This is a genomic window from Candidatus Amarolinea dominans (genome assembly GCA_016719785.1).
Lineage (GTDB): Bacteria > Chloroflexota > Anaerolineae > SSC4 > Amarolineaceae > Amarolinea > Amarolinea dominans.
The window spans coordinates 57,672-115,342 of sequence record JADJYJ010000008.1 but is presented as its reverse complement, the minus strand read 5'-3'; the positions used below and the strand labels follow the sequence as shown (position 1 = coordinate 115,342).

The following is a 57,671-nucleotide window of genomic DNA, read 5'->3' as shown; positions in this document are numbered from 1 at the left end:
ACCTGACCATGCAGGTGGATGGCAAAGAGCAGTTCCGCGGCTCATTTGTCATTGGCGGGGCGGCCAGTCCATCTCCCACCGGCGCCACCACCTGGAGCGCCATTACCTTTGCCCAGGGCTTGGACAAGAGCAACAAGCCGGCGAAGCCGGGCACGCAGTTCGCCAGCGGCATCCAGGAAGCCTACGCCTTCTGGGATTTCAACGGCACACCCGATGGCGCAGAATGGACACGCGTCTGGTACCTGGATGACCAGGAAGTGCTGCGCGAATCGGACAGTTGGAGCCAGGGCGCCAAAGGCAGCACGTGGGTGAGCATCTACAGCGAGTCCGCCCTGCCCGATGGCACCTACAAACTGGAGCTCTACCTGGGCGATACCCTGCTGCAGAACGGCAGCTTCGCCGTTGGTGAGGGCAGTGTGACTGCGCCTGTGGTCACCGATGAAGGGGTGCAGATCTTCGGCATGATTGCCGACGCGGATACCGGGCGCGGGATTGCCGGCGCCATCTTCGTTGTGTTGAAACCAGGTGTCACCATTGCGGATTGGTCGAAGGACTTTGCCCAGGACAAAATCTACGCCACGGGAACGGCGGATACCAGCGGTAACTATCAACTCGACAAGCCGCTGCCGCGTGAGCAGACGTACAGCATGGCGATCCTGGCCAAGAACTATCGGCCGGTGACAGATGACGGCATCGAGGTCACTGCGGACATGGAAAGCCCGCGCGAGATCAACATTAGCCTGAGCAAGAGCTAAACAGCCGGACGCACAGCCGCAGACGGACGCGGGCGCCTGGCGCCTGTACCGATGCTGTGCAACCTCAACCCAAGTTAGCTGGCACGACCGGCCGCATCACCAGGGTGACACCGACACCTGCGGCCGGTCGTGCTTATTCTTTCATCATGAGTCGTCAACACAGAAAATCGGCAGGCACACGTGGCGCGCGCCTGCGTGCCCTGTTTTTCCTCGGCCTCAGCCTGCTCACCCTACGGGCCAGTTTTGTACGCAGCGATTGGGCGTTCGACCTGGTCGCCGACGGCATCGCCGCGCCGCACGCCTTTGCCCTGGCGCGCTGGGAAGTGGACACGCTGATGGCCAAGGTACGCGACACCGTGCGTTCGCCGCTGGCCGGCATGGACGATGCAGACCAGGCGTCGCTCGTGCGCGCCTATTTCAGCAACAACCAGCGTATCCGCGACCTGGAGCGCACGATAACGGCCGCGCTCAGCCAGAATGAACCGCCTGGCGCTGACGTGCAGGCGCTCAACGCGGAAATCGCCAGCCTGCGCCGCCAGCAGGCCTACTGGCGGCCCATCGCCGAGGCCGCGATCGAGCAGCAGGTGGCTGCCGTCTTGAGCACCGAACAGTTGCTGACCGCCGACACGCTGTGGCCGCCGGTGCGCTTCAGCTTCACTGAACCGCCGCTCTATCTGGTCGTCTCGCCGCGCAACCAGATCAGCCGCCGCTATGGCGCCTATTTGCAGCCAGACACACCGCTGACCACCTGGAGCAGTCTGGAAGATGAGGTCGAGCGCCAGGGCGAGGTGGCTGCACTGGTTGAGGGCATTGGCGGATTCTCCACCTGGCCGACGATGGTGCTCAATGATGCGCCGCTGGACTGGGTGCTCAGCACCGTAGCGCACGAGTGGATGCATACCTACCTGGTGTTCCATCCGTTGGGTTGGCATTACTTCGACAATGGCGACCTGACCACGATCAATGAAACGGTTGCCTCGATTGCGGGCGACGAAATCGGCGCGCAGGTGCTGGCGCGCTTCTATGCTGAGCCGCCGTCCGCGTCTGGCCCCTCGCCACCCGCGCCGTCCGCCACCCGCCGCGCCAACGCCCGCGCCATTCAATTTTGGGGCTGAGATGCGCAGCACGCGCCTGGCGGTAGATGCCTTGCTGGCCAGCGGACGCGTCGCCGCGGCTGAGGCCTTCATGGAGGCGCGGCGGCAACGGTTTGTGGCCGCGGGCTACAACCTGCGCAAGCTCAATCAGGCCTACTTCGCCTTCCACGGCAGCTATGCGACCGGCGTCGGCGCGGTGGACCCCATCGGGCTGCAGTTGCAGCAACTGCGCCGGCAAAGCCCCTCGTTGGCAGCCTTCGTGTGGACTGTGCAGCGGTTCGACAGCCGTGACGACCTGGAGACAACCAGTCCGGCGCCCGCGCTAAAATGACTTCTTGACAGATCGTCAACTCTGTGCGATAATGTCCGCACGCTGGCAGCCAAGCCAGTTTCAACCTTCTGCTATCCCATTCCGAGGAGGTGATGCTTCATGAGTGATCGTAGTACACGCGGCACCGTAGCATCGCCTCGGGGTAACCTGTAGACGCTACGGTGCCAAAAAGAAAGGCTCTCCTTCACCGGAGAGCCTTTCGCTTTTAGAGACACACGTCCGCCAACCCTCTGTGACTGCCGTTCAATACAAATACTTCTGCCAGGAGCTATGATGACCAGGGCTGTACTCGTTGAGCAGGGTCAGCGCAATGTAGCGTGGACGCCGGGGCACGGAGAGTAGCGCGTAGCCGGCCTCATCGGGGGTGCGATTACCCTTGCGCTGATTGCAGCCGCGGCAGGCCGCCACCACATTTTCCCAGGCCGTTGCGCCCCCGCGGCTGCGCGGCACCACGTGGTCGAGCGTCAGATCACTGCGGCCAAACTGGCAGCCACAGTATTGACAGGTGTAGTGGTCGCGGGAGATGACGGTGCGTCGCGACAGCGGCAGTGACAGATGCATGGGAATGCGCACGTAGCAGACCAGCCGAATGACCAGCGGCACCCGAAACGCCTGCTGTTCGGCGCGCAGATAGGCTTCGGCCGCCTCCACCAATTCGGCTTTTTCCTTGAGCAACAGAACAATGGCGCGTCTTACCGACACCACACTCAGTGGTTCATAGCTGGCATTAAGGACCAGAACGTTACCCATGGTCGCACCTCGCCTCGTCTCCCCTCGCATCCCCCTGTGAAACGAAAATGACTAAACAAAAAAGCCCGCGATTCGTATAACTTCACGAATCTGGGCTTTCAACCACTCAGGTGGGTGACCAGTGGGGCTTGAACCCACAGCCTCCTGGGCCACAACCAGGTGCTCCGCCAATTGAGCTATGGCCACCATGCACACGTCAAGCTTACCGTTCATCGTGACAGCCAGGACACGGGTGAGGCCAGCCATGTACCTGGCTCACCGGTTCCTGGCGCTTGCAGGTTCGGGGACGAGGACTCGAACCTCGATACAGGGATTCAAAGTCCCTTGTCCTGCCATTAGACGATCCCCGATCTCACGATGGGTAAACTGAGTGCCGAGACCCAGACTTGAACTGGGGACTCCGTCATTTTCAGTGACGTGCTCTACCAACTGAGCTACCTCGGCTGAGCGGCAAGCCCGGACGCTTGCCGATGATCGCGCAGAGCGGGCGATGGGATTCGAACCCACGACTCTCTCCTTGGCAAGGAGATGCTCTACCACTGAGCCACGCCCGCATAACATGCACGACCACAGAGCGGGCGATGGGATTCGAACCCACGACTCTCTCCTTGGCAAGGAGATGCTCTACCACTGAGCCACGCCCGCATGTTCATGTAAGAGCCTTTGGCCTGTCTGCTGCCCACAGCCGCCGGCTATTTTAAGGTGGACCCGGTCGGATTCGAACCGACGCTCCCCTCCTTGCAAAGGAGGTGCCTTCCCGCTAGGCCACGGGCCCGACTGATTTGAGACGTTGGACACGCCTTGTGCGTGCAACCATCATCAAAAACTGGCTGTGCCGACGAGAGGACTCGAACCTCCACACCCCGTAGGGCAACAGATCCTAAGTCTGTCGCGTCTGCCATTCCGCCACGTCGGCTTGGCTGACGCCCGCTTGCAGCAACGGGCGCCACAAGACCGTTGACCTGACAACGGAATCAACCGTGCCTGCACTCACAAAACAAAAGAGTGGTACATACCCCCGATTCTGTTTACCGTCATCTTTCTCACCGAGAACACCCTTATGCAGAGTGTCTCCGTGGCAGTTCCTGGCTTGCCAGGTGTTACCTGGTATCGCCGTCACCGCTGCGATGAGACCAAGCCGCCTGACGGCTGGCCTGGCCCACTCACCTTGCTCCCGGTTGCACGCTCGCCTGGCCGAGGACATTGCTGCCCTCGCCGGTAGGCTCTTACCCCACCGTTTCAGCCCTGACCCGTGCCGGCGCAAGCCAAGCACTGGCGGGAATGTTTTCTGTTGCGGTTGTAGTCACCCGGCTTGCGGCCGGGCGCCCCCACTTGCTGTTTCGTGGGGCAACCTTCTGCGGATAACCGCAGGGGGAGTCGGGAAGTTCCTCTGAGGCGCTTACGCACCCCAGCGACGGTTGACCAATCTCTTGTTTGTTAAGGCGCTTGCCGGGCCAAATTATACCATGCCCCCGAACCATCGTCAAAAAGCGAGCCGGACAGCGTCACGGGCTGGCAGCGCGGACGTCTCGCCCGCAGCGCCGCCAGCCGCCCGCGTCCCCAACATGTTGGCTCGCTGGACCGCGTAGCAGCAGGCTACTCAACCGCCCCGCGGCCCCTCCACCCAGTAGGTGCCATCAGGGCCGACTTCCTTCTTCCAGATCGGGGCAATCGTCTTGAGGCGTTCGATCGCATAGCTGCACGCCTCGAAGGCGCCCTGCCGGTGCGCAGCAGCAATTGCGATGGCAACGCTCGTCTCACCCACCTCCAGGCGCCCACAGCGGTGAACGATGACTACCCCGGTCACGGCCGGCCAGCGCGCAACCACCTCATCGGCAATCTGCTGAAAGCACGCCACGGCCATATCCGTGTAGGCCTCATACTCCAGGTAGTCTGTTTGCCCGCTGTCTGAGTCTCCGCGCACGATTCCCGCAAATAGAATAATGGCGCCATGCGTGGGCACGTTGACGCGCTGCGCCACCTCATCCAGCGAGATCGGCGCCGTGGTGATTTCGAAGCACGGCGCGGCGCTACCGCCGCTGACAGGCGGCAGCAGCGCGACCTCGTCACCATCGGCCAGCGGTGTGGCATCCGTGGCATAACGTTGATTGACAGCCAGGGCCAGATTGCTCGTCTCGCCCAACGAAGGCGCGACCGCGGCCAGCGTCGCCAGGACAGCCGCCGCGGTCGCGCCTTCGTTCAACTCCAGGGTCAGGGAGGACTGGCCAAGCCGCTCGCGCAGCGAGGCAAATAGTCTGACGCGTACATGAATCATGGATAATCTCCTCACGTCTGGTGGATGTGTACTGCAAGCGGGCACGAATTGCGCCTGTTTCCTTAGGTCTACCTCTCGTTCGTGAGTTCCAGGAGTATAGCATATTTTTCTGGCGACAACAAACCCGGTATAACACCGGTCTGGACTTTGACCTCGTTGCAGCGACTTGCAGTCGCCCGATCTGCCCCCAGACCGCCATGCACCCACGCCAAACCGATCATTTGACAGCCGGTCAGTCATGAATTAGACTAAAGAACATGAAAACTGCCTGCAACTCCAAAATGAGCAGGCAGTCTTGACAATGCCATGTCAAGCGATGAGGCGATGGGCTTAGTCGTACGAGCCCAGCGCCGAATACAGTGCTTTTGCGCTGATTCATATTCGTCCGCATCTTCTCTAACTTCATGAGATCAAGGAACACTATGTCTCAATTTGATGGCTTCAGCAAACGAACGCCCCTGATTCTCGTGTGGGCGTTGCTGCTGCTCACTGCCTGTGCCCCCAGCCCGGCGCTTTCTCCTCGCTCCTCTACGCCGGCGGCTCCCAACGTCCTGGTGGTGGAGACCTTCCTGGCCGACATCACCCGCCAGGTCGCCGGCGACCGTCTGACGGTTGACACCCTGATGCCGCTCGGCGTGGACCCGCACAGCTTCGAGCCGACGCCCGCCGACGTGGCGAAAGTCAGCGCCAGCACGGTGCTGGTCACCAACGGCGTCGGGCTGGAGGCTTTCCTGGACAAACTGCTGCAGAACGCGGATGGCAAGCGCGTGGTGATCGAAGCCGCTAACGGCCTGACCCCGCGCACGCCAACCGCAACCGAAGAAGCCCATGACAGCGCAGAGCCAGAGCATGAGGAAGGCGACCCTCATTTCTGGCTCGACCCCATCCTGGTTATGCGCTACGTCGAAAATATCCGCGATGGCCTGAGCCAGGTGGACCCGGACGGCGCCCTGCTCTATGCCGCCAACGCGGCCGCGTATGTGACCCAGTTACAGGCCCTGGACGCCTGGATCCGTGAGCAAACCAACCAGGTGCCCATCGCACAGCGGCAGTTGGTGACCAACCACGAGAGTCTGGGCTATTTTGCCGACCGCTACGGGTTTCAGATCATTGGCGCCATCGTTCCCAGTGTCAGCAGTGGGGCCTCACCTTCGGCGCAGCAACTGGCCGCGTTAGTTGACCAGATCAAGGCAACGGGCGCGCGCGCCATTTTTCTGGAAACCGGCGCCAACCCCCAACTGGCCGAACAGGTTGCGGCCGAAACCGGCGCCAGCGTCGTCACCGGCCTGCTCAGCCATTCGCTCAGCGCCCCTGGCGGAGAAGGCGCTACCTACATCGAGATGATGAAGCACAATACGCGTACCATCGTGGCAGCATTGAAATAAGACTCTCTTGATAGCCACCGATGACCGCGTTGAAAGAAGCGAGGCCCGACGTGATTGATACCCTGAGTATGCCCCCCGCACTTGAGACCGCCATACCCCGCCCTGACGCACCGGCACGCCTGGATGTAGACGGCATCACGGTCGGCTTCGACGGCCGGCCGGCCTTGCGTGACCTCTCCTTCCAGGTGCCCCACGGCGCGCAGGTGGCCGTGGTGGGGCCAAACGGGGCGGGCAAGTCAACCCTGTTCAAGGCATTGGTGGGCCTGCTGCCCCTGCGCAATGGCCGCATCTTGATCCACGGCCAGCCGCTGGGCGTGCATCAGGACTGCGTCGCCTATGTGCCGCAGCGCGAAGAGGTTGACTGGCGCTTTCCTGTCACCGTGGCCGACGTGGTGATGATGGGCCGCTATGGCCGTCAGGGCTGGCTGCGCCGCCCCAACGCCGCCGATCGCGCCGCGGTGACGCGTGCCCTGGACGCGATGGGCATTGCAGCGCTGGCCGGCCGTGCCATTGGCGAGCTTTCAGGCGGTCAACAGCAGCGTGCCTTCCTGGCACGCGCCCTGGCCCAGGAGCCGCACATCCTGCTCATGGATGAGCCGTTCACCGGCGTTGACATGGCGACGCAGGAATCTACCCTGGCTCTGCTCAATCGTCTGCGCGCCCAGCAGGTGACGGTGTTGATTTCCACGCACGACCTGGCCCTGGCCGCCAGCCGTTTCGAGATGGTGCTGCTCCTCAACCAGCGTCTAATCGCCTTTGGCCCGCCGGCGCAGGTGTTCACCACGCAGCGCCTGGCCGAAGCCTTCGGCGGCCAGGTGCTCATGTTGCCAGAGGGGGTGGCCGTGGTAGACCACTGCTGCCCGGAGGACGAAACGGTCATGGTGGCGCCCCCAAAATCCACCACGGCGCCTGCGCCACGGCAATCTGCCGGCCAGTCAGGCAACGCGGCGCCGCGCCGAAATCGAGAACTGAGATGATCGAATGGCTCTTGACGCCGCTGGCCTATGGATTCATGCAGCGGGGCTTGCTGGCTGCGGTGATGGTGGGCATCCTATGCGCGGTGATCGGCTGTTACGTGGTCTTGCGCTCCATGGCTTTCCTGGGCGATGCCATGGCGCATGCCATTCTGCCTGGCGTCGCTGTGGCGTATCTCCTCGATGGTAACTTGACCGTAGGTGCGCTGGTGGCTGCGGTGCTGGTGGCACTTGGCATCGGCGCTTTCTCGCGTCAGGGCACGATCAAGGAAGATACGGCGATCGGCATCATGTTTGCGGCCGCGCTGTCGTTGGGCGTCATGCTCATCAGTTCCATCAAGACCTACGCCGTGGATCTGACTCACATCCTGTTCGGCAATGTGCTCGGTGTCAGCCCGGCCGACCTCTGGCTGACAGCCGGCCTGACCGCACTCATCCTCGGCACGGTGGTGGTGCTCTATCGTCCCTTCCTGGTCATCTCCTTCGACCCGGTGTTGGCCGCGACGCTGCGCCTCCCCGCTGAACTCCTGCGCTATGCCATGTTGATCCTGCTGGCGCTCACGGTCGTGGTTTCGATGCAGACGGTTGGCGTGGGACTGGTAGCAGCCATGCTGGTTACGCCGGCCGCCTCGGCCTACCTGCTGACTCGGCGCCTGCGTATGATGATGATCGTCTCGGCTGTGATCGGCGCCTTCTCCAGCCTGGCCGGGCTGTATCTCAGCTACTACCTGAACGTGGCCTCCGGCGCCGCCATCATCCTGACCGCCACCATTATCTTCATCCTGATCTTCCTCTTTGCCCCACAGCGCGGCGTCGCCTGGTCATTCTGGCGACGCTCCTAATATCATCCGCCCCGTTTTCTCTGCCACGAATTTCACTAATTTGCACGAATCGAACTTCTGCTTTCGTGTCAATTCGTGTAATTCGTGGCAAAAGTCCGCCCGCCGTGTTGCCGTCCGCATCATAGGTGTAGCTGGCCAGCGCCGTGTAAGGTGATCGGGTCAGGTGATGAGCGGCTGCGCGGTGGCCGTGGCGACATTGAGTTCCCGCAGGAAGCGCTTGCGCAATTCTTCTTCCACGCGCTCCGGATCATTGCCATACGGAATGCGCCCGCCGGCCATGTGCGCGTGGCCGCCCGTGCCGCCCATCTCACCCACGACCTGGCGCACCATGCGCGCCGCATTGGCCTCCGCCAACTGGGTGCGTACCGCCATCACCACCTGGTTTTGGTAGCGCCCCCAACAAATGACCCAATCGGTGCCCTCCAGTCGGGCCAGAATGTCGGCCATCTCCGCGGCCATGTCTGGGCGCTCCATCGGCCCCAGGCTGGCCAGCGCCACGCGGTCATACAACACGGTCCGCGCCAGGGTGTCATTGAACGCCTTGAAGTAGCTGCGCGGCACGCGTGCCTGCTCGATCTTCGCCAGCAACTTGGGGTCAATCAGGGGGAGGAGCACCATGTAGGCCCAGGCGTCACAATCGCAGGCGTCGCGGGCCAGGCCACGCGTGTCGGTTTTGATGCCGTAGAAGAGCGCCGTCGCCAACTGGCTGTGGGGTCGAATCTCGGCCGCCACCAGGTACTCGGTCAGAATGGTAGAGGTGGCGCCGTAGCACGGCCGTACATCGCGGTAGCGCGCCTGGCGCTTACCCCGGCGCAAGGGGTGATGGTCGAACACGGCGACGACCGGCAAATTCGCTGGCCGTACATGATTGGAAGCGCCAACCTGGGTGTCAATCAGGGCAATGGCGTCAACATCATCCCAGTTGATCTTGTCCACCTGGGTCAGGTGCATCTCCAGGTTGGCAACCAGGGCGCGGTTTTCTGCGCGGCCGATCATGCCGCCGTAGACGATGCCAGGGGTGATGTGGAGTCGGGCGCTCAGCACGGTCTGTAAGGCCCAGGCGCTGGCCAGCGCATCGGGGTCGGGGTCGTTGTGGGTCAGGATGACGAGCCGCTGGCTATTGTCGCACGCGTCGAGCAGCCGCTGCAGGCGGCGCTGCCCGCGTGGCATGTCGAACATGGGCAGCGGCTGCCCGCTGAACGGCATGACAAAACGCGGTGCTTCCAACGTGTCCGGCAGTTCAGTCATTGCAGGACCTCGACCCACTCGGCCTCGCCGATGCCGTTGCTGTCCAGCGCCACGCGCACGGCGCCATCGGCCTGCAGCAGCGTGTAGATGAGGTTTGATTTGCCAAACACCGGCGCCGCCCAGCGCTCGTTGCCTCGCTGCTCCAGGCGTACCGGCACGTAATCCTCGCGTCCTGTCACCGAAGCGATGGGGCGGGCCAGGCGCGCCATGACGATACGCCGCGGCGGTCCTTCTTCGCCCTGCAGCAGGCGCAGGGTCGGCGCGACCACCAGGTCGAAAATCACCATCGCGCTGACCGGGTTGCCGGGCAGTCCAAAAACCGGCTTGCCGTCGCAAACTGCCAGGATGGTGGGCTTGCCAGGGCGCACGCTGAGGCCATGCACCAGGATGCCGGGCTGTCCCAGGGCTGCTATCACTTCCGCGGTCATGTCGCGCACGCTGACCGAGCTGCCAGCCGAGATAACGACCACATCGGCCAGGGCAAACGCCTGGCGGGCCAGGGCGCTCAAGGCTCCAAGTTGATCGGGCGCAATGCCCATCAGGATCGGCTCGGCGCCGGCGCGATGAGTCAGCGCGGCCAGGGTGTAGCTGTTGATGTCCCGAATCTGACCAGGTCCTGGGGTCTGCGTGGGCGGCACCACTTCATCGCCCTGCGAGAGGATGGCCACGCGCGGCGGTTGCGCCACCGTCACCTGCGTGATGCCGACCGCCAGCAGTCCGCCCAGGTCGGCCGGGCGCAGGCGCCGGCCAGCGGCCAGCACGATCTCGCCCTGGCGCACATCTTCGCCGACCTGAATGACATTTTGACCGGGCGCCAGCGGGCGCAGGACTTCGATGGTGTGCGGGAAGTGCGGTGAGTGCGGTGAGATGGAAGATGGGTTGTCGGCCGCGACGGCCAGCGCGCGTGGCGGCTGCACCCTCTCGGTATGCTCAACCATCACGACCGCGTCGGCGCCTGGCGGGATCATGCCGCCGGTGTGTACGATGGTGCAGGCGCCGGAATCAATCGCCAGGCTGGCCGCTTGCCCCATGGCGGTTTCACCGATGACGCTGAGATAGGCGGGGAGGCTGGCCGAGGCGCCAAAGGTGTCCGCGGCCAACACCGCGTAGCCGTCCACCGTGGAGCGGGCGAAACTGGGCAGATCGTGCGGCGCAATGACGGTTTCGGCCAGCACGCGATCCAACGCCGCGGCCACTTCGATGGTTGCGGTCGTGATCCGGATCGGGAGATGTCGAAGGAAAAGCCGCCAGGCAGCGGCCGGCGTCTGCACGTTGAATAGTTCAGGCATGATTTTTTCGCGCTGGGGATCCGATCAGAAACCGGGTTTCTACGAGAAACCCGGTTTCTGACAGAAGCCCGGTTTCTCGCCGGGTTTCTGATTCGCTAACGACCGCCGTTGCTGGACAAGGCGGTCAGCACGATGATGACCAGGGCCGCCAGGAAGATCAGGACGAAGAGCAAGATCGCCGGCAGGAAAACGGCGACGAGCGCGCGTCCCCACTGGGTTTCTTCGCCAATGACCAGGCCGTCGGCGCCCACGCGCTGTTGCACCCAGCCCAGGCTGACAGCCGTCGCCTTGGTGTAGATGAGCCAGCCCCAGACGGTGGCAACGATACCGAGCAGGCTGCCCAAGCAGGGTACCAGCGCCAGGATGGTGAACAACTGCGGCACGCTGTAGAGCGGCGTGGTGGCGAGAAAATCGCGCAGACTGCCTTTGGCGCCCAACAGCAGCCGCGCCAGGAGCAAAACCCAGATGCCATAGCTCAGCCAGGCGCCAAGTCGCGCAAACGGCGATGATAACCATTGGCCCAGGGCCTCCAGGAAATGACTGATCGGCTGCGGCAGTGGAGTGGGCAACCCCACGATCCCTTCGACAATGCCCATGACGCTTTCGAACTGCTCGCGCACCAGGGACAAACCCCCTGCTGGGATGCCGCCAGCGTTCTGCATCTGTGCGAGCACCTGATCGAAGGTGTCGCGCACGCTCTGCATGTCAGCCGCCGGATTGCGGACCGCTTGCCACAGAAAGCTGAGGCTGCCGGCAATCAGGCTGACGACGATGAGGAGACCAATGGCATAGCGCATGCCATCCACATGATCACGGAAGCGCACAAAGGCGTCGGTCTTGAGCGTCAGGATGTCGCCCAGCAACTTGAGCCACTTGACACGACCAAAGCCGCGGTCAACGGCGCTGTTCATATCGGTTGTCATTGTGCTATCCCTCCGGCCACGAGGCCCATAAGCAGTGTGCTGAAGATGAAGCCAAGCACGGCGATGAGAATACCGAACAGGATGCCTGGCAGAAGCGTGGCCGCGACAGCACGCGGCCAACTCAAGCCATGCACGGTTTTGAGCGCCGTGTAGCGACAGAGCATGCGCCAGGTGCCGATGACACCGCCGACCACGACGAAGGGAATCACGGTGACCAGGCTCAGGAGCTGCGGCGCTTCGGCCAACGCTGTGGCGCCCAGGGTTTGACTCAGCGTGCCCTTGCCGCCCAACAGCCGTGCCACGACATGAGCGACGACGCCCCACAGGAGCCACAGCAGAATCATGGTGACAGGCAGGAGCACGAGATTGAGCGCGGCATTGCCGATGTCGGGGTAGCCGGCCAGGCGCGGGAAAATCTGCCAGCCGAGGTCATAGAACTGGTTGAACATGTCCAGCGCCTGCTGTCCGCCAGCCTGGAGCATCTGATCGAACCACGGCATACTGCGCAAGCCGTTCAACACGGTTTGTTTCATGGCTTGCAGGTCTGGCGTGGCTGCTCTGGCCAGCGCCGTGCCGACCAGGCTGAATAATGCGATGGCGACACTGATGACAACGACAATGAACAATCCCTCGACGAACGGATTGTCGTCGTCGCGCATGTCCTCGTATACGTCCTGTTCAAGGAACAGCGCTCGCCACGCCCAATGGAACGCACGTCTAACGAATGGCATTTACATCCTCCTTGTGCAAGTTGATTCCGACTGATCGAAATGAGACACGGGTGAGGCTACAGATGATATGATACTCCTTTTCATCAAAACCGAGAAGACAGCGCACGCTCCTGCGCAGCTAAAATGCGACACTGCGCAGATCAAAGCCCGCGCGCAGGTTGCTCATGGCGCGTTCCACGCCGGCCCGCGCCAGCTCCAGCAGGAACGCGTGGGTCAAATCGGCTGGCGGTTGCAGGCTGGCGGCCAGGTGGCGTGCCAGCGCGGCCGCGGCCAGGTCACCGGCCAGGGCCAACCAGGGCACCATGCCCAGCAAGCGACGGCGGTAGACGATGAAGCTGGTCGCGCTGAATTCGCGCGTCACCAGTTCTTGCAGCAGCATGTCAACCGTGGGAAAGGCTGGGCGGCGATTATCGAGCAGGCGTTCAGCCAGGTCATAGGCGGCCTCGCTGTGCGTAAACCAGGAGCTGAAGGCCCGATGATCGAGCAGTGCCCGCGACTGCTGGCGCAAGTTGGCAATGGCGAGATCGGCGGCCAGGGGCGGCAGATCAGGCGGCGGCGACCCGGGTTCGCCAAACTGCCAGATCAGTGGGTTGAGCAGCCGAAACTCATGCGGGATCGGCGTCTGCTGTTCGTAATTGGCCTGCACAGCGGCAGCTACCAGGCTGCGGCCATAATCGAAGGGGGCTTCGAGCAGGCGCAGGGGCTGTTCACTACGCGGAATGAGTAGTTCGCAGAAGGTACCGGCCAAGTGCGGCGCGGGGATGCGCACCGCAGGCATGCTGGCGTTGGCAAAGGACAAACGCACGCCGTTGGCATCACTAAGCAGCGCGCCCAGGAAGGTCACTTCGCCAGGTTTGTACAGACTGATGACCGGCGCGGGCGCCGGCGCAACAAACCAGACGGCCCGATAGCCATCGCCGTCAATGCCGCTGACAAGCGCACGCCAGCCGCGGCCGGGGGACGGTGCAGGTTCGGCGCTGACGCCGGCCAGCGTCAGCTTGCGCAGACTGCGTTCCACCAGGGCGCGCGAGGCCACCGATACCGTGGGCAGCAGGTGGCGCAGGGTCGTGATGGCTGCCGGCCGGCGGATGCGGCTCAGGGCATGCACGGCCTGCGCCGCCACGACATCGCGACTATCTTGCGCCAGCAGGCGCAAGAGCACCAGACGCTCCTCCGGTTCCATGGCGTCAAGGCTGTTGATGAGGTCGAGCACCACCTCCAGCGGTTGGGTTTCGAGCTGCTGCACATACTCGATGTAGACATACTCCGACTGCTGCGCGGCGATCAACATTTCGCGCACGGAGCTGAGCATGATGGCCCGCGGGTCGGAGAGGGTGGCGTACAGGGTTTCGTCAGGCTTCTGCCCCAGAAAGCGTTCCAGGATGGTGATCGCGGTGATGCGCACCTGGTCAGGCTGGCGCGTATCCTGGGCCAACGCGGCCAGGGCCTCGACGACCGGCGCACCGTCAGCCTGCAGCGCGGCCGCCACCTGCCCCAGGCCGCCCCGCATCTGCGGGTCATTGGTGCCGAGCATGGTCAGCAGGGTGGGCAGCACCTGGTTGCCCTGGCGGGCGATGTGGCGGGCGCGGGTACGCAGATCCAGTTCACCGTGCGCCTGGGTGAGCAGGCGTATCTCGGCCTCGATGCTCCGGCGGTCACGCAAGGTCGTGATGATGTTGTCTTGGTTGGAGGTCATGTCCGTCTTCGCTCAGAAACCTGGAACAGGTGGCCGATCAACTATACTGCAAGCGGGCACGAATTGCGCCTGTTTCCTTCGGCAGAAAAGTGAAATCTATTCCCGCTTGCAGTATATTTTGCCATGCTGCATCAGCAATGCGCTGCACTGTGCTACATTGCTACATTGCTACATTGCTACATTGCTACATTGCAACATTGCAACATTGCAGTGCATTGCACTACATTGCATTGCATTGTACCATGTCTGTCAGGGTGAACCAAACGCGCCCACGAGGGCCAAAGGGCCGATTGGCGCAAAGTGCCCGTTCGCGGTACACTGGGCCTATTGCCACCGTACGCCAACTTCGCGACAACAGAACACCCGATTCGCAGGTCTGACGCAGCGCCACCCTGGTGCAAGCGCAGACTCACCGGCGATGATCGCCCCCCGCTGAGATTTGGCGTTCTGGCGCGTGGCATCATGACCCCAGCAAACGCGGCGCCCACGCATCCCATCATTCCTAATTCTGTTCTTGCCTGTGATTCGAGGTTGCCTATGGACATCTCACGTCGTACCTTCCTGAAGACCGGGGCGTTAGCCGTGACCGGCGCTGCCCTGGCCGAGTTATCGCCAGCCCTGGCCGATGCGCCACCCTACCCACGGGTGCGCGCGATGCACCAACATGTGGACCTGCCGCGTCGCATCGGCACCACACCCGACTTGCCGCCTCTCAATGTGATTGCTCTCAACCGCCTGATGTTCGGCCCTCACCCCACGGATTGGGCCGCGTTCGAGGCGCTGGGCAGCACACCCACCGAACGCCTGACGAATTTCGTCGCCCAACAGCTCAACCCCGGCAGCCTGGACGACAGCGCCTGCGAGGCCCGCATCGCCGCGCAGGGCTTCACCACGCTCAACAAGACGCTACAACAACTGTGGCTCGATCACCGCGTCAACGCAGCCAACTACACCGTGCGCAGCCAGCCCTTCAACGAGGGGCGTCGCGTCACCTGGCTCAAGGCCGTCTACAGCAAACGCCAGTTGTTCGAGGTGCTGACCGACTTCTGGCACAATCATTTCAACATCTACGGCTGGCACTACGATGTCCTGCCGGTCTGGATTCACTATGACCGGGATGTCATCCGCGCCAATGTGCTGGGCAATTTCCGCACCTTCCTGGAATCGGTCGCGACCAGCACGGCCATGCTCTACTACCTGGACAACGTCTACAGCAGCAACGCCGGACCGAATGAAAACTGGGCGCGCGAGCTGTTCGAGCTGCACACCCTGGGCGCGGAGAACTATCTCGGCTCCATGCAGCAGACGCAGGTGCCCGGCTACCCCAACAACCCCATCGGCTACGTGGACAACGACGTGTACGAGTCCGCGCGGGCCTTCACCGGCTGGACTGTGCGCAACAGCTCCAGTTTCGGCAACACCGGCGAGTTCTTCACCTACCAACCCTGGCACGACCGCTTCCAAAAGACTGTACTGGGCCGCCACCTGCTCAACGATCGCCCGGCGCTGGAAGATGGCCGCGCAGTGCTCGATGCCGCGGCCGCGCATCCCGGCACCGCACGCCATGTCTGCACCAAACTGTGCCGCCGCTTGATTGCCGACGACCCGCCCCAGGCGGTCATAGACGCCGCGGTGGCAACCTGGACCACCCATCAACAGGCACCCGATCAACTCAAGCGGGTGGTCGAAACCATCGTTCTCTCCCCGGAGTTTGCCGATGCCTGGGGACAGAAGGTCAAACGACCGTTCGAGCTGACCGCTTCCATGCTGCGCGCCACCGCGGCCGAGTTCGTGCCCAACGATGACTTCTTCTGGACCTACGGGCTGATGGGGCAAAAATTGTTCGAATGGACCCCGCCCAACGGCTACCCGGACGTGCATGACATCTGGACCGGCACCAACGTCATGGTCTACCGCTGGAACATCGCCTACCACCTGGTAGCCGGCAACGTGGACAGCACCACGATTGACATCTTGGGGCAGATGCCGCCCGGCACGGTTACCTCGAACGCCATCACCGACTTCTGGATTCAGCGCATCCTCGGTCGTCCGCTGGATGCCGAAGACCGTTCCCGCCTGGTGGATTTCATCAGCCAGGGGCGCAACCCCGACCTGCCCCTGTCCGCCGAAGAGATCACCGAGCGCACCCCGCGGCTCGTGGAACTCATCATGAGAACGCCTGACTTTCAATGGCGATAGGAGCAAACATGGCACTCACACGACGAAATTTCCTGGCCGGCTGCTCGGCCGCCATTGCGGCCCTGGCCGGCGGACGTTTGACCAAGATGGCGTTTGCCAACCCGTACCGCCAACTGACCGATGAGGTTCTGGTAGTCATCTTCCTGCGCGGCGGCATGGACGGGCTCAGCCTGGTGGCGCCCTACAACGACCAGAACTACAACGACCTGCGCCCCAACATCCGCCTGCCCGCGCCCGGCAGCGGCGCCAACGCGGCGCTCGACCTGGACGGACAGTTCGGCTGCCATGCCCTGGCCGCGCCGCTGCGCGATCTGTATCAGCAGCAGAAACTGGCGGTAGTTCACGCCTGTGGATTGACCAGCGACACGCGCTCGCACTTCGATGCCATGGATTACATGGAGCGCGGCACGCCCGGCTCGCGCAGCGTGGCCTCCGGCTGGTTGACCCGGCACCTGGTCTCTGGCGGCGCCAGCGGTGCGCTGCCGGCCATTGCTGCCAGCTCGTTGCTGCCCGCATCGTTCCTGAGCAGTACGCAGGCCGTCGCGATGACCGACCCTGACGATTTCGGCCTGGATGGTCACTGGCGCTGGACGGACGGCCAGCGCCTGGCCATGCGTCACCTCTACAACGGCGATTCATGGCTGCATCAGGCCGGCGAACAGGCGCTCAACGCGCTCGATATCGTCGAAGTGGCGAATCCGGGCGATTATGTGCCGGAGTTCGGCGCCGTCTATCCCACCAACAGCTTTGGCACCGCGCTGATGACGATCGCCCAGATGATCAAACTGGACGTGGGTCTCACCGTGGCCGCCGCGGACTACGGCGGCTGGGACACGCATGAGTACCAGGGCGATGCCGGCGCCGGCTACTTCGCCGGGCAGATACAGACGCTCGCCAACGGCATGGCCGCGTTGTACACCGATCTGACCAACTACACGCAGCGGGTGACCATCGCAGTGATGAGCGAATTTGGCCGGCGCCTGCGTGAAAATGGCAACCGGGGCACCGATCATGGGCATGGCAACGTCATGCTTCTGCTCGGCGGTCATGTCAACGGCGGACAGGTCTACGCCGCGCCCTGGCCCGGTCTGGATCCGGCCAACCTGGACAACGGCACCGATCTTGCCATCACCACCGATTATCGCCGCATTCTGAGCGAGATACTGGTGCGCCGCATGGGCAATCCCAACCTGGGCGAGATTTTCCCCGGCTACCTGAACTACACCCCCCTCGGTGTCGTGCAAGGCCCGGATCTGCCGATCAACTTTGGGCCAACCCACGTGGAGCAGATGCAGAACGCGGTCAACTGCTTTGCCAATGGCGATGTCAGCGGCGCCTGTGCAACCTATGACCTGAACAACGACGGCCAGATGACCGTCGCGGATCTGCAAATTATGGCTGATCGCTGGACAATGACACCGTAGGAGGAAATGCCGTGAACGTGACACGCCGCCAATTCTTGCAGGATGGTTCCCTCGTCGTCGCCGGCAGCCTGCTGGCCGGCGTAGCGCCTGCGCCCTGGGTTGGGAAGACACCTCCCTTCCCCCGCGTGCAGCGCATGGCCGAGCGCCCCGATCTGCCGCTGCGCACCGACACCGCGCCAGAGCTGGCGCCGCTCAATGTCATCGTGCTCAACCGTCTCGGCTTCGGCGCGCGGCCCCCCGACTGGGCCGCCTACAATGCACTGGGCAGCACGCCGGCCGCGCGCTTCAGCGCGTACCTGGCGCAGCAGTTGAACCCGGCCGCCATTGCCGATGGCGACTGCGACCAGCGCCTGGCTGCGCAGAACTTCGTCACCCTCGCCAAGCCGCTCACTCAACTGTGGGCCGATCACACCCTGGCCGATGACTACGACACATTCTCCCTACCGTATCGGGAGACCGTTCAGGCCACCTGGATTCGGGCGCTCTACAGCAAACGTCAGTTCTTCGAGGTCCTGGCTGACTTCTGGCACAATCACTTCAACCTGTTTGGCTGGCATGATGGCGTGGTCTCCGTTTTCGTGCATTATGATCGCGATGTGATCCGTGCCAATGCACTGGGCAACTTCCGTCAGATGCTCGAAGCCGTAGCGACCAGCCCGGCCATGCTCTACTACCTCGACAATGCGTTCAGCTCGGATGACGGCCCCAATGAAAACTGGGCGCGTGAACTGTTCGAACTGCACACCCTGGGCGCCGAGAACTACCTCGGCCCCTTGGACCAGTCCGCGGTGCCCGGTTACAGCACTGGCAATCCCACGGCCTACGTTGATAATGACGTGTACGAAGCCGCCCGCGCCTTCACCGGCTGGCGGGTGCGCGATGACGACTATGACCCCGAGGTGGGTAACACAGGCGAGTTCTTCACCTACACGCCCTGGCACGATCGTTTCCAAAAGACAGTGCTCGGTCTCCATCTACGCAACGACCGGCCCGCGCTGGAGGATGGCCGCGCCGTGCTCGACGCCGTCGCCGGCCACCCGGCCACCGCGCGTTACCTCTGCACCAAGCTCTGTCGGCGCTTCATCGCAGACAACCCGCCGCAGGCCGTAATAGATGCCGCGGTCGCCGTTTGGACCGCCAACCAGCAGGCGCCGGATCAGATCAAGCGCGTGCTGCAGACCATTCTCACTTCCAACGAATTTGCCAACACCTGGGGCGAAAAGGTCAAACGGCCCTTCGAGTTCGTCGCGTCCGCGCTGCGCGCCGTGGATGCCGAGTGGGCCTGGAGCGATGGCTTTCAATGGACCTTTGCACAACTGGGGCAAGCGCTCTTCGAGTGGCCGCCGCCCAATGGCTATCCCGACCGGCACGAAGCCTGGACCGGCACCAATGTCATGCTCGGACGCTGGACGATCCTGACCTACTGCCTGGAAGGCTGGCTCGACGACATCTCCGCCGACCTGTTGAGCCAGATGCCGGGCAACATCCGCACACCGATCGCCATCTGCGACTTTTGGATTGCACGCCTGCTGGGTCGCGCCATGGGTACTGACGACCGCCAGGAGCTGATCGAGTTCGTGGCGCAGGGTCGCAATCCCGAATACGACCTTTCGCAGGAGCTGATTGACGAACGCGTGCCGCGCCTCGTCGAGTTGATCATCATGTTCCCCGATTTCCAGTGGCGTTGAGCGTAGCGCGCCAGGACTTCGCGGCTTGAACTCCTGGCTTCTCACACAAGGAGCACATCATGGCACTTTCGCGACGACAGTTTCTCACCGGCTGCTCCGCGGCCGTGGCGTCCCTGGCAGGCGGTCGCCTGACCCAGTTGGCGTTTGCCCGGCCAGGTTCGACGTCCAGCGACGAAATTCTGGTAGCGATCTTCTTGCGCGGCGGCGTAGATGGCTTGAGCCTGGTGGCGCCTTATGGCGATGCCAACTACAACGATCTGCGACCCAACATACGCCTGGCCGCGCCCGGCAGCGGACCGAATGCCGCCCTGGACCTGGATGGGCAGTTTGGCCTGCACCCGACGGCCGCGCCGCTGGCCGAGCTCTTTCAACAGCAGCACCTGGCCGTGGTTCACGCGGCCGGGCTGACCAGCGATACCCGTTCGCACTTCGACGCGATGGACTACATGGAGCGCGGCACCCCGGGCGCCAGAAACACGAACAGCGGCTGGCTCACGCGCCACCTGCTGAGCACCAACAGCAGCGGCCCCTTGCCGGTCATTGCGGTGGCGTCGTTGATCCCAGGCTCGCTGCTCGCCAGCCCGCTGGCCGTTGCCATCCCCGATCCGCGACGCTTTGGCCTGCCCGGCCACTGGTACTACCTGGACAGTCAGCGCCGCGCGCTGCGCCACGCCTACAACGGCGACACCTGGCTGCACGAGGCCGGTATGCAAACCCTGAACGCGCTGGATGTAGTGGAATCGGCAAATCCCGGCGACTATGAACCGGAATTCGGCGCCGTCTATCCGCAGAACGACTTTGGCGATGCGCTGATGACCGTCGCCCAGATGGTCAAACTGGGCCTGGGTCTGCAGGTAGCTACGGCTGACCTGGGCGGTTGGGATACGCACGAGAGCCAGGGCGATGAGGGGCAAGGTTACTTCGCGACCATGGTAGACTCATTGGCGCGTGGGCTGTATGCGTTGTATACTGATCTCACCAATTTCACCAATCGGCTGACCGTGGTGGTCATGAGCGAATTTGGCCGCCGCCTGCGTGAAAACGCCGATCATGGCACCGATCATGGCCATGGCAACGTCATGCTGGTGTTGGGCGGACACGTCAACGGCGGCACAGTCTACGCCAACCCCTGGCCAGGCCTGGAGCCAGGCGCGCTCGACCAGGGCACCGACCTGGCGATCACGACCGATTACCGCCGGGTGTTGAGCGAAATCCTGGTGCGCCGCCTGGCCAACCCGAACCTGGGGCAGGTCTTTCCCGGCTATACCGGCTACACCCCGTTCAACATCGTGCAGGGCGCCGACCTGCCGATCAACTACGGCGGCAGTGGGCGCGTCTATCTGCCATCGGTGTCCCGCTGAAAAGAGGTCCCCACCCCGTAGGTCACGCCTCCGGCGTGACGACGTCGTCGGCAAAAAAGACACCCCCGTCATTCAACCCGTTCAGGAGGTTCTTGCATGCGTAGATTCAGCTTAATCGTCACCCTCGCCCTTGTGCTGGTGACCGCAGGCGTGCTGCCCGCGGCAGCCACGCACCCCGCCAGCGCCCTGTCCCAGCCTGACTTTGCCGATGTGCGGGTCGCCCCGACCCTGCCGCACGGCTGCCAGGAAGGCGTGCTGCCCGGCGGCGCCCTATCGTTGATCTGCGTGCCCACCACGGGCTGGAACGGCGACCTGTTGATCTGGGCGCATGGCTACGTGGCGTTCAATGAACCGCTGGCCTTCTACAATCTGTACCTGGGCGAGACTTACCTGCCCGACCTGGTGCAGAGCCTGGGTTACGCCTTTGCCACCACCAGCTATCGCACCAATGGCCTGGCCATTGTCAGCGGCGTGGATGACGTGGTCGAGCTGATTGCGGCTTTTCCGGGAGTGGCCGGCCAGGCGCCGACCCACACCTACATGAGCGGCGCCTCGGAGGGCGGCATCGTCACCGCGCTGATGGCCGAACGGCATCCTGAGCTGCTCACCGGCGCGCTGTCAGCCTGCGGCCCCATTGGCGACTTCAAGAAACAGACCGACTACCTGGGCGATTTTCGTGTCCTGTTCGACTATTTCTTTCCCGCTGTGCTGCCCCCCTCGCCTATCGCTATTCCGCCAGCCGTCATTGACAACTGGCAGACCACCTACGTGCCAGCGATTACGCAGCAGGTGCGGGCCAATCCACGCCTGGCCCTGCAATTGATGAGCACCTCGCGCGCGGCCACCCAGTTGTTCAGCATGAGTTCGATGATCTCAACCACGGTCAACGTGCTGTGGTACAACGCCTTTGCCACCAATGACGCGCGCGATAAGTTGGGCGGCAATCCGTTTGGCAACCGCACGCGCCTCTACCGCGGCTCCTTGAACGACCCACTGCTCAATCAGCGCGTGCAGCGCTTCCGCGCCGCCCCGGTTGCGTTGGCGGCGTTGAATGCGTATCAAACCACCGGTCGCTTGACAGTGCCGATGGTGACGTTGCACACCACGGGCGATGAAGTGATCCCCTTCTGGCATCAGTTCTTGTACCGCGACAAGGTACAAACCAGTGGGCGGGGACAGTTGGTGCAGATGCCCATCTTTCGCTATGGACACTGCAATTTCACGGGCGACGAAGCCCTGGCGGCCTTTGCTATCTTGATTTTCATCTCCACGGGTGAGGCAATCCCAGGTCTGCCGGAGCATTTCGACCCGGCGCAGATCGAGCGCGACTTCCAGCAGGCGGCGCGCCTGACAGATGCCGTTCATCCCCCCGATTGAACCGAGAGGGATTCATCGCCTTCGCATATCTCCTTCACAACATCTCCACATCTGCGGGTTATCATGAGACCAGATGAGACGAGAGACAGACCGGTCAGGCAGCAAGGAAATGCAGAGCATCGGACCGGCATCCAGGTCTCGGAGCATCAAGGTAGCAGACTAACACAGAAATGGAGACACGAATTACGATGAATACCAAACGACTTTTCGTCGTGGCCGCCCTGGTGGCGGTGATGGCAACCCTGGTTGTAGCCGGGGCGGCGATGGCACAAACAGTAACCCCGCCGGCGCCGGGCGCCGGCAACGGCTACGGTGTGGGCCGCATGGGCGGCATGATGGGCGGCGCGGGAATGCGCGGCGCCTGGGGCGGGCCTGACAACTCTGCCCTGGTCGTGGTGGCAGATGTCCTTGACATGGAACGCACCGATCTGATTGCTGAACTGCAAGATGGCCCCAAGAGTGTGGCGCAGGTGGCCGCAGCGCACAATGTGGCGCTCGATACGATTGTGGACGCCGTTCTGGCGCCCCGCGCCGAGCACCTGGCTGACCTGGTGACGGCAGGCACGATCACGCAGGCGCAGGCCGACCAGATGTTGGTGACGATGCGTGCCCAGGTGCAGTCCATGTTCAACCAGCCGTTCGCGCCGCGAGGCGCAGGTAATGGCGCCGGTTGGACCGATGCCGACGGCGACGGCGCGTGTGACAACCTCGACGGAACGCCGGCCGCCGGTCGCATGGGCGGACGCGCAGGAGGCCGCATGGGCCGCTGGCAGCAACGGTAAAACACTCCTCGATGACTCGATGAGATGATGAGATGATGAGATAGCACTCGAAGCGACGCACCCCCCCGGTGCGTCGCTTCTGTTTTTGTCTCATCCTGCTCATCTTGCCCACTTGCCTAAATCGGTCATGCGTGTTAGTGTTGACTGCAGCGAGGAGCTGCCAGCATGGACGCATTGACCGGCACAATCGAACGAGTCACCTACCACAATGAAGAGAACGGCTACACCGTCGCGCAGTTGGCGCCGGAGGGCAAGGACTACACCGTGCCGGTAGTGGGCAACATGCTCGGCATCAACGTGGGTGAATACGTTGAACTGCGCGGCCAGTGGACGGCGCATCCGCAGTATGGGCGCCAGTTCAAGGCCGATAGCTTCAAGCTCAAGCTGCCGGCCACGGCGGTTGGCATCGAAAAATACCTCGGTTCGGGGCTGATCAAAGGCGTGGGGCCGGTGACCGCCAAACGCATCGTGCGCCTGTTTGGTGCGCAAAGCCTGCAGGTGATTGATGAGGAGCCGCAGCGCCTGCGCACCGTTCTCGGCGTTGGCCCCAAACGTGCCAGCCTGATCCAGGATGCCTGGCGCCAACAGCGCGCCATTCGCGAGGTCATGTTCTTCTTGCAGGAGCACAGCGTCAGCACCGGCCTGGCGGTCAAGATCTACAAGCAGTACGGGGACGGTGCCGTAGGCATCGTGCGGAATGACCCCTACCGGCTGGCCCGCGACATCCACGGCATCGGCTTCATCACGGCCGACAAGATCGCGCAAGCCCTGGGGCTGGCTCTCGATGCGCCCGAACGGGTAGCGGCCGGTGTGGCCCATGTCCTGGGCGAGCAGGCTGATGATGGCCATGTCTATGTTCCCCAAACGATCCTGGTGATGCAGGCGGCCGAGATGCTGGCCGTGCCGAGCACCCTGGTGGTCAACGCGATCGAGCAGTTGCGCCAGGAGGAAGCGGTTCATGTCGAGCGCATCCTCATGGCGCCGGCCTCTGAGCGCCGCCCTCCCGCCTCGCCGGCGCTCGTGTATGAAGTGGTCACCGCCAGCGCTGACCCCGCGGCGGCCTCCGTCCCTGAGGCTGAGCTGACGGCGCCCGCCCTACTGGCCGAGGAACGCGCCGTCTACCTGGTGCCCTTCTATCGCGGTGAGATTGGCGTGGCTGGCCGTTTGCGGCGCTTGTGCGACGGGCGAAGCGACTGCCTGGCGCTCTTCCAGCGCTTCGATTGGGATGCGGCCTTTGCGGCCGTGCAGCAGGAGACCGGGTTGGCGCTGGCGCCGGCGCAGCGCGAGGCCGTGCAGGCCAGCCTGACGCAACCGTTGGTGGTACTGACCGGCGGGCCGGGCACCGGCAAGACCTTCACCGTGCAGACGATCATCCGCCTGCTGGAGGCCTCCGGCCACACCTACGCCCTGGCCTCACCCACGGGGCGCGCGGCCAAGCGGCTGAGTGAAACCACCGGCCGGCCGGCCAAGACCATCCACCGCCTGCTGGAATTCAAGCCGAGCGGGGGGGTGACGTTTCAGATCAACGAAAACAACCCGCTTGAGGTTGATATCTTGGTTGTAGATGAAGCGTCCATGCTCGACCTGCTTCTGATGAATCACCTGCTCAAGGCCGTGCCGCCGGGTGCGCATCTGCTGCTGGTGGGTGATGTGGATCAACTGCCCAGCGTCGGCGCCGGCAGTGTGCTCAAAGACATCATCGAATCGGGAACGGCGACGGTGGTGCGCCTGCAGACGATCTTCCGCCAGGCAGCCGGCAGCTTCATCGTGGAGAACGCACACCGCATCAACCGCGGACAGATGCCGGAGTGGCAGCCGGCTCAGTCGCAGGACTTTTTTCTGTTCAAGGTGGACGATGCCGAACAGGCAGCCAACCTGGTGGTGGAGATCGTGGCCGAGCGCATCCCGCGGCGTTTTGGCGTGCCAGCCGCCGATGTGCAAGTGCTCACTCCGATGCACCGCGGGGTGGCGGGGGTAGCCAACCTGAACCTGCTGTTGCAAGCACGGCTGAATCCACCAGACGCTGCCAAGCCCGAACGGCGCCTGGGCGGGCACATTTTCCGCGTCGGCGACCGGGTGATGCAGACGCGCAACAACTACAACAAGGATGTCTTCAACGGCGACCTGGGCGAGATCGTGCGCCTGGATGGGATCGAGCAGGTGCTGACGGTGCGCAGCGAGGGCCGGGAGATTGACTACAGTTTTCTGGAACTGGATGAGCTGACTCATGCCTACGCCATCAGTGTGCATAAGGCGCAGGGGTCCGAATACCCGGCGGTAGTGCTGCCCTTGCTGACGCAACACTACATGATGTTGCAGCGCAATCTGCTCTACACCGCGGTCACCCGTGCGCGACGCCTGGTGGTTTTGGTCGGCATGCCGCGGGCTATTGCCATCGCCGTCAACAACAACAAGATCGCCGAACGCTATACGGGTTTGGCGGCGCGGCTGCAGTAGTTGGAGATTGGAGATTGGAGATTGGAGATTGGAGAAAGAAGAAGCCGTGGCTTTGCAGCCACGGCTTCGTGTGGGCGATAGAGGGCTCGAACCTCCGACCTCGTCGATGTCAACGACGCGCTCTAACCAACTGAGCTAACCGCCCGTACCGGTGTAATTATAAGCAACTACACCGACTTGGCAAATTCAGGGCTGGTTTACGCGGGCACGGGAAAGCGGCAGGCGAATTCGATCACGTCCCGATGCACGCGCTCGATCACGGCCGGGTCTTCGACGTGATGGACGATTTCGCCGATCCAACGCCCAACCTGGTGCATATCATCTGGCCCAAAGCCGCGAGTGGTGGCGGCCGGTGTGCCCAGGCGGATGCCGCTGGCCGTCAGAGGCGGCTTGGGGTCGAAGGGGATCATGTTCTTGTTGGTATGAATGCCAGCCGCGTCCAGCGCCTTTTCCGCGGCCTTACCGGTAACGCCGGCCGGCGTCATGTCCACCAGCATCAGGTGATTGTCGGTGCCGCCGCTGACCAGGCGCAGGCCCTGGCGCACCAGTTCCGCGGCCAGCGCCTGCGCATTGTCCAGGGTGCGCTGCTGATAGGCCTTGAAGTCGGGCTGTGTCGCTTCGTGGAAGGCCACCGCTTTGGCCGCGATGATGTGCATCAGCGGGCCACCCTGGATGCCAGGAAAGACCGCTTTGTCAATGGCTTTGGCCCATTCTTCCCTGCACAGGATCAACCCGGCGCGTGGGCCGCGCAGGGTCTTGTGTGTGGTACTGGTGACGACATCGCAGTAAGGCACCGGATCAGGGTGCAGGTCAGCGGCAATCAGGCCGGCCACGTGCGCCATGTCCATCATCAGGCGGGCGCCCACCGCATCGGCAATGGCGCGCAGGCGGGGAAAGTCAAAATGGCGCGGATAGGCGCTGGCGCCGACAACGATCAGCTTGGGGTGATGCTCATGAGCCAGCGCTTCCAACTCGTCGTAATCAAGGCGCTCCGTTTGCTGATGCACCCCGTAATGCTTGAAGTTGTAGAGCTTGCCTGATTGATTCAGATGAAAACCGTGGGTCAGGTGCCCGCCGTGGTCAAGTTTCAGACCCAGCACCACGTCGCCCAGTTCGAGCAACGCCATGTAGGCTGCGGCATTGGCCTGTGCGCCGGAGTGAGGCTGCACATTGGCATGTTCGGCGCCAAACAGCTCTTTGGCGCGATCCATGGCGAGTTGTTCGACGACATCCACAAATTCACAGCCGCCGTAATAACGCCGGCCAGGATAGCCTTCAGCGTATTTGTTGGTCAGCACCGAACCCATGGCGGCCAGGACGGCAGGGCTGACATAGTTTTCTGAGGCAATCAGTTCGATGCCGGCCGTCTGTCGCGCGCGTTCTTTTTCAATGGCGGCATAGATGACTGGATCAGTTGCGGCCAGGGCATAGCGTGGGTCTGGAAGCTCAACCCAGGGGGTCAGGCGCTCCAGCGCGGAAAGATCAGACATACGAGGAAAACCTCCTGCAAAACGCAACATCGCGTGAAATATCGTAACCTGTAGTCAGCATACCACCGCCTAAATTTTTTGTCAAAGGCTATGCTGGGGTCACAGTAGCGTTGGTTTTACGCGGGCCGTTGCTGAGCCTGGCGGCAAAATGCTTGACATCCAGTGTTGACTGTGGTATCTTAACGTTGCAATAAAATATAAGTTACTTTGACCCATTCAGTCACTGTCCACAAACAACATCGGTGGATAACCGGGTGCTTGGATGAGTCAAACCACCAACTTATAAACGGACCGTGACCTACCATGCACAACGTGATTGGACATGACTGGGCTGTACAATGGTTGCGCGAGACGTTGGTCAACGACCAGGTGCGACATGCCTACTGTATCACCGGCCCGGCCAACGTCGGCAAGATGACGCTGGCGCTCGGGTTTGGCCGCGCCCTACTCTGCACAGCCGCGGACCCTGCGAGGCGACCGTGCGAGGCCTGTGCCGCGTGCCACAAGACGGCCGGCGGTTTTCATCCCGATCTGCGCGTGATCGCGCCCCCGGCCGATGCCAGCGCGCTCAGCGTGGAGATGATGCGCGAGAGCGTGGTGCGTGAGGCGGCCTTGTCGCCGCTCGTAGGCCAACGCAAGGTGTTCATCATCGCACAGATGCACCTGGCCACAACGGCTGCTGCCAATGCGCTGCTCAAAACGTTGGAAGAACCGCCCGCCGCGGTGGTCATCATCCTGTTGAGTGATCGGGGCGACGCGCTCCTGCCCACCCTCGTTTCGCGCTGCCAGGTGGTCAGTTTGCGACCGGCGCCCCAGGCATTGATCGAGCAGCATTTGCGCACGCACCATGATCTGACGGCCGCGGAGGCAACCCTGCTGGCACGTTTGAGCAACGGGCGCCTGGGGTATGCCAAACAGATGGCGGCTGATCGTGCGGCGTGGGAGCAGCGCCGCCAGCAGCTCGATGACCTGGCTGGCCTGTTGACGGCCAGCCGCGTGGACCGCCTGACCTACGCGGCCAACCTGGCCGGCCATGCGGACCTGGTGGCCGCGACGCTGCACACTTGGCAAAGTTGGTGGCGCGATGTGTGGCTTTGTCAGCACGGCGCCGCCGCGCATGCCATCAACGTGGATCGAACGGCGTTGTTGACCGCACAGGCGCAGCGCCTGTCGGCTGCGCAGACGCGCGCCAGCCTGCAGATGGTGCGTCGCACCGCACAATTGCTGGACAGTAATGTCAACGTGCGCCTGGCGCTTGATGTCTTGCTGCTGCGCCTGCCACGTCTGCTAATCCATTAGATGACCCGGTCGCGAGACTTGCAGGCTGGGTCAGGGTATCCATCATAGGGAGAGGTTTCTATGCCAACGATCGTTGGTGTCAGTTTTCGGCCGGTGACCAAAGTCTACTACTTCGACCCTGCGCGTTTTCTGGACTTACGGCCAGGTGAATATGTGGTGGTAGACACGGCACGGGGCCGTGAGGTTGGCTGTGTGAGCCTGCCCCCGGGTGATATGCCGGCCAGTGAGGTGAGCGGGGGCTTGAAGCAGGTGGTACGCCGGGCCACAGCCTGGGACATGGTGGAGCGAGAGCTTTACCGCCAGCGTGAGGCCGAGGCGCTGACGCGTGCGCGGCAGCAGGCCACCGAGCACCGCCTGCCGATCAAGGTGGTGCGCACCGAATATAACTTCGACGGCGGGCGCCTGGTCATCTACTTCACAGCGGACAAGCGGGTGGATTTCCGTGCCCTAGTGCGCGACCTGGCGCGTGTCTTCCGCTGTCGTATCGAGATGCGGCAGATTGGCGTGCGTGACCAGGCCAAATTCCTGGATGGTGTGGGCAAATGCGGTCGGCGCTTGTGCTGTTCATCCTGGCTGCGTGAGTTCGCGCCGGTTTCGATCAAGATGGCGAAATCGCAAAATCTGCCGTTGAACCCGACGGAGATTTCCGGCGTTTGCGGGCGCTTGCTGTGCTGCCTGTCCTATGAAAATGACCTTTATGAGGAGGCGCGGGCCGAGCTGCCCAAGGTGGGGAGCACCATCCTGAGTAAACAGGGTGTGGGCAAGGTGCGCAAACTCAACCCGTTGCAGCGCACCATGTTCGTGCAGATGGAGGACGAATCGCTGGTTGAAGTGACCGTGGATGACATTCTGGAAAATCGAGGCAAGGAACAATCACGCACCTGTGGCACCTGCGGCGGCTGCTCAGTCAAGCGTAAGGCAACTTCTGCAGGGCACGCGTCGGATGCCCTGGACGACGAAGATGTCCGCGAACTGGAGATGCTGACTTAGGAACGACGGCTTTTTGTGACTGCCAGAAAAAAAGCGGGAGAGAGGACAGTCCTCTCTCCCGCTTCCTTTGGGTTCGCAAAAATATAACTTCCCGTGTTTCTCAGCGTTTTCCCGGCAAAATACAGGAGTTAAATTCTTTTGCGAACCCCTAACATCCTCCTCTTGGCTCGACAGTGAGTCGCATGGCGGTGCGCTCCTGCCCCTGGATTTCGATTTCGGTGAACGACGGAATACAGATGATGTCAATTCCATCCTGGGCCAGGTAACCCTTGGCGATGGCAATGGCCTTGATGGCCTGATTCACGGCACTGGCGCCGACGGCTTGTACCTCGGCACGACTTGCGTCTCGAACCACGCCGGCGATTGCCCCGGCCACCGCTGGGGAGCGGGATTGCGCTGAAACTTTGATGATGTCCATGGTCGCGTTACCTCCGTGCATACTCAAACCCTTCGATGATGTATTGATGCGACATCTGGCAGGGGCAAGCATCACCACGATCAGCGAGATCGTGCATGAGAGGGCTGCGGCGCCCCGTGCCGAGATGCTTAGTTCATGACGCAGGGTGGTACGCAAGGATGCGCTTGTCGTGGCGGCAGTTTGGAGTGGGCAAAAGAAAGACTTCCGAAGTCTCGAAGACTTCGGAAGTCTGAGGTTCGATATTACTTGGCGTAGTCTATAGCACGCATCTCGCGGATGACAGTAATCTTGATCTGGCCGGGGTATTCCAGGTTGTCTTCGACCTTCTTGGCAATGTCGCGTGATAGTTTGATGGCGGCCATGTCGTCCGTCGCATCGGGGCGCACGACCACGCGAATTTCGCGACCGGCCTGGATGGCAAACGATTCGGAAACGCCGCCGAAGGAATTGGCGATATCCTCCAGGGCGGTCAGGCGTTTGACATAAGTTTCGAGAGCTTCACGGCGGGCACCGGGGCGAGCGCCGGAAATGGCGTCGGCGGTAGCCACGATGATCGTTTCCAGGTTTTCGGCATCCACCTCATGGTGGTGGGCCGCGATGCAGTTGACCGCCTTTGGCGGCACGCCGTAGCGCTTGGCAATCTCTGCGCCCACCTGCGCGTGCGGGCCTTCCACCTCGTGGCTGACCGCTTTGCCCAGGTCATGCAGCAGACCGCCCATCTTGGCGGTCTTGACATCCGCGCCCAGTTCAGTGGCAATCATACCGGCCAGGTGTGACGTTTCGATGGCATGGTAATACTGATTCTGACCGTAGCTCGTGCGGAACTTGAGGCGCCCCACCAGCTTGAGAATCTCCGGGTGCAGCCCTTGCAGCCCGGTTTCGATGGCAGCTTGATCGCCCGCTTCGCGCATGGCGCGCTCCACCTCTTCGCGTGCCTTTTCGACTTCCTTCTCGATGCGGGTGGGATGGATGCGCCCATCTTGCACCAGTTTGGTCAACGCCAGGCGGGCCACTTCACGGCGCACCGGATCGAAGCTGGAGATGATGATGGCTTCCGGCGTATCATCCACCACCAGGTCAACGCCGGTGGCGGCTTCGATGGCGCGGATATTGCGCCCCTGGCGGCCAATGATGCGTCCCTTCATCTCGTCGGTGGGCAGCGCCACGGACGACACGGTGGATTCCGAAACCTGATCTGAGGCCAGGCGCTCCATCGCCATGATGATCACACGGCGGGCGCGGCGCTCGGCCTCGTCGGTGGCTTCGGCCTCCACGGCCCGGATGACTTTCGCCATATCCTGACGCGTGTCTTCTTCGACGCTTTTGAGCAGGAGCTGCTTGGCTTCTTCCTGCGTCAGGGCGGAGATGCGTTCCAACTCGGCCACATGCTGGCCTTCCATTTTCTCCAGGTCTTTGACGCGCTTGTCAACCGTGCTCTGGCGCTGGTTCAGGCGTTTTTCACGCAGCTCAACCTGTTCGTTGCGCCGGTCCAACTGTTCTTGCCGCTTATCGACGCGTTCTTCCAGGCGCTGCAGATCGCGGCGCCGGCGCTCCAAATCCCGTTCCGTTTCCTCACGTAGCTGGATGACCTCGTCTTTCCCTTTGAGAACAAGCTCCTTGCCGTGGGCCTCTGCCTCGCTGACAATCTGGGTGGCGCGTATTTCCGCCGATTGAATGGTTGCTTCGGTCTTTTTCTTGTGCTGATCGAAGCCGACGAAATAACCAATACCGACACCCATTATCAGGAGTACGATCCCTAACAGGATGACTACTCCGGGTTCCATACAGATTTGTCCTTTCTAGCCTGTTCGATCGCCTGATAAGGGCCGATCGCACTATTCGTTTTCTTCCTCAAGTGGCTCAACGGTACCTGCGCCGTCAACCTCATGCAGCAGGCGATTAACCGTCTTCTGAATAATATCATAATCAAATCCGCGACGCGCCAGGAAGGCTTGCACCTTCTGGCGAAACGCCCTATCGTCCAATGTGCGCCAGCGCGCCGCGGGTTTGCTCACGGCAGCGTAGGCGTCCTCATCGGCGGCCAGGCCGGCGAGGGCGTCTGCAATGATCTCCGGGGACACGCCTTTGCTGCGCAGCTCATACTGGAGCGCGCGTGCGCCTTTGGGACGCAGCGTATGGCGGCTGCTAACCCAGGCACGGGCAAAGGACTCGTCGTTCAGGTAACCCAGCCGATACAAACGCTCGATCAGTTGATCGGTGGCCGTGGCGTCCAGCCCCTTGCCTGCCAGGTAGCGGCGAACCTCGGCCTCGCTGCGCGGGCGATAACTCAGGAACTTCAGGGTCAGATCCCATGCGTGTTCTTGCGCATCGGCTGCGCGCAACGCGTCAATTTCCTGCTCATGCAGGGTTTGCCCAATCTGCAACGGTGCTGCCAGGATGGCGGTCAACGCAAACGCATATGCCCCATCCAGAAAGACATTGACACGGTCATGCGCTGTTTTCTGGAACACCAGGGCCGTAATCGTCTTTGCTTTCACGGTCTTCGAACCTCTGCGCCAACAAAAATAGCTGTGGCTCATCCACAGCTATGGCTACGCCGATCGGCATCTCTCATCTTGAGGCGGATAAAAACGAAATGGCCTCTGCCGGCCATACGCGTATGGCCAACGCATCGGTACACAAGGCCGCTTGTATTTTCGAACGCACTCAAGCAACAGGGACTACTGGCTTTCCCAACAACGAACGATCATGGTGCAGACCATGGTTGCATCATGTCCTGTAGGGCGTTGATCCAAAAAGCGAAAGAAACGGGTCACAAAGTCCCTGAATACGGACGAAAGCATGCAAAATTGACGAACCAGCCAGCCCCGTTGCGACGGTCATCGGCGGCTGGCGAATAGGCTGTGGTGTCACGCGGCCAGGCAGGTTGTCCGGCAAAGACCTGCGCCTGGCGTTTTGTCAGGCTGGAGATAGCTGTGTCCAGCGCTTTGCGTCGGTTGTCGCTTGTCACAGATTGTTTAGACGTTGACAATACCAGCCAACGTTCAATCCGGACCTTATTTTACAGAAGTACCAGATGGTCAACATAGTTTACACGATACGACGCAAAAAATCAAGTTGTCTGCATATGCTAAGGTTGGACGGTCACAGATAGTCGCGCAGCTTGCGGCTGCGGCTGGGATGACGTAGCCGCCCCAGGGCTTGCGATTCAATCTGACGGACGCGTTCGCGCGTCACGCCGAACTTGCGCCCCACCTCTTCCAGGGTGTAGTTATAGCCGTCTACCAGGCCAAAGCGCAGTTGCAGGATGCGCACCTCGCGCGGCGTCAGGGTATCCAAAACCTCATTGAGAACATCACGCAGTTGTTGGCGTGAGGCTGTGAACGCGGGCGAGGCCACTTCTTCGTCTTCGATAAAATCGGTGAGCGACGCATCGTCCTCTTCGTGAATGGTCATCTCCAGGCTCAACGGGCGCTCGGCCACCTGCATCACCTGTTTCACCTTGGTGGGCGCCATGTCCAACTCGGCTCCAATCTCCTCCGGGGACGGATCATGGCCCAGTTGCTGCGTCAGATCATGAGCGGTGCGGGTGACGCGGTTGATCTGTTCATACATGTGGACAGGGACGCGGATGGTGCGCCCCTGGTCGGCAATGGCGCGAGTCACCGCCTGCCGAATCCACCAGGTGGCATAGGTAGAGAATTTGTAGCCGAGGTGGTGGTCGAACTTCTTGACGGCACGAATGAGGCCGATGTTGCCCTCTTGAATCAAGTCCAGGAACGGCACACCGCGCCCGACATATTTTTTCGCGACGCTGACGACGAGCCGCGAGTTCGCCTTGATCAGGCAATCCTGGGCTCGCACGCCGTCAAACATGAGGTGCATCAGCTCTTCACGGCGCACCGATTCACATGGGCTGATGCCATATTCGCAACGGGCCAGGTATCCTTGTTCGATGCGCTGGGCATAATCAACTTCCTCTTCGGCGGTGAGGAGTCGCACGCGCCCAATTTCCTTGAGATAGAGGCTGATGGAATCTTCGGTTTCGGAGTGTGATAGACCGGGCAGGTCGTTGTCATCCATGTCATTGTCGTCAAGCGCCTTGTGTGAGGAGGGGCGCCTGCGCATGGGTGCCAGCGATAGTTCGTACATCATCTGCTCGTCGGCGTCGAGTTCTTCTGTCTCGACGCCGGTCTCGCGTCCGGTTCTGTCCGGCGCGCGTCCGAGAGTGACAAGCGACTCGTCTCTGAGCAGACTGAGCGCGGCAAGCGGCTTGTTTGTACCAATTCTCATCTCGTTCACCGGTGCGTTCCTCCCTTGTCTCGGTGCAAAACCACAAGTGATGCGGCGACAAACCGACAACATCAAAGTTTATGACCCACAAAAACGGGAGATCGCTTTGCCAAAGTACGGCTCGCAATGACGCCCACGTAGATTATTTATGGTGAATAAACTCTATCTTACATCGTGTGCATTTATAACAGATGAGACAACCGTTGTAAATGATTTGGCGCAGGGCCAGTAGTATGATTTTCCTGAAAATTGACAAATGCCGGCAGACAGGCTCAAAAAAAGGATTTGACACACCTGCTTGATTATGCTATAGTCGCTTGGCTAAACATCGGTTCGTTCAAGAATTGAGTTACATATTTCTGAGGAGGGCGCAATTAGCAGTAAACTGCAGCTACGTGTCAACGAGATGATTCGCACCCGCGAAGTGCGGGTTGTAGATGATGAAGGTAAGCAACTGGGTGTTTTGCAGGTACGCGACGCCTTGATCCTGGCTCGGCAAAAGGGCCTGGATCTGGTGGAGGTCGCTCCTAATTCTATACCGCCGGTCTGCCGCTTGATGGATTTTGGCAAGTATCAGTACGAACGAGCCAAGAAAGAACGTGATGCCCGCAAATCCCAAAAGCAGATCGAGGTCAAAGAGCTACGCTTGCGTCCTAAGACCGGCGAACACGATGTGGCCTTCAAGATCCGTGATGCCCGCCGCTTTATCAGTGAGGGCAATAAGGTCAAGATTCGTATTCGTTTCCGTGGACGTGAGATTACTCATCCAGAAGTGGCCAGAGAAATGCTCGATCGCGTAGCGCAGGAGCTGGGCGACATTGCCGCCATTGAACAAGCACCGTCAATGGAAGGAACCAGCCTGCTGATGATTCTGATGCCCAGGGAAAGTTAAACCGCCCGGCCGGCAAAAGTGGCCGCGGATGCAACAGCCGCTGATCACAAGCAGAGCAAGACGGGTCACACAGGGCTGACCTGACACCGCTCTGCTTGTGTGTGCAAATGGGAAGATGAAACGAAGAGAGATTAAGGGAGAGTTCGTATGCCAAAGTTGAAGACGCATAAATCAACAGCCAAGCGTTTCCGTTTTTCGGGAAGCGGCAAGCTCTTGCGTCGCATTCAGGGGCAAGGGCACCTCAAGCGCAAGAAGTCGCCGAGCCTGAAGAGTGATTACGGCGACACCGTCACGGTCAAAGCGACTGCTTTCATCAAGCGGGTCAAGAAGTTGGCTCCATACCTGCAACACAAATAAGGGCTTGTCAAAAACAGATTCCCGCTTCTGTCCCGGCAGAACACGGACACAAGAATAGAAAGTTGTTTCTTGACAGGTCATAAGTAACACCTAAATCATGATATGGGGTGGCCAGTACGAAGTGCTATGTGACCCCAGGCCATAGCCGCCATCCGAGGAGAAAGTAATGTCACGAGTAAAACGAGGCGTCCCGGCCAGGCAGCGACACAAGAAGATTCTGAAGATGATGAAAGGCCAGTTTGGCACACGTCATCGCCTTTTCCGTCGCGCCAATGAGGCAATGCTCAAGTCGTTGTTCTATGCCACACGCGACCGCCGCAACCGTAAGCGTCAATTCCGCGCCTTGTGGATCACACGCATCAACGCGGCTGCCCGCCAAAACGGTTTGTCCTACAGTCGCTTTGTCTACGGTCTGCAAAAGGCCGGGGTGGACATTGACCGCAAGATGATGGCCGAGCTGGCCGTCCGCGATGCAAGCGTCTTTGCTCGCCTGGTTGATGTTGCCAAACAGTCTCTCTAACATCTGTTTCCCATCTTCAAGTCAACACCGCGCCAGTGCAATACCTGGCGCGGTGTTTTTGCAGCAGGCGCCTGCCCCCCGCGGTTCACGCCCCCGGTCGGAGGCCTGAGAAAGCTTCGTATGGTGATCACCAGTTCGAGTAATGCGCGCGTGAAGCTGATACGGGCCTTGCTGCAGGAGCGCAGGTCACGCGAGGAGGCGCAGCAGTGGTGCCTGGAAGGCGTGCGCCTGCTCGAAGAAGCCCTGGACGCCCATCTGCCCCTACAGTTTGTTCTCTACGCACCCGCCCGTCTGACCAATCCACGCGCCGCGGCGCTGCTCACACGGCTGCGTGCCCAACAGGTCGTGTGCGAAGAGACCCACACGCAGGTGCTGGATGCCATCAGCGGCACGACCACCTCGCCGGGCATCATGGCGGTGGCGTCCTGGCCGCAAGTCCGGCCATTTCCGGCCGCCGGCCTGCTGCTGGTGCTGGACGCGCTCAGTGATCCGGGTAACCTGGGCACAATCCTGCGCACGGCCCTGGCCGCGGGCTGTGCCGGCGTGCTGCTGGCGCCTGGCTCGGTGGATATCTACAACCCGAAGGTGGTGCGCGCGGCCATGGGCGCGCATCTGTACCTGCCGGTGCGCAGCGTGGAGACGTGGGCGGATATGGCCGCCGCGGTCACCGGTCGCCAGGTTTGGCTGGCGGATGCACACGGCGACACGCTGTATGATGCCGTGGATTGGCGCCTGCCCACCGCGCTGATCATTGGCAATGAAGGAGCGGGCGCCAGTGCCGACGCACGGCGCCTGGCCGTGGGTACGGTGACGATTCCGATCGCGCAAGCTGAGTCGCTAAACGCTGCCGTGGCCGCGGCCGTTTTTTGCTTCGAGTCCGCCCGCCAACGGCGACAAAGCGATCACAGGCGTCCGCCGCCAGGATGATTAGTTCCCGCCCAGCAGGTTACCCAGGTTGATGTTCGTCCCCCCGCTGCTGCCGCGACCACCCACCTGCGGCATGAACTGCGCGACCTTGCCCGCCAACTTGGACATGGGCATCGTCTGCAGCCTTGTGCGCACTTTGCTTTGCACGCGTTCATGAATACGAATGAATCTGGCGCAAGTTTCGAGGTCAGCGCGCCAGGGAATTAGCGGTTGTTTGACAGCCCATGGACAGCCTTTTCGTGCGAGATGTGGTACAATGATGCTTGTTTGCTGGCGATCTCTCCCAAATCATGTAAAAAGCGTAAGCTGCGCGGCCAAGATGAGGCATCGTTGATCTCGTCTATGGCCCGATCGAAATTCAAGGAGTCTCTATGTTAATTGCACGAGCACTAAGCATGTTTGGCTGGCTGTTGTTGTTGGCTTTCTTCGCGTATGTCATCAACGTGGTCATTGGCCGCAGCCGCGGCACGACGTCAGCCCGTCTCTCCCCGCCGTTGCTGGTCGGATGGCTGGTCATCTCCCTCATTGTGATGACCCTGGGCGCGGGCGTGGTGGTGATTGATGCCGGCGAAGTCGGTGTCGTCTTCAATGCTATCAGCGGCACCCGCAATCTGCCGCAGTATCCGGGCATCAACTTCATTGTGCCCTACGTGGAAACTGTTTATCGTTACAGCACCCTGGAACAGGTCTACACCATGACTAAGGTGGCCAATGAGGGCCAGGTGCAAGGCGACGACTCGTTGTGGTCGCCAACGTCCGAAGGCCTGCAGGTGGGTATTGACTCGTCCACGCGCTTCAAGCTCAACCCGGCGCGGGCCGCGGACATCCACAACAACCTGCGCGACTACGAAAACATCCTGGTACGCCCCACGATTCGCTCGATTGTGCGCTTGATGGTGTCGCAGAACAAGGTGACCGATGTCTACGGCACGAAACGGGCCGCGATTCAGGTTGAGATCGAGAAAATGATTCGCGAGCGCTTCGAAAAAGAGGGCTTGCTCTTGCTGGCCTTCGACATTCGTAATGTCAACTTCACCGATGACTACGCCACGTCCATCGAGCAGAAGCAGATCGCGCAGCAGCAGGCCGAGCAAATGCAGTTCACCCTGCAGCGTGAACAGCAGGAGGCTGAACGCAAACGGATCGAGGCCGAAGGCGTCAAGACATCTGCCATTTTGCGCGCACAGGGCGAAGCAGAGGCGCTGCGCCTGGTCAACGAGCAGATCGGCACGAACGACAACCTGCTGGTTTATCGCTACATCGAAAAGCTGGCGCCCAACATCACGGTGATGCTTCTGCCGTCAGGCAGCCCCTTCCTGGTCAACCTGGATCAACTGAAGGGCGGGGCGGCCAACCCTCCGCAGTAAAGCGAAAATTGGCGCCGCCGCCGGCGCGATTTCAATCGCTCCGCGACGGCACGCAGCCTGAGCAGTTACAAAGCAAGGAAGTTTCACGAAAACACAAAGCCGGGCGAATGACCCGGCTTTGTGTTTTAGCGCCCCCGGCAGGACTCGAACCTGCGACACACGGTTTAGGAAACCGACGCTCTATCCCCTGAGCTACGAGGGCAGACGATTCGTGGGGTCTCGATGACCCGCGCCCAGGCAAGTTTAGCATGAAAGCTGCTTTTGGGCAAAGCGCCTGCGCCAGGCCAGAACGAAGCAGGCCGCACCGAGCGCCATGAAAAGCAGATCGGCCGCCAACGCGGCCCGTTGACCGAACCAAAGCCAGGTTTCATCCGCGCGTAGAAGTTGTAACCCGGCGTCTGCCAGGGCGCCCAGGAACAGGACGGCGCCCGCCAGCGCGCCCGGCGCGCCCGGCGCGCCCTGTCGTTGATTAAACCACCACGCGCCCGCCAGCAACGCGAGGCTGATGATGACCCCCAGACCTTGCACCGGCACGCGGGGCAACAAGACGCCATAAATGTCAGGCCAATCGAACACGGCCAGCCCCGGCCAGCGCACAATGTCCACCGGACGCCCAAAGGCACAGCCGGCGCACCAGCAACTGAGCCAGGCGGCAGTTTGGAGCCAAAGCAGAGGAGGCGTGTAGCGATCGGCAATGGCCCATCCGCCTGGCCGGCGCTGCGCCCGCCAGGCCAGCAAGCCCAAGCCGCCGGCCAACGCGCCGTGGGCCGAGAGGCCGCCCTCCCAGGGGCGCAGGGCTTGCAGGGGATGCTCGCCGAAGTACGGCCACTGCGCCAGCACAAAAACCACCCGCCCACAGGCCAGCCCGATCAGGAACAGCGGGAGGGCATCATCCACGGCGCGACGCAGGGCTGCCGGCCAGCCAGGCGCCAGGCGCAAAAAACGGTCATGAAGGGTGCGATTGCCGGGTACGTGGTGATGATGAGAATGAGGCCGCTCAGCGGCCAGGCGCTGGCGTTCGATATCGGCCCAAGCCAGCCAGGCCAGCGCCGCGCATAAGCCGCCAGTCATCGCCAAGCTGTACCAGGCGATGTGCAAAGGCCCGATGACAAGTAAGGGCGGCAACGCCCGCTATTCCGTCAAGTCGCGCAGGCGTCGCACCTCAAGCTGAAATCTTTCCTGGAGACGCGTCAGCTTTTCTGAGGTGGTTGACTCAGCTGTGATCATGATGTGGGGATAGTCGGGGTCCGGTCGGATCAGCACCCACTCACGCTCGCCATAAGTTAGCTTGATACCTTCCTGGATCTCGCCGGTATGGTGAATCTCGGTCAGGCGGCGCATGACGCTGCCCTTGATTTCCCACGGACAGGCCACGCGGCTGCTCTCCATGTAGATTTCCGGCAGACCGTTCACCAGGTCCGACAGCGGCTCCTGCTGTGTAGCCAGGAATTCGAGCAGTTTGGCCGTGGCCATCAAGCCGTCAGTGACCGGCTGAAACTCGGGAAAGATGAAGTTGCCGGCGCCATCTGTCGCCAGGATCACGTCTGGCTCTTGCGCGGCGATCATCAGGGCATGCAGGTCAGCACGCGTGCGCACCACTTTGCCCCCGTAACGATCGGCCAGGCACTCGAAGGCGTGCGAGGCGTCAATCGGCACGACGATGGTGCCAGCGCCTTTGCTCTGCAAGGCCAGGGTTGCCATCAGCATGGCGGCCGTCGTGTCCGCCAGCATGTGGCCGTGGTTGTCAACCAGGAAGATTTTTTCGCCGGCCACATCCAACTGCAGCCCCAGGTTGGTGTTGAGCGCGCCGGCAATGATGGCAAGCTGGCGCAGGTTGGCCTCGAAGTCCTCTTGCTGCACGGCGATCTTCAGCGCATCCACACGGGCGTTGAGCGGAACCACATCCACATTGAGGTTGGCCAGCAGAGGAGGTAAGACATCGGAGTTTGGCGAATGGGCATAGTCAATCACGATCTTGAAGCGCGCACTGCGGATGGCTTCCACGTTCAGCGCCTTCATGAAGCCGGTCGCGTAGCGTTCGATGACCAGGCCAGGGTATTCGATCGTGCCAATGTCGTCCATGTACGCGCGGCGAAAGTCCTCGCGGAAGAAGGTGCGTTCGATGTTACGTTCGCGCTCTTTGCTAAGATTCAGCCCGTCGGCATCCATGAACCGAATATCCACCACGCGCTGGTCGTGTGGCGACAAGCGTACATGCACGCCGCCCAGGGCCTCGGTCACGCGGGTGAAGTAGCGCGACCGGCACCGGCACGTTGCCCAGGTCCCACACGTTGACGCCTGATGAGGGCACGCCTGAAATGATGGCGCGTTTCAACATGCGCGGGCTGCGGTGCGGGTCGCGGTTGATGGTGACGTAAGCGCCTTTGGGCAGCGTGGCGCCGAAGGCTGATCCCAGCCGGGCGCAAAAATCAGGGGTCAGGTCCACGTTGACGACACCGGTCACGCCGAAGCGACCGAAGAGCACGCGACGACCCTGGCTGCCCCAGATGATGGAGGATTTGACAGTGGCGCCTGCTTCCACCTCTTTGCTCGGCCATAGTTTCACATTGCTATGGATGACCGCGCCCTGGCCGATGACGCAACCATCGCCAATGACGCTGCCTTCGTAGAGCACGCTCTTGGCTTTCATGGTGGATTGCCGGCAGACGATGGTGCCTCGCAGCTCAGCGCCTTCGCCGATGTAGCAGTTGCGCCAGACCAGGCTGCGATCTACCTGGGCGCGGTTGTCTACGATGGTGTAATCGCGAATGAAGGTGGGGCCGTGAACGACAGCGCCGCCCTTGATCTTGACCTCATTGCCCAGGTAGATGGGGCCGATGAGTTGGGCGTCAGGGGCAATCTCAACGTTTTCTCCGGTCCACACATCGCCCCCGCGATTCTGACCCAACGGGCCAAGCCGTACGCGGCCGGAAAGGACATCGGCGGCAGCACGCCGGTATTTGGTGAGATTGCCGATATCACACCAGTAGCCTTCGGCGACATATCCGTAGAGGGGCGCACCCTTTTCGAGCAGCCGCGGGAAGATGTCTTTGCTCCAGTCCGCGTTGTGCCCTGGTTCGATCACGTCGAGGATGGCCGGATCGAAAATATAGATGCCGGTATTGACCGTGTCAGACATGACCTCGCCCCAGCTCGGTTTCTCATGCAGACGGGTGACGCGGCCTTCGTCATCGGTCACAATGACGCCATACTCCAATGGATTCGGGACACGGTAGAGCACCATCGTCGCCAACGCCTGACGCTGGCGGTGCCACTGCACGATACGTGGCAGATCGAAGTCGGTCAACGCGTCGCCGCTAATGACCAGGATGGGGTCGGTGCCATCCAAATAGGCACTGGCGTTGCGCACACTGCCGGCCGTACCGAGGGGCGCCTCTTCGATGGCATATTGAAGTTTCACGCCGTAGGTCTGACCATTGCCAAAGTAGTCTTGAATGTAGTCGGCCATGTACTGCAACGTCACCACGATGTCGGTGAAGCCGTGACGTTTGAGCAATTCCAGGATGTGTTGCATGACCGGCTTATTGACTATCGGCACCATCGGTTTTGGGCGTCCGATCGTCAAGGGCCGCAGACGGGAGCCTTCTCCTCCCGCCATGACAACGGCTTTCATAAAAGCATTACCTCCGGTTTAACCGATCTGACCAGTACATCGCTGCGCGACCGCTGAGCAAGCCGCTTACATACATCATGGCACAGAGACAGACTCGTGCGCTGGATGGCGGACGAACGCCGCTCTGTCCGTCATAAAGGACTTGGTTGACGTTGTCTAGCAGGTGGGTTACAATAGGGTTGCCATACAGCTTTTCTGCATCACTTGCCATGTCATTGACGATCACTGAGAGGATTTTTCATGCCTGAATCAGACCTGCGCCATTTCGATCTGACCACGCTGCGTCTTCTATTGCAACAGCAGCAAGAAAATCTAGCCTTCCAGGTACACACGGCTATCCTTTTTGGCGGCGAAGAGTTCGCCAGCCTTGAACTACGCAATCAGTTGCGCTCCATTCGCAGGCACATCACCGAACTGGAATCAGAGATCGCCCGGCGGGATGCAGATCCGGCGCCGTTCCCGGCGCCCGCCAGCCCAGCGCCGGCCTTGTTGAACTCGACGCAACTGCGTCGCTTGTTGGAAGGCGCCTTTACGGCAGATGAATTCGAGATTTTCTGCTACGACCATTATCGTGCGGTCTTCAGCCAGTTTGTCCCTGCCATGAGCCAGACGCAGCGTATTCAACGCCTGATCCAACACGTGGAAGGCAAGCCGGCGCTGCTGCAGGACCTTCTCGACCAGGTGCGTGACGCCAACCTGCCGGGGTTTGAGGCCATCATGGCGCCGTAGCCAACAAGCCTGCCCGCGGGGGCGACCGCAAGGGTGCGCCCCTACTCAATCTTACAGATTGAAGCGCACGTGCAAAATATCCCCATCTTTGACGATGTAATCCCGACCTTCCAGGCGGAATTTGCCCACCCGGCGCGCCTCCGGAATGGAACCGGTGGTAATCAAGTCCTGGTAGGACACCACCTCAGCCCGGATGAAACCCTTGGCCAGGTCTGAGTGAATGACCCCGGCCGCTTCGACGGCAGGCGCGCCCCGCCTGACGGTCCAGGCCCGGACTTCATCTTCGCCCACGGTGAAGAACGACTGCACGCCCAGCAGGTCGTAGCCCGCGCGGATGACACGATCCAACCCCGGCTCGCTCAGTCCGAATTCCTCCAGGAACATGGCCGCGTCCGCGGTATCCATCTGCGCCAATTCCATCTCTAACTTGCCACGCAGTTGCAGCAAGATCTCCCTGCCCAGGAGCGCGCCCAGTTGCTGCTCGGCTTCGTTGGCATCGGCATCGTCATTGACGTTGAGCACGATGACCATCGGCTTCAAGCTGAGCAGGCTGTAGCTGCGCAGCAGTCTCTCTTCCTCCGCGGTCAGATCAATACTGCGCAGCGGTTTCTGCGCTTCCAGGTGTGCGATCAGGCGCTGCATGAGCGGAAGCTCCAGGGGTTGTTCGCTGCGTGTGCGTTCTTTTTGCAGGCGCTCCAGGCGTTTCTCGATCACCGCCATGTCCGACAAAATAAGCTCGGTTTCCATCGCCTCGTAGTCACGCCGCGGGTTGACGCTGCCATTGGGGTGCGGCACCGCCAGGTTGGTGAAGGCACGCACCACGTGCAGCAGGGCGTCGTTGGCGCCCAATTCATTGAGCAGCCGACCGCCCAATGAGCTGCCCTTGCTGCTGCCGCCTTCGATGCCGGCCACATCTTTGAACTGCACCTGTGCATAGACCGTCTTGCGTGGTTTGTACATGGCGCTCAGTTTATCAACACGCAAGTCAGGGACGTTGACGGCGCCCATGTTGACACTGAAGGTGCCAGCATGGTAGGTGCCTGTTTCGGCCTGTCCATGCGTCAACGCGTTGAAAATGGTGGTCTTGCCACTACTCGGTAAACCAATGATGCCGATATTCATCGTGTAGAAATCTCGTCGTGTTCGTAGGTTGAGTGTGCGCTCGCGCACTGATTGGGTCAGAGTTTAACACAACTTGCACATTCGCCCAAAGATACAGCAACGGAGTGGGAGGGCTTTGACAGGCTCCCCGATACCAGTATACTTGGGCCATGCATAGCACTCAACACAACGGGAGCGTATCGTTTGACACTGGCGATTGAGACGCATGATCTGAGCAAACGTTATCCCCCAACCAACGGCGTGCGGCGCTGGCTGCGCCAGCACACCGATTCGACACCGGAAGCGGTGAGCCATATCACGCTGAGCGTCCAGGCGGGCGAGTTGTTTGGCCTGCTCGGCCCCAACGGCGCCGGTAAGACCACCCTGGTGAAGCTGCTCTGTACGCTGATTCTGCCCACCGCTGGCAGCGCCCGCGTGGGCGATTTCGACCTGGTGACGCAGTCTGACCACGTGCGCGACCAGATAGGCATGTCCACCGGCGATGAACGTAGCTTTTACTGGCGCCTGAGCGGCCGCCAGAATCTGGAGTTCTTTGCCGCACTGTGCAATCTGCCCAAGCAGCACATTGCGCCACGGGTCAATGAAGTGCTGAGCCAGTTGGGGCTGAGCGCGGTGGGCGATGCGGGTTTTCAGACCTATTCCAGCGGCATGCGCCAGCGCCTGAGCATTGCACGGGCGATTCTGCACCGCCCGCGTATCCTTTTCCTGGATGAACCCACCCGCAGCCTCGATCCAAACTCCACGCGCCAACTGCACAGCCTGATCCAGGATGAACTGCTGGCCCGCGAGGGCATGACCATCTTTCTCACCACACACCGCCTGGACGAAGCGGCCAAGCTGTGTGCGCGGGTGGGGATCATGCACAAGGGACGCCTGCAAGCCGTGGGCACCCTGGCCGACCTGCGCCAGGCGCTGCAAGCACGCCATCGCTATCACTTGACGGTGGAGGGCCTGACACCGGCGCAGGTAGATCGGCTTTGCCAGCAGATTCCAACGTTGCACCAGGAAGCGGCCGCCAACGGCGCCGTGCATCTCGTGCTCACCGTCGCCGACGATCATTTGCTGTCCGATGCCATCACCGGCATTGTCACCGCCAGCGGTTGTATCCAGACCGTGCGGCACGAAGAGGTCTCTCTCGAAGAGCTTTTCGTCACGCTGACACAGGAACAAAGCCATGAATAACTGGACTGTGCGTCTGCCATCCCCCCTTGTTCAGCGTTTGGGCAAAGCCGGCTGGTTCTTGCGCCGCGACTTCATCATCGAACTGAGTTACAAACTGTCATTCCTGCTGCAATTGGTCGGTATCTTTCTCAACGTCTTCATGTTTTATTTTCTGGCCCGCCTGGTGGACGGCGAACGCCAGCCCTCCCTGGACGCGTACAACGGCGATTATTTCGCCTTTGTGCTGATCGGCGTGGCGTTCAGCCTCTATTTCACGATTGCCATCTCCGGTTTCGCCAAAAATTTGCGCGATGCGCAGATCACCGGCACCCTGGAGGCGATGCTGCTCACCCCCACGGACCTGCCGACGATCATCATTTCATCTTGTTTGTGGGACTATCTCTTCACCACCTTGCGCGTGTTCATCTATCTTCTCTTGGGCACGCTCGTGTTTGGCGCCGATTTGGGCAACGCCAACTACCTGGGCGCGCTCGTGGTGCTGGTATTGACCATCGTGGCCTTCAGTGGCTTGGGTATCATGGCCGCCAGTTTCATCATGGTGACGAAGCGGGGAGACCCGGTGACAACCATTGTCGGTGGGGTGGGGCTGCTGCTGGGCGGCGTCTACTATCCGGTCGAACTGCTGCCGTCATGGCTGCAATTTTTTGCCGCGCTGATCCCGGTCACCTATGCGCTGCGCGCGATGCGCAACGCGCTGCTCACTGATGCGTCCTGGTCGGTCCTGCTGCCCGACATCGGCGCCCTGATCGTCTTCTGCCTGATCCTGGTTCCGTTCAGTCTATTCACCTTCAAACAGGCGGTGCGCTGGGCCAAGATTGACGGCAGCCTGGCGCACTATTAATCCGCAGCAGTTCCAAATGTAGCACACATTCAACCACAAAGAGCACAGAGAACACAAAGAAACGGCAGATCAGACGCAAATCGGCAACCTCTCTGCGTTCTTTGTGATCTCTGTGGTTAAAAACCAGGCTACATTTGGAACTGCTGATTAATCCGGCGACTGTAAGTCGCGGCTACGATTGCGAAGTCCACCTGCGTGGACTGGACTCCAAAATTGAAATGTCTCCGGCAGCAGGTGTCCGCTTCACGGGGACGCGGTCTCTGCGGCCGGCTTGACGAGGCGCAGGGCCGGATCTCCAAGCAGGTTGAAGGTCTCCATCACGTCGCGATAGGCCCTGCCGTTGTCCGGCATGGACTGTTTGGCCCGCATCATGGCTTCACCCACGGTGGCGCCCTCTACGGTCAGCAGCTCGCGGTAGAAGGCATCTGCCAGGGGTTCTTGCTGGGAGGTTACTGACTCGCTGGTGGGCACCAGGGCCGCGACGATGCCTTTGTCGGCCGCACGCAGCAGCACTTCGCCTAACGAGTCGGCCGTAGGATGATGGAAAAACCCGGTCAGGCAGGTCATGGTGACGAGCAGCGGCAGGCGCCCGCCGTTGCTGCTCATCTTCGCCAGGTCCGCGCTCTGCAGCGCCTTTTCCGCGCCCCACACATCCAGGCTGCCATGCCCCACGTAGTTGACCATGCTGACGCCTTCGTCGAAGGTCTTCAGTACGTCGGCGTTGGCGTTGGGCGTCTGTCCGATGTACACCTTGTCAATCGTATAGGTCTTGGACAGATAGTCGGTCGCCAGCGTGTCCGACATCTGCGTGAACGCGGCGTCATCATCGTCGGCGACCAGCATCACGCGGCGACGCCATTCACCGCTGGGCGGTGCGGTTTCGTAGGCCAGGGTCTTCTTCACCATCGCCCGCAACTGCTCCACGTTCTGCGCGGGCAAACGGCCAATCGCCATGCTGGGGCGGTAATCAGTCTCGCCCCCAAAGCTGACGAACCAGTTGTCGCTGGCGGTCTCGCCCACATAGGTGGTATCGAGCAGGAACGTGGGCAGATGGTTCTTGAACTTGCCCTTGAGCCGGTCGCGATAGTCGTAGCTGGCATCGCCCACCAGAAGGACGAAGCGCGGGGCCGGCGCCGGCCAGTTGTCGAAGGCATGACTCAGGAAATCACGGATCCCGAACGGGCTGGGCCGCCCGTTGCTGAAGCTGTCGAAGACATCGTCGCGGTTGACAACCAGCACGCGCAGGCCAGTGGCCTGCCGTTGTTCAGCCAGGGGTTGGATCGCGGCGGCAAACTCGGCCGGTGTGATGATGATGTAGTCGGCGCCGTCCGTTGCCTGGCGCAGATCGGTACCTTGCCAGGGGACGATGGCCGCGGGCGTCAGCGCCTGCGCAGGCGCCAGGGCCAGGTAGCGCCGGCCGGTCGCGTCGTCATCATGAAAGCGCAGCGCAAAACCGTCCTCATTCGGCGCGGTGGTGAACCCTGTCAGCAGCGTGGGCGTCAGCGGTTCGCTGACATCCCACAGCAGCAGGCGGTCCGTGCTGAAACCGGTCAGCTTGAAGTCTGCCTGCTCGGCCTCCGCCTGCCAGGTCACTCGATCAGCTTGCACCTTCAAGCTGCGCAGATAGCTGATTTCAACCCAGTCGAGGACAGAGCTGTCTACCACCGCGCCGGTGTCGCCCGGCACCGCGATGGTGACGGTATTGGCGCCTTCACGCAGCAGGCCGGAGGGGATGGTCGTGCTGATGACGTGGCGACCGGCGCCGTCCCAGGCCTCATCCGCGACCTGTTGCTCGTTGACGAGCAGGCGCATGTGGTGGTCGGGGTTGGTGGGTGTCTGCGTGCTGGCCCACAGCGCCACGCGCAGCGTACTGGAGATGTCAACGAGTTGGGCGAGGTTGATGGTGACGGTGGTGGTGAGCGGTGCGCGCAGTTGTTGCCACTGCCAATGCTCGCCGGCCGGCGGACCTTTGGGCACGTAAATCAAATCCTCTTCGGCGCGCACCGTGGCAATCGTCGCGGTGACGGGCGTCGCGGCCATTGCTTGCACCTCGCGTGAGGTCAGCTGCGGCCCGCTGGGCCGTTCAGACTCAGCCGGCAGCACGCGCAGCCAGTAGACCTCATAAGCCGCATAGTCATCCGCCAGCGTTTGCCCGTAGAAATAGAGCGCCTTGTCGCTCCCCTCGTCCAGCATGGTGAATGGCGCCGGCGTGCCGTTGCGGGTGAGAGACAGGCGATCGGCTGCAAACTCCTCGGTGGTCAGGCCGGGGAGTTGGGCGCGGGTCAGGCGGTAAGCGCCGTCCTGTGCAACCTGGATCTTATAGACGCCGGTGCTCACCGCTGGCGGTGACGGCTGGTTGCAGGCCGCAAGGAGAAGCGCAGCCGTCAGCGCCAGCATCAGGCTGAGCGAGTATCTTCTGAACGGTGTGTGAACTGTCATGACGATGGATCGTTCTTGCCGCCGGGCTGGCGACGCCAGAGGACAAAGCCGACGACGGCCAGAAGGCCCGCCCCCACGATGGCGCCGCCGCCCAGGCAAAGCAGCAGGCCGGTGGCGGCCGTGTTGCGCGCCACGCCCGCGGAGGCTGGCGTGACGGTCGCGTCGGGACGCACGCGGGACGGCAGGCGCGTGGCGGCGCCAACTGGCGGGGTTAGGGCTGCATCATCCGTAGGGCCTGGCGTCGGCGGTGTACTGGTCAGAGTGACCGTGGCGGAAACCGCGTCGGTGGGGCTTATGTCCAGGGTTGGCGTGGCGGTGGCGCCATCAGCCGGCAGCGGAGCCGTGGGGGTTGCGGTGCCTTGCACAGGCGGCGTCAGGGTGACGGCTGCGGTTGCTGTAGCCGGCGTCGTCGCGGTGGCATTGGCGACCGGTGTGTTGGTCGCGCCCGGCACGAGAGTCGGCGTGTTCGTAGGCGGCACGATCGGGGTGTTGGTGGGCGGGGTCGTCGGTGTATTGGTCGCCGCGGGGGACGTTGGCGTATTCGTCGCCCCGACACTGGTCGGCGTGTTGGTCACCGCCTGGGTCGGGATGGGTGTCGCGGTCACACTGGCCGTGGGTGTGGGCGTGAGCGTAAACTCCGAAGTGGGCGTCACCGTCGGCGTGGGTGTGTTCGTTGCATCCGCCGGCACGGTGGGGGTGGCCGTCGGTGTACCCTGGAAATAGGTCGGATTAGTACCGGCCGGGTAGACGGTGGGTTGGCCGTTGGCGTTGTATTCATAAAGCCAATAGTAGTACGCGTGGCCGGCTGTCAGGCCCGGCTTGTCATCGGTGCAGGTATAGGTTGCGCCGCTAATGCCGCTGCCCTGTGGGGACTGCGTGCAGACGGTGACGAACGGTTCGACGGGTTGGGGGGACGTGCCGCGGTACAGAATGAAGTTGTAGACATCGAGTTCGGTCTCTGTGACCCAACGCACGAAGATGGTGTTGCCCTGCGTTTCGGCAGTGAAGGAGGACAGGGTCACGCTGGTTGGCTCGGCTGCGGCGGCTGAGCCTGTGCCAGTGGCGATGACGACCAAGAGCAGCATGAGCAACAGCCAGAAAACCGTTGGCGTGCGTTGGTTTGTTCCGGACCAGAGAAGGCGATAATTCATAACGGTAGATTAGACCTCGACAAAGATGTTTACGACCTTCGTGCTAATAAATGCACGACAATCCGCCCTGGGGCGGCCAGGAAGCGGCGCAGCCACGCGCCAAAGGGGGTCGTGCGGGTGCCAAGCAGGCGCTGACGCAGCATTCCCGCGCGGGCAAGAAGGCCAATCTCCAGATGCGACAAATGCCCGACCATCCGATTGAACAGGGGCCAATAGCCGGTGGTCAGGCTCACCTGGTGTCCATTGGGCTTATACACCGCAATGACGCGGCCGACGAGTTGGCTGGCGTCCCACGGATGATCGCGCAGCGGTGAGCGGTCGCCCCGTGTCTGCAGTCGCCAGGTTTCCACATCTGGAGCCGGCGCGGCCAGCAGCCGGTGTGTGTAGAACTGACCGCTCTCGTCGAACAGGAGAATGTCGCCCACATGCAGGTCGGCCGGCCTGGCCGCCTGCAATTCTACCTCATCTCCGATCTCGATCAGGGGCGCCATACAGGCGCCTACCACCTCGAAGCGCAGTTGACCATCATGCGCGAGATGATCGCGCAGCAGATCGAGCGCCAGGGCACGGGTGCGTGTGGAATCTGACATCATACGTGATTCGCCGTTCGCTTTCCGGGTTACTTTCGTGCCCAGGGCAAGAAGACCCGTTTTTGCCAATCTACCGTTAAGTCGTACGCGAAGGGGCCGGGCGTGCCCTGGCTGCTCACGCGCACGTAATAGCGCCCGTCGGCCGGAGCTGTCCACTGCAGGCCGGACCACAGTACGCCGGCCGTGAAGTCATTGTTCTGCCCCAGTTGGCTGCCATTGGCCGCGAAAAGGGAGAGCACGGTGTCACCATTGCCGGTCAACGAGCCGGTGTGCAGGAAGAAGCGCTGGTTGGCCTGGGCATCGAACCAGGCCCAGTCTGCATCGGCGTTGGCGTGCAGGGTGTGACGCATGGGCAAGCCGATGCCGGGAATGGCATGGGCGGTTGCCAGCGTGTCATCGGCTTCATAGCGATCGGCCAGGAGCACATCCAGGCTGAGGCGAGCGCTGTTGTTGCTGATGTCTGGCTCGATCCAGCGATTGCGCAAGGTAGCCGTGGTGATGATGGGCGCCTGGGCAGCGGTCAGCGCCGGGTTGACCTGCGCCTGCACGGTGATGATGCCGGTCGCGCCAATCGGGATGGAAGCGATGTTCCAGGCATAGGTGGCGCCACTCAGCGGCGTGATGGTTGGCCCGCTGGAGGTGTAGCTGGCGTTCACGAGGCCGGGAGGCAGTGGGAAGTTGAGGGTGGCGTCGGCGGCGACGGCGCTGCCGTTGTTGGCATAGCGAATTCGGTAAGTGACGGTGCTGCCCAAACCAACGACACCGCCCGGCGTGCTGTTCAGGTTGACGGCCAGTTCTTGCGGCGAGGCTGGCGTGACAAAGCGCACGGCCGGGTCGCCAAACATCATGAAGGTTTGCACCAGGTCGGGGAAGGCGCCGCGGGCGGCCAGACTCAAGCGGCCGGCGGTGACGGCGCCGCCAAAGAAATCAACACCATCGCCATTGATGGCCTTGTAGAATCCTTTGTGCAGCACGTCATGGCCGGTGGCAACGCCCAGGCCGGTCGGCGCCCAATGGGCCACGGTGCCGCCGTTGGCGTATGCCAGCATGGTCTCGGCCAGGCTCGGGCGGTTGGGCCAGTCGAAGTAGCCATCCAGGCAGTCCATGGAGACGGCAATCGTGGGCCGATCGAGGTTATTGAGCAGGGGAATATCGCCGGTGGTCCAGACGTTTTCGGCCCATTTGTCAATGGTGGCATGGCCGACGTAGTTGGTGAAGAGGGCGCCGTTATTGATGGCCGCGGCCACGGCGTCGCGGGCCTGGTTGGTAGTTGGATAGCGCCAGGCGTCGGGTGGCCGGTTGGGGTTGGGGTCGTAGTAGACGCGGTCAATCGTGTACCAGTCGGGGATGGTTTCGGCGATGACGCCCTGGATGACCTCTTCGAAGTTACCGGCCGGGTCAGGCACGCCGGTGGCGCTCAAGTAGTTGTCGGCCACGAACAGCGTGTGCTGGCGCCAGTCGGCCGGCCGCGTGATGCGTTCGTATTCGATCGTCTTGTTCACCATCGCGCTGGCGGCGGCCGCTGTCTGCGCCGGCATACGTCCGATGTAGAGGTCCGGCAGGATGTCGCTGCCGCTCACCGTGGCGAATTCATTGTCAACGGCTACTTCGCCGGTGTAGGGGTCAATGACCAGGTTGAACGTAGGCAGATAGGTTGGCTCCCACGGTCCGTAGTAGGTGGGGTTGTAGCCCATGGGATTGAAGTTGGCGTCACCAACGAGAAGCACGAAGCTGGGCGCTGGCCCGGCCCACTGATGATAGGCATAGTCAATGAAATTCTTGATGGCCTGGGGGTCAAGGACGCCTGCATTGAACTGATCGTACAGCCAGGCCACGTCAATCACTTCGACGATCATGCCCTGGCCGGTGCGGAACTGCGCCAGTGGCTGCACCGCCTGCATGAAATCGGCGTGGGTGATGAGCAAGTAGTCGGCGCGCTGACTCGTGGCGTGCAGATCGAGCGCAGGGGCCGTGTAGCGCTGGATGGCAGCCGGTGTGCGCAATGCGTTGTCACCCACGGCGTACAGACGGGTGCTGGGGCCGGCGTTGTCCTGGAGGGTCAGCTGTCCGCCGTTCATCTGGCTGTTGAGCAGGCGCACCGGGCTGTTGGGATTGCTCACGTCGAAGGCGCGGGCCAGGGTCGTGAAGCCGTCCAGGCTGAAACGCCAGGTGTTGGCGGCGTCGGCGCTAAAATAGAGCTCGCCATTCTGCGCGGCATACAGGCGGTCGTAGGTAATCTCGACCCAGTCCAGGTAGTAGATGTCGTAGGCGTAGGGCGTTCCCATGTCGAAGACGGCGCGCAGCGAGAGCGTGTTGGTCCCGGCGAGCAGGCTGCCGGTGGCTGTCCCGGCCAACTCGATGGGATCGCGGCCGTTCCACTGGTGTTCATCCACCGGCGTTGAGGTGTCGTTGAAATAGGCGCGCACGTGATGATCGGGAAATTGCGGATAATCGGTATTCGACGCCATGGCCACGCGCACGCCAACCGGCTGGCTCTGCACCGCCACGCCAGGCAGGACGAGAGGCAGGGTGGCCGTCACTTGGGTGGCGTTAGGATTATCATACAGGGTGTATTTCTGCCACCACCAGGTCTTGTTGTTCTGCAGGTGCTGCGTCCAGCGCCACACCTGCTCTTCCTGGTGAGACGTGGTGCGGAAACTGGTCGGTATGGGGGCATTGCCAGGGGTGACATCGCGCGTCCCCATGCGCGGACCGGCCGGGCCATCCACATCCAGCCAATAGACATTGGTTTTGGTGTAATAGCTGTTCCAGCCCTGACCGTAGAACTCGATCGTGTCATTGGGGTCGAAACGGCCGTCCGTTTCGCCGGCCACGACAATGGCAATTGCGGCGCCTTGATTGCTCATGGCAAACTGCTGCGGGTTGACGCTGTTCGGATCGAGGCCGGCAGCCACCAGGTCGGCGTAGGTGACGCGATAGAGGCCGTCGGCGTTGACGCTCAGCCGGAATTCGCCCGTAGCCGGCGGCACGACGCCGGGGCGCGCTGCGGCCGGCGGGCGTTCGCGCCAGGCGGTTGCGCTGTCGTAGTTGAGCACGGCGCTGCGCAGCATAGATTCGACATACGGTGATTCGGCCGCGGCCGGCGCCTGGGCTGCGACCGCGCCGTCAGGATAGCTGAAATGCAGTATCACCTGTAGATGCTTGTGGTAGGTCACGGCGCCGGTGGTCAGGTTCGTCTGGAATGGATAGAGTTGCACCGGCACGACGCGCTGATCGCGCACGAAGGCGACCTCACCGACATGCACGAGCTGCGCGGGAAAGAGATCAACGCCGCTGGCTGTGGTGCGGCTGCGTTCGTAAACGGGAACAGGTTTGGAAGGCATTCCGCTGGCATCGGCTGCAGCCTGGGCAGCCGGATCCATCGTAGAAACTACCTGGCGCGGGGTTGGCAGCAGGTTGAGGCGCTGCGGCAGGAGTTGGCCGTCGCTGGAAATAACCTCTGCCGTGACCTGGGCGCCCGGTGGAATGGCAAGCAGAGCGCCCTGCATGGGAAGTTGGGGTTGACCAGGTTCCTGGCTGCTGGCATACCCGGCCACCTGGATGGCGTCGAAGGCGCCCTGCGCGGTTTCGACGCGGGTCACCTGGTAGTCCGGTGTGTCCAGGGCCAACACCAGGCCAGTATCGTCTGCGCTGAGGACGCGCACAGACGTTGGCGCATGATCGGCTGTGTCAGCGCTGCGTCGAATCGTTGCAGACAGGGCGGATGTTTGCGGGGCTGCGCTGCTGAGGGTGGGCAAGAGCAGCGAAGTGATCAGAACAACAAGCGAGAATAATTTCATGGTTGGATGCCTCCAAAGGGCAATGCTGGCGGCGTCCTCCCCAAGTCCTCCCCAGAACTTACGCCGCAACTATATCACAGTCTCAAAGGCTTGTCAATCAATTGGTACACGGATCAACACGGATAATAAAAAACGATCGGTGTGAATCGGTGTCGAGCTGTGTCCAAAGTGATGAGTACGTGGCAATACAGAGGACACAGAGTTATTTTTTCTCTGTGTCCTCTGTAGTCCGCCGGTGGTTCTCACGCCCCCGTCGCGGCGGTTACTGGCTCCAACCGTAGTCGGTGGCGGTGGCGATGATGTCGGCGATCGAGATCGAGCCGTCGTTGGTCACGTCGTAGCGACCGACGTAGCCAGTTTGGCCGCTGCTGGTGTTCCAGTGGGCAGACACCTTCTGGATATCCACGATGTTGACGCGGTTGTCGCAGTTGATGTCGGTGGTGCGGCACAGGGGCACGAGAGACATGGCCGGATCGCCAATCAAGCCGAAGGTGTAGAGCAGATCCTGGAAGTAGTTCGGGACATTAGTGTGCAAATTGATCTTGGCCGCCATGACCACCGGGCCGGTCTGAAGCACATGGTTGTTCACAATGGCGTTGTAGAAGCCGCGATGCAGATAGTCATGCCCGGTGGCGATGCCCAGGCCCGACGGTGCGAAGTGTGCAACCGTCCCACCGTTGTTGTGGGTCAGGAATTTCTCCGCCATGCTGGGACGGTTGGGATAGTCGAAGTAGCCATCCAGGCAGTCCAGCGAGATCAGGAACGGCAGCTTGGCGCCGTTATACAGGGTAGGGGTGTCGTTGTTGTGCCACTGTTGATCGGTCACTGTCGAGCCCCAGTAGTCGAGAAACGCGTGACCAACGTAATTGGCGAGCGCAACGCCCTGGCTCCATTTGGTGCGGATGGCCCCGCGCGCCAGATCCACTGTGTTGTAGTAGGGATCAGGCGGATTGACCATGCCCGGGTTGTAGTAAACCTTGCGCAAGTCCCAACCGGGCGAAGTCAGGTACGTGGCGATGATGGCTTCGCTCACCGCTTCGAAGTTGCCCGCGTCATCTGTGTTGTCGGCAACGAAGAGGATGTCATTCTGCCAGGCGCCGCGTGTGGGGTTCTGCTCGTAGGCGATAATCTTGTTGACCACGGTGGTCAAGTCGGTTGTGGACATGACCGGCAGGCGACCGAGATAGATGTCGGGCAGGGGGTCATTGCCGCTGATGGCAGCAAAGTAGGAATCGGCGGCCGATTCGCCCTGGTAGGGATCAATCATCAGGTCAATGGTGGGGACGTAAACGGGTTGCTGGGGGCCGTAGTAGGCGGTGTTGTGGCCGTGCGGGTTGAAGTTGGAGCCGCCGACGAGCAAGGCATAGGCCGGCGCCGGCGCGGCCCATGAATGGTAGGCATAATCGAAAAACGTGCGGATGGCTTCGGCGTCCACGATGCCAGCGTTGAACTGGTCGTACACGGCGTTGATGTCAGCAACAACGACGTCGTACCCCTGCGATTGGCGATGCGTGATCAACGGCTGCAGGGTACTGGCGAAATTGGGATGGGTGATGAAGATGTAGTCGGCCTGGCGCGTCGTATCGCGCAGGTTGGTTGAGTAAGCGATGTAGAGCGACATGGCCGCCGGCGTGCGCACCGCGCTGGCGCCCACGGCCAGGAAGCGCTGGTCAGGCGTGGTGGTGTCCTGAAGCGAGAAGGTGCCAGGCCCGGCCGCGCCATTGGTCATCCGCACCGGTGTTTGCGGATTGGTAATGTCGAAAACCCGGACGCCTGGGTTGGTCAAACCGGTCAGCACGAAGCGCCAGGTGCCAGGCGTTTCCTGGCTGAACTCCAACTCCTGGTTGACGGCCGCGTAGTGGCGATAGTAGGTGACATCTACCCACTTGAAGTAGGTCCAGTCAACCTGGGCGTTGGCGGGCCGTCCCACATCTGACACGATGGTTTCCAGACGCAACGTATTGTTCCCGCTGACCAGGTTCGCCTGATCCAGGTTGCCCGCCAGGTCAATCAGGGTACGGCCGTCCCAGAAGCTATTGATGACCGGCGTGACGCTGCCGTTGATGTAGACCTTGTTGTGATGGTCCGGGTTGTATTCCGGCCAGGAGTAGCGACCGCCAATGCGCACAGAAACGGTGGCGCTCAGCGGCACGGTGGCTACCTCGGGCAGATTGAAGGTGTAGTCGCGGTAGGCGCCGGGATAGCCGAGCTGGAATTGATCCCACCACCAGGCCTGCCAGGGCACCATGTGCTGTGACCAGCGCCAGTTTTCCTGTTTGGTGCGCAGGGTCGTCTTGAAGTAGGAGGGCGCCGGCGCCCCGTCGGGCGGCGCGGAACGGCTGGTCATCGCCAGGCCGGGGGCTTCATTGTTGACGCGCAGCCAGTAGATGTTGTCGAGGGTGTAGTAGGTCAGATCAGGCTCCTGCCCGTAGAAGTAGATGGCGTCGCCCGGATCGAGGCGGCCGTTGCTGTTCGAATCGGTGATGTCGCGGGCTACTTCGCCGCGCTTGTTCGAGATGGTGAAGAAGATCGTCGGCCACTGACTGATGTCATCATGGCCCAGGTTGATCAGGTCATCGTAGGTGACGCGATTGAGGCCGTTCTCGCGCACGACCATGCGCACATCGCCGGTGGCCGGTACGAAGTCAGGCAGAGTGACCGGTGCGGAGGCGGTGCGCCAGGCGCGCGCGGTATCATAATTCAAGACCGTAGCAGCCAGGGTTGACTCGAAGTAGGGGTCGGGGCGGGCTGCCGGGGCCGGTTGGCCGCCGGCAAAGTGGATGACGACATGAGCCTGGGTCAACCAGGCGATTTCGCCGCGCGCTGGGTTGTAGCGCACGGGGTAGAATTCGACCGTGAGCATGTCCTGGTCGCGCAGGCGGGCTGGTTCACCCAAACGCACGGGCGCGGCCGGCTGCCAGGCATCCTCGGCGTAAGCGACCGGGTCGCGGGCGACCAGCGGGACGACCGCCGCGCCCTCTTCCACACGGGTTTGGTCGGCAAAGTCAAAGCGTGGAGCCGGCAGCAGGGGCTGGGAGACGGACTGGGTCTGCCACACGGCAGCGCTCAGGGTGAGTGTGGCCGTGGCGCCAGGCGGCAAGGCCACCATGCGCGCGGTCAGCGGAAGTTGCGGGTACCCCGGCTGGCCGGTGGCGCCAAACTCGTCGCCCATGGAAATATCAGTGTAGGTCGTGCTGCCTTGCTGCACGATGGTCAAAATTGGCTGGTCGAAGTGAAGATCGAGCACGAGGTCGGCTTCGGTAGATTCAGTGACCGCAATGCCGGGGGCGATGGATGGCACCTGTGGTGCCGCGGGCCGGGCAGGGGCTGCCAGGCTGACCGGTGCGGCCAGTTGAAGACAGAACAAAACGAGAAAGAAACGACGCGTGAACTTCCAGGACATCGAACACCTCCGGTTTGAGGGGCCTGATTGCGCTTGTTGCAATAACATGCGCTAATCTATGCGCAAGTAGCGTTCTTGTCAAGTAGCGCCACACGCAATCAGCGATGATATTCGATTTTCGATGGCCGATCTCCGGTCTCCGGTCTCCCGTCTCCGCCCTCCGGCGCATCGAAATGCCATGCGCGGGGTTTTTGTATGTCACACAGGCTGCGTTGGCAGCCCAACGCTCAGGTTGCATGTCATGTGGAGGGTGTCGGAGATGAACTGGACAAACGTAGTGGTGGCGGTACTGGCTGGCTATTTGATCGGGGCAATTCCGATCGGATTCCTGGTGGCCAAGGCGCACGGGGTGAACATCCTGCAGCACGGCAGTGGACGCACGGGCGGCACGAATGTGCTGCGGGCGTTGGGTTTTGGCCCGGCCGCGCTGACGGTGCTGGGTGATGCGCTCAAGGCGGTGGCGGCGATTGCCCTGGCGCGCCATCTCCTGCTGACGGGTGAACTGGGCGCGGCGCTGGCCGGCGCGGCCGCCGTCATCGGCCACAATTGGTCAGTCTTTCTCAAGTTCCGCGGCGGCGCCGGCGGCATGTCTACGGCCGCCGGGCTGATCGCGCTCAACTTCTATGTGGGCATTCCGATGGCGGTCATTGCCATCATCGTCTTCTACTTCTCGCGCTACGCGTCC

General features: G+C 61.8%; 43 protein-coding genes, 9 tRNA genes and 1 pseudogene (2 of these 53 cut by a window edge). 24 read left to right on the top strand and 29 right to left on the bottom strand.

The features are described from left to right. The 3 genes in view from IPM84_11775 to IPM84_11765 are tightly spaced (at most 56 nt apart) and all read left to right on the top strand, a layout consistent with a single transcriptional unit that may run on beyond the window. Positions 1-755, top strand: the 3' end of a protein-coding gene (locus IPM84_11775) for a serine protease (protein ID MBK9093428.1). Its footprint begins 1,114 nt before the window's first position; the window shows 755 of its 1,869 coding nt (coding positions 1,115-1,869); its start codon lies off the left edge, out of view; the stop codon is at positions 753-755. 56 nt (positions 756-811) lie between these two features. Continuing rightward, positions 812-1,870: a hypothetical protein gene (locus tag IPM84_11770; protein ID MBK9093427.1), complete on the top strand. Its 1,059-nt coding sequence runs from the start codon at positions 812-814 to the stop codon at positions 1,868-1,870. 1 nt (position 1,871) lies between these two features. Then, complete coding sequence (locus IPM84_11765) at positions 1,872-2,180, top strand: hypothetical protein (protein MBK9093426.1); 309 nt, start codon at positions 1,872-1,874, stop codon at positions 2,178-2,180. A gap of 243 nt (positions 2,181-2,423) precedes the next feature. Here IPM84_11765 and IPM84_11760 read toward each other — a convergent pair whose 3' ends face one another. The 9 genes from IPM84_11760 to moaD form a co-directional block, all read right to left on the bottom strand. Continuing rightward, positions 2,424-2,930, bottom strand: a complete 507-nt coding sequence (locus tag IPM84_11760; GenBank protein MBK9093425.1) for an HNH endonuclease — start codon at positions 2,928-2,930, stop codon at positions 2,424-2,426. 113 nt (positions 2,931-3,043) lie between these two features. Beyond that, a tRNA-His gene (locus tag IPM84_11755) sits at positions 3,044-3,116 on the bottom strand. 93 nt (positions 3,117-3,209) lie between these two features. Next, a tRNA-Gln gene (locus tag IPM84_11750) sits at positions 3,210-3,280 on the bottom strand. Positions 3,281-3,301: 21 nt separating this feature from the next. Then, positions 3,302-3,374: transfer RNA gene (locus tag IPM84_11745), tRNA-Phe, on the bottom strand. A 38-nt stretch (positions 3,375-3,412) separates the two neighbouring features. After that, positions 3,413-3,484 (bottom strand) — tRNA-Gly (locus tag IPM84_11740). A 19-nt stretch (positions 3,485-3,503) separates the two neighbouring features. Continuing rightward, positions 3,504-3,575 (bottom strand) — tRNA-Gly (locus IPM84_11735). 58 nt (positions 3,576-3,633) lie between these two features. Further along, a tRNA-Ala gene (locus IPM84_11730) sits at positions 3,634-3,705 on the bottom strand. Between the two features lie 58 nt (positions 3,706-3,763). Further along, positions 3,764-3,846: transfer RNA gene (locus tag IPM84_11725), tRNA-Leu, on the bottom strand. A 684-nt stretch (positions 3,847-4,530) separates the two neighbouring features. Continuing rightward, the gene (gene moaD, locus IPM84_11720) at positions 4,531-5,205 is read right to left on the bottom strand and encodes a molybdopterin converting factor subunit 1 (protein ID MBK9093424.1); all 675 of its coding nucleotides are present in this window, start codon (positions 5,203-5,205) and stop codon (positions 4,531-4,533) included. A gap of 422 nt (positions 5,206-5,627) precedes the next feature. Here moaD and IPM84_11715 point away from each other — a divergent pair, with 422 nt between their 5' ends. The 3 genes from IPM84_11715 to IPM84_11705 all read left to right on the top strand — a co-directional run bounded on the left by IPM84_11715 (position 5,628) and on the right by IPM84_11705 (position 8,406). Next, on the top strand, positions 5,628-6,590 hold the full coding sequence (locus IPM84_11715) for a zinc ABC transporter substrate-binding protein (GenBank protein MBK9093423.1): 963 nt from the start codon (positions 5,628-5,630) through the stop codon (positions 6,588-6,590). Between the two features lie 68 nt (positions 6,591-6,658). Further along, a complete protein-coding gene (locus IPM84_11710; GenBank protein MBK9093422.1) occupies positions 6,659-7,567 on the top strand; it encodes a metal ABC transporter ATP-binding protein in 909 nt (302 codons plus the stop codon). Continuing rightward, positions 7,564-8,406 carry a metal ABC transporter permease gene (locus tag IPM84_11705; GenBank protein MBK9093421.1) on the top strand — a complete coding sequence of 281 codons (843 nt, stop codon included), beginning with the start codon at positions 7,564-7,566 and terminating at the stop codon, positions 8,404-8,406. The genes IPM84_11710 and IPM84_11705 overlap by 4 nt, the downstream gene beginning before the upstream one ends. 159 nt (positions 8,407-8,565) lie before the next feature. Here the strand turns inward: IPM84_11705 and IPM84_11700 are convergent, their stop codons facing one another. The 5 genes from IPM84_11700 to IPM84_11680 form a co-directional block, all read right to left on the bottom strand. Continuing rightward, positions 8,566-9,654 carry a DHH family phosphoesterase gene (locus tag IPM84_11700; GenBank protein ID MBK9093420.1) on the bottom strand — a complete coding sequence of 363 codons (1,089 nt, stop codon included), beginning with the start codon at positions 9,652-9,654 and terminating at the stop codon, positions 8,566-8,568. Next, a complete protein-coding gene (locus IPM84_11695; GenBank protein MBK9093419.1) occupies positions 9,651-10,943 on the bottom strand; it encodes a molybdopterin molybdotransferase MoeA in 1,293 nt (430 codons plus the stop codon). The genes IPM84_11700 and IPM84_11695 overlap by 4 nt, the downstream gene beginning before the upstream one ends. 95 nt (positions 10,944-11,038) lie before the next feature. Beyond that, positions 11,039-11,866 (bottom strand): hypothetical protein, encoded by an 828-nt coding sequence (locus tag IPM84_11690; GenBank protein MBK9093418.1) that lies wholly within the window; start codon positions 11,864-11,866, stop codon positions 11,039-11,041. After that, the gene (locus IPM84_11685) at positions 11,863-12,597 is read right to left on the bottom strand and encodes a YIP1 family protein (GenBank protein ID MBK9093417.1); all 735 of its coding nucleotides are present in this window, start codon (positions 12,595-12,597) and stop codon (positions 11,863-11,865) included. Before IPM84_11685 ends, IPM84_11690 begins: the two co-directional genes overlap by 4 nt. A gap of 118 nt (positions 12,598-12,715) precedes the next feature. Next, positions 12,716-14,293 (bottom strand): hypothetical protein, encoded by a 1,578-nt coding sequence (locus tag IPM84_11680; protein ID MBK9093416.1) that lies wholly within the window; start codon positions 14,291-14,293, stop codon positions 12,716-12,718. A 537-nt stretch (positions 14,294-14,830) separates the two neighbouring features. On the opposite strand from IPM84_11680, the gene IPM84_11675 reads away from it, so the two are divergent. From IPM84_11675 to IPM84_11645, 7 genes are all read left to right on the top strand, one after another. Continuing rightward, complete coding sequence (locus IPM84_11675) at positions 14,831-16,492, top strand: DUF1800 family protein (GenBank protein MBK9093415.1); 1,662 nt, start codon at positions 14,831-14,833, stop codon at positions 16,490-16,492. A gap of 8 nt (positions 16,493-16,500) precedes the next feature. Next, complete coding sequence (locus IPM84_11670; protein MBK9093414.1) at positions 16,501-17,916, top strand: DUF1501 domain-containing protein; 1,416 nt, start codon at positions 16,501-16,503, stop codon at positions 17,914-17,916. 11 nt (positions 17,917-17,927) lie between these two features. Further along, positions 17,928-19,604, top strand: coding sequence for a DUF1800 domain-containing protein (locus tag IPM84_11665; GenBank protein ID MBK9093413.1), 1,677 nt, complete (start codon positions 17,928-17,930; stop codon positions 19,602-19,604). A gap of 59 nt (positions 19,605-19,663) precedes the next feature. After that, positions 19,664-20,965, top strand: coding sequence for a DUF1501 domain-containing protein (locus IPM84_11660; GenBank protein ID MBK9093412.1), 1,302 nt, complete (start codon positions 19,664-19,666; stop codon positions 20,963-20,965). A gap of 96 nt (positions 20,966-21,061) precedes the next feature. Next, the gene (locus tag IPM84_11655; protein MBK9093411.1) at positions 21,062-22,342 is read left to right on the top strand and encodes a hypothetical protein; all 1,281 of its coding nucleotides are present in this window, start codon (positions 21,062-21,064) and stop codon (positions 22,340-22,342) included. 188 nt (positions 22,343-22,530) lie between these two features. After that, complete coding sequence (locus tag IPM84_11650) at positions 22,531-23,124, top strand: hypothetical protein (GenBank protein ID MBK9093410.1); 594 nt, start codon at positions 22,531-22,533, stop codon at positions 23,122-23,124. A gap of 165 nt (positions 23,125-23,289) precedes the next feature. Continuing rightward, positions 23,290-25,581 carry an ATP-dependent RecD-like DNA helicase gene (locus tag IPM84_11645; protein MBK9093409.1) on the top strand — a complete coding sequence of 764 codons (2,292 nt, stop codon included), beginning with the start codon at positions 23,290-23,292 and terminating at the stop codon, positions 25,579-25,581. A 71-nt stretch (positions 25,582-25,652) separates the two neighbouring features. Here IPM84_11645 and IPM84_11640 read toward each other — a convergent pair. Continuing rightward, positions 25,653-25,726: transfer RNA gene (locus tag IPM84_11640), tRNA-Val, on the bottom strand. 52 nt (positions 25,727-25,778) lie between these two features. Next, positions 25,779-27,071, bottom strand: a complete 1,293-nt coding sequence (locus IPM84_11635; GenBank protein ID MBK9093408.1) for a serine hydroxymethyltransferase — start codon at positions 27,069-27,071, stop codon at positions 25,779-25,781. Positions 27,072-27,374: 303 nt separating this feature from the next. On the opposite strand from IPM84_11635, the gene IPM84_11630 reads away from it, so the two are divergent. Both IPM84_11630 and IPM84_11625 read left to right on the top strand, forming a co-directional pair. After that, a complete protein-coding gene (locus IPM84_11630; protein MBK9093407.1) occupies positions 27,375-28,370 on the top strand; it encodes a hypothetical protein in 996 nt (331 codons plus the stop codon). 60 nt (positions 28,371-28,430) lie between these two features. Beyond that, a complete protein-coding gene (locus tag IPM84_11625; protein MBK9093406.1) occupies positions 28,431-29,360 on the top strand; it encodes a stage 0 sporulation family protein in 930 nt (309 codons plus the stop codon). 148 nt (positions 29,361-29,508) lie between these two features. Here IPM84_11625 and IPM84_11620 read toward each other — a convergent pair whose 3' ends face one another. From IPM84_11620 to IPM84_11605, 4 genes are all read right to left on the bottom strand, one after another. Continuing rightward, the gene (locus IPM84_11620) at positions 29,509-29,778 is read right to left on the bottom strand and encodes a stage V sporulation protein S (protein ID MBK9093405.1); all 270 of its coding nucleotides are present in this window, start codon (positions 29,776-29,778) and stop codon (positions 29,509-29,511) included. Positions 29,779-30,020: 242 nt separating this feature from the next. Then, positions 30,021-31,562: a ribonuclease Y gene (gene rny / locus IPM84_11615; GenBank protein ID MBK9093404.1), complete on the bottom strand. Its 1,542-nt coding sequence runs from the start codon at positions 31,560-31,562 to the stop codon at positions 30,021-30,023. A gap of 51 nt (positions 31,563-31,613) precedes the next feature. Next, positions 31,614-32,276: a RecX family transcriptional regulator gene (locus IPM84_11610; protein MBK9093403.1), complete on the bottom strand. Its 663-nt coding sequence runs from the start codon at positions 32,274-32,276 to the stop codon at positions 31,614-31,616. Between the two features lie 607 nt (positions 32,277-32,883). Next, on the bottom strand, positions 32,884-34,032 hold the full coding sequence (locus tag IPM84_11605; GenBank protein MBK9093402.1) for an RNA polymerase sigma factor: 1,149 nt from the start codon (positions 34,030-34,032) through the stop codon (positions 32,884-32,886). A gap of 406 nt (positions 34,033-34,438) precedes the next feature. On the opposite strand from IPM84_11605, the gene IPM84_11600 reads away from it, so the two are divergent. The 5 genes from IPM84_11600 to IPM84_11580 all read left to right on the top strand — a co-directional run bounded on the left by IPM84_11600 (position 34,439) and on the right by IPM84_11580 (position 38,095). Further along, positions 34,439-34,924: a translation initiation factor IF-3 gene (locus IPM84_11600; protein ID MBK9093401.1), complete on the top strand. Its 486-nt coding sequence runs from the start codon at positions 34,439-34,441 to the stop codon at positions 34,922-34,924. A 147-nt stretch (positions 34,925-35,071) separates the two neighbouring features. Further along, positions 35,072-35,281 carry a 50S ribosomal protein L35 gene (gene rpmI, locus IPM84_11595; GenBank protein MBK9093400.1) on the top strand — a complete coding sequence of 70 codons (210 nt, stop codon included), beginning with the start codon at positions 35,072-35,074 and terminating at the stop codon, positions 35,279-35,281. Positions 35,282-35,447: 166 nt separating this feature from the next. Then, a complete protein-coding gene (gene rplT, locus IPM84_11590; GenBank protein ID MBK9093399.1) occupies positions 35,448-35,801 on the top strand; it encodes a 50S ribosomal protein L20 in 354 nt (117 codons plus the stop codon). 120 nt (positions 35,802-35,921) lie between these two features. Then, positions 35,922-36,728 carry an RNA methyltransferase gene (locus IPM84_11585; protein ID MBK9093398.1) on the top strand — a complete coding sequence of 269 codons (807 nt, stop codon included), beginning with the start codon at positions 35,922-35,924 and terminating at the stop codon, positions 36,726-36,728. A gap of 371 nt (positions 36,729-37,099) precedes the next feature. Next, positions 37,100-38,095: a prohibitin family protein gene (locus IPM84_11580; GenBank protein MBK9093397.1), complete on the top strand. Its 996-nt coding sequence runs from the start codon at positions 37,100-37,102 to the stop codon at positions 38,093-38,095. 129 nt (positions 38,096-38,224) lie between these two features. Here the strand turns inward: IPM84_11580 and IPM84_11575 are convergent. From IPM84_11575 to IPM84_11565, 3 genes and pseudogenes are all read right to left on the bottom strand, one after another. Further along, positions 38,225-38,297 (bottom strand) — tRNA-Arg (locus IPM84_11575). A gap of 41 nt (positions 38,298-38,338) precedes the next feature. Beyond that, positions 38,339-39,220, bottom strand: a complete 882-nt coding sequence (locus IPM84_11570; GenBank protein MBK9093396.1) for a prolipoprotein diacylglyceryl transferase — start codon at positions 39,218-39,220, stop codon at positions 38,339-38,341. A 6-nt stretch (positions 39,221-39,226) separates the two neighbouring features. Continuing rightward, positions 39,227-41,729 (bottom strand): annotated as a pseudogene (locus tag IPM84_11565) (NTP transferase domain-containing protein). A gap of 240 nt (positions 41,730-41,969) precedes the next feature. Here IPM84_11565 and IPM84_11560 point away from each other — a divergent pair. Then, a complete protein-coding gene (locus IPM84_11560) occupies positions 41,970-42,458 on the top strand; it encodes a hypothetical protein (GenBank protein MBK9093395.1) in 489 nt (162 codons plus the stop codon). A gap of 51 nt (positions 42,459-42,509) precedes the next feature. Here the strand turns inward: IPM84_11560 and ychF are convergent, their stop codons facing one another. Continuing rightward, positions 42,510-43,580, bottom strand: coding sequence for a redox-regulated ATPase YchF (gene ychF / locus IPM84_11555; protein MBK9093394.1), 1,071 nt, complete (start codon positions 43,578-43,580; stop codon positions 42,510-42,512). 183 nt (positions 43,581-43,763) lie between these two features. On the opposite strand from ychF, the gene IPM84_11550 reads away from it, so the two are divergent. Both IPM84_11550 and IPM84_11545 read left to right on the top strand, forming a co-directional pair. Beyond that, complete coding sequence (locus IPM84_11550) at positions 43,764-44,762, top strand: ABC transporter ATP-binding protein (GenBank protein MBK9093393.1); 999 nt, start codon at positions 43,764-43,766, stop codon at positions 44,760-44,762. Further along, on the top strand, positions 44,755-45,603 hold the full coding sequence (locus tag IPM84_11545; GenBank protein ID MBK9093392.1) for an ABC transporter permease: 849 nt from the start codon (positions 44,755-44,757) through the stop codon (positions 45,601-45,603). The genes IPM84_11550 and IPM84_11545 overlap by 8 nt, the downstream gene beginning before the upstream one ends. A gap of 243 nt (positions 45,604-45,846) precedes the next feature. Here the strand turns inward: IPM84_11545 and IPM84_11540 are convergent, their stop codons facing one another. The 5 genes from IPM84_11540 to IPM84_11520 all read right to left on the bottom strand — a co-directional run bounded on the left by IPM84_11540 (position 45,847) and on the right by IPM84_11520 (position 56,986). Continuing rightward, positions 45,847-48,042 carry a hypothetical protein gene (locus IPM84_11540; protein ID MBK9093391.1) on the bottom strand — a complete coding sequence of 732 codons (2,196 nt, stop codon included), beginning with the start codon at positions 48,040-48,042 and terminating at the stop codon, positions 45,847-45,849. Beyond that, entirely contained in the window at positions 48,039-49,193 is a 1,155-nt protein-coding gene (locus IPM84_11535) for a hypothetical protein (protein ID MBK9093390.1), read from the bottom strand. The genes IPM84_11540 and IPM84_11535 overlap by 4 nt, the downstream gene beginning before the upstream one ends. 29 nt (positions 49,194-49,222) lie before the next feature. Continuing rightward, positions 49,223-49,786: a hypothetical protein gene (locus tag IPM84_11530; GenBank protein ID MBK9093389.1), complete on the bottom strand. Its 564-nt coding sequence runs from the start codon at positions 49,784-49,786 to the stop codon at positions 49,223-49,225. A gap of 26 nt (positions 49,787-49,812) precedes the next feature. Beyond that, positions 49,813-53,583 (bottom strand): hypothetical protein, encoded by a 3,771-nt coding sequence (locus IPM84_11525; protein ID MBK9093388.1) that lies wholly within the window; start codon positions 53,581-53,583, stop codon positions 49,813-49,815. A gap of 262 nt (positions 53,584-53,845) precedes the next feature. Beyond that, a complete protein-coding gene (locus tag IPM84_11520) occupies positions 53,846-56,986 on the bottom strand; it encodes a hypothetical protein (GenBank protein MBK9093387.1) in 3,141 nt (1,046 codons plus the stop codon). A 259-nt stretch (positions 56,987-57,245) separates the two neighbouring features. Between IPM84_11520 and IPM84_11515 the strand changes: the two genes are divergently transcribed. Beyond that, on the top strand, positions 57,246-57,671 hold the 5' portion of the coding sequence (locus IPM84_11515) for a glycerol-3-phosphate acyltransferase (protein MBK9093386.1). The gene runs 189 nt beyond the window's last position; the window shows 426 of its 615 coding nt (coding positions 1-426); its start codon is at positions 57,246-57,248; its stop codon lies off the right edge, out of view.

What these genes read in the sequence shown, in the direction of transcription:
- IPM84_11765 (MBK9093426.1), top strand. Translation starts at nt 1,872, where the DNA reads ATGCGCAGCACGCGCCTGGCGGTAGATGCCTTGCTGGCCAGCGGACGC.
- IPM84_11760 (MBK9093425.1), bottom strand. Translation starts at nt 2,930, where the DNA reads ATGGGTAACGTTCTGGTCCTTAATGCCAGCTATGAACCACTGAGTGTG.
- moaD (MBK9093424.1), bottom strand. Translation starts at nt 5,205, where the DNA reads ATGATTCATGTACGCGTCAGACTATTTGCCTCGCTGCGCGAGCGGCTT.
- IPM84_11715 (MBK9093423.1), top strand. Translation starts at nt 5,628, where the DNA reads ATGTCTCAATTTGATGGCTTCAGCAAACGAACGCCCCTGATTCTCGTG.
- IPM84_11710 (MBK9093422.1), top strand. Translation starts at nt 6,659, where the DNA reads ATGCCCCCCGCACTTGAGACCGCCATACCCCGCCCTGACGCACCGGCA.
- IPM84_11705 (MBK9093421.1), top strand. Translation starts at nt 7,564, where the DNA reads ATGATCGAATGGCTCTTGACGCCGCTGGCCTATGGATTCATGCAGCGG.
- IPM84_11700 (MBK9093420.1), bottom strand. Translation starts at nt 9,654, where the DNA reads ATGACTGAACTGCCGGACACGTTGGAAGCACCGCGTTTTGTCATGCCG.
- IPM84_11695 (MBK9093419.1), bottom strand. Translation starts at nt 10,943, where the DNA reads ATGCCTGAACTATTCAACGTGCAGACGCCGGCCGCTGCCTGGCGGCTT.
- IPM84_11690 (MBK9093418.1), bottom strand. Translation starts at nt 11,866, where the DNA reads ATGACAACCGATATGAACAGCGCCGTTGACCGCGGCTTTGGTCGTGTC.
- IPM84_11685 (MBK9093417.1), bottom strand. Translation starts at nt 12,597, where the DNA reads ATGCCATTCGTTAGACGTGCGTTCCATTGGGCGTGGCGAGCGCTGTTC.
- IPM84_11680 (MBK9093416.1), bottom strand. Translation starts at nt 14,293, where the DNA reads ATGACCTCCAACCAAGACAACATCATCACGACCTTGCGTGACCGCCGG.
- IPM84_11675 (MBK9093415.1), top strand. Translation starts at nt 14,831, where the DNA reads ATGGACATCTCACGTCGTACCTTCCTGAAGACCGGGGCGTTAGCCGTG.
- IPM84_11670 (MBK9093414.1), top strand. Translation starts at nt 16,501, where the DNA reads ATGGCACTCACACGACGAAATTTCCTGGCCGGCTGCTCGGCCGCCATT.
- IPM84_11660 (MBK9093412.1), top strand. Translation starts at nt 19,664, where the DNA reads ATGGCACTTTCGCGACGACAGTTTCTCACCGGCTGCTCCGCGGCCGTG.
- IPM84_11655 (MBK9093411.1), top strand. Translation starts at nt 21,062, where the DNA reads ATGCGTAGATTCAGCTTAATCGTCACCCTCGCCCTTGTGCTGGTGACC.
- IPM84_11650 (MBK9093410.1), top strand. Translation starts at nt 22,531, where the DNA reads ATGAATACCAAACGACTTTTCGTCGTGGCCGCCCTGGTGGCGGTGATG.
- IPM84_11645 (MBK9093409.1), top strand. Translation starts at nt 23,290, where the DNA reads ATGGACGCATTGACCGGCACAATCGAACGAGTCACCTACCACAATGAA.
- IPM84_11635 (MBK9093408.1), bottom strand. Translation starts at nt 27,071, where the DNA reads ATGTCTGATCTTTCCGCGCTGGAGCGCCTGACCCCCTGGGTTGAGCTT.
- IPM84_11630 (MBK9093407.1), top strand. Translation starts at nt 27,375, where the DNA reads ATGCACAACGTGATTGGACATGACTGGGCTGTACAATGGTTGCGCGAG.
- IPM84_11625 (MBK9093406.1), top strand. Translation starts at nt 28,431, where the DNA reads ATGCCAACGATCGTTGGTGTCAGTTTTCGGCCGGTGACCAAAGTCTAC.
- IPM84_11620 (MBK9093405.1), bottom strand. Translation starts at nt 29,778, where the DNA reads ATGGACATCATCAAAGTTTCAGCGCAATCCCGCTCCCCAGCGGTGGCC.
- rny (MBK9093404.1), bottom strand. Translation starts at nt 31,562, where the DNA reads ATGGAACCCGGAGTAGTCATCCTGTTAGGGATCGTACTCCTGATAATG.
- IPM84_11605 (MBK9093402.1), bottom strand. Translation starts at nt 34,032, where the DNA reads ATGAGAATTGGTACAAACAAGCCGCTTGCCGCGCTCAGTCTGCTCAGA.
- IPM84_11600 (MBK9093401.1), top strand. Translation starts at nt 34,439, where the DNA reads ATGATTCGCACCCGCGAAGTGCGGGTTGTAGATGATGAAGGTAAGCAA.
- rpmI (MBK9093400.1), top strand. Translation starts at nt 35,072, where the DNA reads ATGCCAAAGTTGAAGACGCATAAATCAACAGCCAAGCGTTTCCGTTTT.
- rplT (MBK9093399.1), top strand. Translation starts at nt 35,448, where the DNA reads ATGTCACGAGTAAAACGAGGCGTCCCGGCCAGGCAGCGACACAAGAAG.
- IPM84_11585 (MBK9093398.1), top strand. Translation starts at nt 35,922, where the DNA reads ATGGTGATCACCAGTTCGAGTAATGCGCGCGTGAAGCTGATACGGGCC.
- IPM84_11580 (MBK9093397.1), top strand. Translation starts at nt 37,100, where the DNA reads ATGTTAATTGCACGAGCACTAAGCATGTTTGGCTGGCTGTTGTTGTTG.
- IPM84_11560 (MBK9093395.1), top strand. Translation starts at nt 41,970, where the DNA reads ATGCCTGAATCAGACCTGCGCCATTTCGATCTGACCACGCTGCGTCTT.
- ychF (MBK9093394.1), bottom strand. Translation starts at nt 43,580, where the DNA reads ATGAATATCGGCATCATTGGTTTACCGAGTAGTGGCAAGACCACCATT.
- IPM84_11545 (MBK9093392.1), top strand. Translation starts at nt 44,755, where the DNA reads ATGAATAACTGGACTGTGCGTCTGCCATCCCCCCTTGTTCAGCGTTTG.
- IPM84_11540 (MBK9093391.1), bottom strand. Translation starts at nt 48,042, where the DNA reads ATGACAGTTCACACACCGTTCAGAAGATACTCGCTCAGCCTGATGCTG.
- IPM84_11535 (MBK9093390.1), bottom strand. Translation starts at nt 49,193, where the DNA reads ATGAATTATCGCCTTCTCTGGTCCGGAACAAACCAACGCACGCCAACG.
- IPM84_11530 (MBK9093389.1), bottom strand. Translation starts at nt 49,786, where the DNA reads ATGATGTCAGATTCCACACGCACCCGTGCCCTGGCGCTCGATCTGCTG.
- IPM84_11525 (MBK9093388.1), bottom strand. Translation starts at nt 53,583, where the DNA reads ATGAAATTATTCTCGCTTGTTGTTCTGATCACTTCGCTGCTCTTGCCC.
- IPM84_11520 (MBK9093387.1), bottom strand. Translation starts at nt 56,986, where the DNA reads ATGTCCTGGAAGTTCACGCGTCGTTTCTTTCTCGTTTTGTTCTGTCTT.